General features: G+C 68.0%; 51 protein-coding genes and 3 pseudogenes (2 of these 54 running past the window's edge). 23 read left to right on the forward strand and 31 right to left on the reverse strand.

Going from position 1 to position 56,994, the window contains the following annotated elements; all coding sequences use genetic code 11:
* Positions 1 to 761: the 5' portion of an APC family permease gene (locus P3H15_RS04270; protein WP_276136101.1), read on the reverse strand. 694 nt of this gene lie to the left of the window's left edge; only the first 761 of its 1,455 coding nucleotides appear in the window; it begins with the start codon at positions 759 to 761; its stop codon lies beyond the left edge, outside the window.
* Positions 762 to 1,049: 288 nt separating this feature from the next.
* Positions 1,050 to 2,261, reverse strand: coding sequence for a cytochrome P450 (locus P3H15_RS04275; RefSeq protein ID WP_276136102.1), 1,212 nt, complete (start codon positions 2,259 to 2,261; stop codon positions 1,050 to 1,052).
* A 77-nt stretch (positions 2,262 to 2,338) separates the two neighbouring features.
* On the opposite strand from P3H15_RS04275, the gene P3H15_RS04280 reads away from it, so the two are divergent.
* On the forward strand, positions 2,339 to 3,127 hold the full coding sequence (locus P3H15_RS04280) for a FadR/GntR family transcriptional regulator (protein WP_276136103.1): 789 nt from the start codon (positions 2,339 to 2,341) through the stop codon (positions 3,125 to 3,127).
* Positions 3,128 to 3,469: 342 nt separating this feature from the next.
* On the opposite strand, the gene P3H15_RS04285 is transcribed toward P3H15_RS04280, so the two are convergent.
* The 4 genes from P3H15_RS04285 to P3H15_RS04300 are packed head-to-tail and all read right to left on the reverse strand — an operon-like array spanning position 3,470 to position 7,792.
* Positions 3,470 to 4,444: an acyl-CoA dehydrogenase family protein gene (locus P3H15_RS04285; protein ID WP_276136104.1), complete on the reverse strand. Its 975-nt coding sequence runs from the start codon at positions 4,442 to 4,444 to the stop codon at positions 3,470 to 3,472.
* Positions 4,441 to 5,520, reverse strand: a complete 1,080-nt coding sequence (locus tag P3H15_RS04290; protein WP_276136105.1) for an acyl-CoA dehydrogenase family protein — start codon at positions 5,518 to 5,520, stop codon at positions 4,441 to 4,443. Before P3H15_RS04290 ends, P3H15_RS04285 begins: the two co-directional genes overlap by 4 nt.
* A 14-nt stretch (positions 5,521 to 5,534) precedes the next feature.
* A complete protein-coding gene (locus P3H15_RS04295; RefSeq protein WP_276136106.1) occupies positions 5,535 to 6,329 on the reverse strand; it encodes an enoyl-CoA hydratase/isomerase family protein in 795 nt (264 codons plus the stop codon).
* Positions 6,326 to 7,792 carry a CoA transferase gene (locus P3H15_RS04300; protein ID WP_346348746.1) on the reverse strand — a complete coding sequence of 489 codons (1,467 nt, stop codon included), beginning with the start codon at positions 7,790 to 7,792 and terminating at the stop codon, positions 6,326 to 6,328. The genes P3H15_RS04295 and P3H15_RS04300 overlap by 4 nt, the downstream gene beginning before the upstream one ends.
* On the opposite strand from P3H15_RS04300, the gene P3H15_RS04305 reads away from it, so the two are divergent.
* Entirely contained in the window at positions 7,707 to 8,594 is an 888-nt protein-coding gene (locus P3H15_RS04305) for a LysR substrate-binding domain-containing protein (RefSeq protein WP_276136107.1), read from the forward strand. The genes P3H15_RS04300 and P3H15_RS04305 overlap by 86 nt on opposite strands.
* Before the next feature lie 106 nt (positions 8,595 to 8,700).
* On the opposite strand, the gene P3H15_RS04310 is transcribed toward P3H15_RS04305, so the two are convergent.
* The 9 genes and pseudogenes from P3H15_RS04310 to P3H15_RS04350 form a co-directional block, all read right to left on the reverse strand.
* Positions 8,701 to 9,432, reverse strand: coding sequence for a hypothetical protein (locus P3H15_RS04310; protein ID WP_276136108.1), 732 nt, complete (start codon positions 9,430 to 9,432; stop codon positions 8,701 to 8,703).
* Between the two features lie 140 nt (positions 9,433 to 9,572).
* The gene (locus P3H15_RS04315) at positions 9,573 to 9,992 is read right to left on the reverse strand and encodes an ester cyclase (RefSeq protein ID WP_276136109.1); all 420 of its coding nucleotides are present in this window, start codon (positions 9,990 to 9,992) and stop codon (positions 9,573 to 9,575) included.
* Positions 9,993 to 10,095: 103 nt separating this feature from the next.
* A complete protein-coding gene (locus tag P3H15_RS04320) occupies positions 10,096 to 11,403 on the reverse strand; it encodes an NAD(P)/FAD-dependent oxidoreductase (RefSeq protein ID WP_276136110.1) in 1,308 nt (435 codons plus the stop codon).
* Positions 11,404 to 11,579: 176 nt separating this feature from the next.
* Positions 11,580 to 12,191: pseudogene (locus P3H15_RS04325) on the reverse strand (alanine dehydrogenase).
* 100 nt (positions 12,192 to 12,291) lie between these two features.
* A complete protein-coding gene (locus P3H15_RS04330; protein WP_276136111.1) occupies positions 12,292 to 13,539 on the reverse strand; it encodes an NAD(P)/FAD-dependent oxidoreductase in 1,248 nt (415 codons plus the stop codon).
* 3 nt (positions 13,540 to 13,542) lie between these two features.
* A complete protein-coding gene (locus P3H15_RS04335) occupies positions 13,543 to 13,731 on the reverse strand; it encodes a ferredoxin (protein WP_276136112.1) in 189 nt (62 codons plus the stop codon).
* Between the two features lie 83 nt (positions 13,732 to 13,814).
* Entirely contained in the window at positions 13,815 to 14,570 is a 756-nt protein-coding gene (locus tag P3H15_RS04340; RefSeq protein ID WP_276136113.1) for a gamma-glutamyl-gamma-aminobutyrate hydrolase family protein, read from the reverse strand.
* Positions 14,571 to 14,580: 10 nt separating this feature from the next.
* Positions 14,581 to 16,074 (reverse strand): aldehyde dehydrogenase, encoded by a 1,494-nt coding sequence (locus tag P3H15_RS04345; protein ID WP_276136114.1) that lies wholly within the window; start codon positions 16,072 to 16,074, stop codon positions 14,581 to 14,583.
* 14 nt (positions 16,075 to 16,088) lie between these two features.
* Positions 16,089 to 17,456 (reverse strand): aspartate aminotransferase family protein, encoded by a 1,368-nt coding sequence (locus P3H15_RS04350; RefSeq protein WP_276136115.1) that lies wholly within the window; start codon positions 17,454 to 17,456, stop codon positions 16,089 to 16,091.
* A gap of 98 nt (positions 17,457 to 17,554) precedes the next feature.
* Here P3H15_RS04350 and P3H15_RS04355 point away from each other — a divergent pair, with 98 nt between their 5' ends.
* The 3 genes from P3H15_RS04355 to P3H15_RS04365 all read left to right on the forward strand — a co-directional run bounded on the left by P3H15_RS04355 (position 17,555) and on the right by P3H15_RS04365 (position 21,434).
* A complete protein-coding gene (locus tag P3H15_RS04355; RefSeq protein WP_276136116.1) occupies positions 17,555 to 18,985 on the forward strand; it encodes an aldehyde dehydrogenase family protein in 1,431 nt (476 codons plus the stop codon).
* A 247-nt stretch (positions 18,986 to 19,232) separates the two neighbouring features.
* Complete coding sequence (locus P3H15_RS04360; RefSeq protein WP_276136117.1) at positions 19,233 to 20,648, forward strand: glutamine synthetase family protein; 1,416 nt, start codon at positions 19,233 to 19,235, stop codon at positions 20,646 to 20,648.
* Positions 20,649 to 20,723: 75 nt separating this feature from the next.
* Positions 20,724 to 21,434, forward strand: a complete 711-nt coding sequence (locus P3H15_RS04365; protein WP_276136118.1) for an ABC transporter substrate-binding protein — start codon at positions 20,724 to 20,726, stop codon at positions 21,432 to 21,434.
* An 881-nt stretch (positions 21,435 to 22,315) separates the two neighbouring features.
* Here the strand turns inward: P3H15_RS04365 and P3H15_RS04370 are convergent.
* The 5 genes and pseudogenes from P3H15_RS04370 to P3H15_RS04390 form a co-directional block, all read right to left on the reverse strand.
* Positions 22,316 to 22,483: pseudogene (locus P3H15_RS04370) on the reverse strand (acyl-CoA dehydrogenase family protein); the annotation flags it as partial.
* Positions 22,484 to 22,495: 12 nt separating this feature from the next.
* Positions 22,496 to 23,677: a thiolase family protein gene (locus P3H15_RS04375; RefSeq protein WP_276136119.1), complete on the reverse strand. Its 1,182-nt coding sequence runs from the start codon at positions 23,675 to 23,677 to the stop codon at positions 22,496 to 22,498.
* Between the two features lie 92 nt (positions 23,678 to 23,769).
* On the reverse strand, positions 23,770 to 25,326 hold the full coding sequence (locus P3H15_RS04380) for a GMC family oxidoreductase (RefSeq protein ID WP_276136120.1): 1,557 nt from the start codon (positions 25,324 to 25,326) through the stop codon (positions 23,770 to 23,772).
* Positions 25,323 to 26,882 (reverse strand): APC family permease, encoded by a 1,560-nt coding sequence (locus tag P3H15_RS04385; RefSeq protein ID WP_276136121.1) that lies wholly within the window; start codon positions 26,880 to 26,882, stop codon positions 25,323 to 25,325. Before P3H15_RS04385 ends, P3H15_RS04380 begins: the two co-directional genes overlap by 4 nt.
* Positions 26,883 to 26,909: 27 nt before the next feature.
* Positions 26,910 to 28,412: an aldehyde dehydrogenase family protein gene (locus tag P3H15_RS04390; RefSeq protein ID WP_276136122.1), complete on the reverse strand. Its 1,503-nt coding sequence runs from the start codon at positions 28,410 to 28,412 to the stop codon at positions 26,910 to 26,912.
* A 226-nt stretch (positions 28,413 to 28,638) separates the two neighbouring features.
* On the opposite strand from P3H15_RS04390, the gene P3H15_RS04395 reads away from it, so the two are divergent.
* Positions 28,639 to 29,586, forward strand: coding sequence for an aldo/keto reductase (locus tag P3H15_RS04395; protein WP_276136123.1), 948 nt, complete (start codon positions 28,639 to 28,641; stop codon positions 29,584 to 29,586).
* A gap of 2 nt (positions 29,587 to 29,588) precedes the next feature.
* Here P3H15_RS04395 and P3H15_RS04400 read toward each other — a convergent pair whose 3' ends face one another.
* On the reverse strand, positions 29,589 to 30,506 hold the full coding sequence (locus P3H15_RS04400; protein WP_276136124.1) for a tyrosine-protein phosphatase: 918 nt from the start codon (positions 30,504 to 30,506) through the stop codon (positions 29,589 to 29,591).
* A 224-nt stretch (positions 30,507 to 30,730) separates the two neighbouring features.
* On the opposite strand from P3H15_RS04400, the gene P3H15_RS04405 reads away from it, so the two are divergent.
* The 3 genes from P3H15_RS04405 to P3H15_RS04415 are packed head-to-tail and all read left to right on the forward strand — an operon-like array spanning position 30,731 to position 33,191.
* A complete protein-coding gene (locus P3H15_RS04405) occupies positions 30,731 to 31,507 on the forward strand; it encodes an SDR family oxidoreductase (protein WP_276136125.1) in 777 nt (258 codons plus the stop codon).
* Positions 31,508 to 31,541: 34 nt separating this feature from the next.
* Complete coding sequence (locus P3H15_RS04410; protein ID WP_276136126.1) at positions 31,542 to 32,333, forward strand: SDR family NAD(P)-dependent oxidoreductase; 792 nt, start codon at positions 31,542 to 31,544, stop codon at positions 32,331 to 32,333.
* A gap of 45 nt (positions 32,334 to 32,378) precedes the next feature.
* Positions 32,379 to 33,191 carry an SDR family oxidoreductase gene (locus tag P3H15_RS04415; protein WP_276136127.1) on the forward strand — a complete coding sequence of 271 codons (813 nt, stop codon included), beginning with the start codon at positions 32,379 to 32,381 and terminating at the stop codon, positions 33,189 to 33,191.
* A gap of 160 nt (positions 33,192 to 33,351) precedes the next feature.
* On the opposite strand, the gene P3H15_RS04420 is transcribed toward P3H15_RS04415, so the two are convergent.
* Complete coding sequence (locus tag P3H15_RS04420; protein ID WP_276136128.1) at positions 33,352 to 33,963, reverse strand: maleylpyruvate isomerase family mycothiol-dependent enzyme; 612 nt, start codon at positions 33,961 to 33,963, stop codon at positions 33,352 to 33,354.
* A gap of 126 nt (positions 33,964 to 34,089) precedes the next feature.
* Here P3H15_RS04420 and P3H15_RS04425 point away from each other — a divergent pair.
* Positions 34,090 to 35,380: pseudogene (locus P3H15_RS04425) on the forward strand (DUF222 domain-containing protein).
* 23 nt (positions 35,381 to 35,403) lie between these two features.
* Here the strand turns inward: P3H15_RS04425 and P3H15_RS04430 are convergent.
* Entirely contained in the window at positions 35,404 to 36,579 is a 1,176-nt protein-coding gene (locus tag P3H15_RS04430) for a hypothetical protein (RefSeq protein WP_276136130.1), read from the reverse strand.
* Positions 36,580 to 36,674: 95 nt separating this feature from the next.
* Here P3H15_RS04430 and P3H15_RS04435 point away from each other — a divergent pair, with 95 nt between their 5' ends.
* The gene (locus P3H15_RS04435) at positions 36,675 to 37,295 is read left to right on the forward strand and encodes a hypothetical protein (RefSeq protein ID WP_276136131.1); all 621 of its coding nucleotides are present in this window, start codon (positions 36,675 to 36,677) and stop codon (positions 37,293 to 37,295) included.
* A gap of 6 nt (positions 37,296 to 37,301) precedes the next feature.
* Here P3H15_RS04435 and P3H15_RS04440 read toward each other — a convergent pair whose 3' ends face one another.
* Positions 37,302 to 38,537 carry a type II toxin-antitoxin system HipA family toxin gene (locus P3H15_RS04440; protein WP_276136132.1) on the reverse strand — a complete coding sequence of 412 codons (1,236 nt, stop codon included), beginning with the start codon at positions 38,535 to 38,537 and terminating at the stop codon, positions 37,302 to 37,304.
* On the reverse strand, positions 38,537 to 38,785 hold the full coding sequence (locus P3H15_RS04445; protein ID WP_072940226.1) for a helix-turn-helix transcriptional regulator: 249 nt from the start codon (positions 38,783 to 38,785) through the stop codon (positions 38,537 to 38,539). The genes P3H15_RS04440 and P3H15_RS04445 overlap by 1 nt, the downstream gene beginning before the upstream one ends.
* A 198-nt stretch (positions 38,786 to 38,983) precedes the next feature.
* Here P3H15_RS04445 and P3H15_RS04450 point away from each other — a divergent pair, with 198 nt between their 5' ends.
* The gene (locus tag P3H15_RS04450; protein WP_276136133.1) at positions 38,984 to 39,754 is read left to right on the forward strand and encodes a deoxyribonuclease IV; all 771 of its coding nucleotides are present in this window, start codon (positions 38,984 to 38,986) and stop codon (positions 39,752 to 39,754) included.
* Here P3H15_RS04450 and P3H15_RS04455 read toward each other — a convergent pair.
* A complete protein-coding gene (locus P3H15_RS04455) occupies positions 39,751 to 41,214 on the reverse strand; it encodes a SulP family inorganic anion transporter (RefSeq protein ID WP_276136134.1) in 1,464 nt (487 codons plus the stop codon). The genes P3H15_RS04450 and P3H15_RS04455 overlap by 4 nt on opposite strands.
* Before the next feature lie 97 nt (positions 41,215 to 41,311).
* Between P3H15_RS04455 and P3H15_RS04460 the strand changes: the two genes are divergently transcribed.
* From P3H15_RS04460 to P3H15_RS04470, 3 genes are read left to right on the forward strand one after another with little or no spacing between them, the layout of a single operon-like run.
* Positions 41,312 to 42,100 carry an amino acid ABC transporter substrate-binding protein gene (locus P3H15_RS04460; protein WP_276136135.1) on the forward strand — a complete coding sequence of 263 codons (789 nt, stop codon included), beginning with the start codon at positions 41,312 to 41,314 and terminating at the stop codon, positions 42,098 to 42,100.
* Between the two features lie 10 nt (positions 42,101 to 42,110).
* Positions 42,111 to 42,779, forward strand: a complete 669-nt coding sequence (locus P3H15_RS04465) for an amino acid ABC transporter permease (protein WP_072940214.1) — start codon at positions 42,111 to 42,113, stop codon at positions 42,777 to 42,779.
* Positions 42,776 to 43,537: an amino acid ABC transporter ATP-binding protein gene (locus P3H15_RS04470; protein WP_072940212.1), complete on the forward strand. Its 762-nt coding sequence runs from the start codon at positions 42,776 to 42,778 to the stop codon at positions 43,535 to 43,537. Before P3H15_RS04465 ends, P3H15_RS04470 begins: the two co-directional genes overlap by 4 nt.
* 4 nt (positions 43,538 to 43,541) lie before the next feature.
* Here the strand turns inward: P3H15_RS04470 and P3H15_RS04475 are convergent, their stop codons facing one another.
* Positions 43,542 to 44,036, reverse strand: coding sequence for a GNAT family N-acetyltransferase (locus P3H15_RS04475; protein WP_276136136.1), 495 nt, complete (start codon positions 44,034 to 44,036; stop codon positions 43,542 to 43,544).
* Positions 44,037 to 44,156: 120 nt separating this feature from the next.
* Between P3H15_RS04475 and P3H15_RS04480 the strand changes: the two genes are divergently transcribed.
* Complete coding sequence (locus tag P3H15_RS04480) at positions 44,157 to 45,404, forward strand: lipase family protein (protein ID WP_276136137.1); 1,248 nt, start codon at positions 44,157 to 44,159, stop codon at positions 45,402 to 45,404.
* Between the two features lie 3 nt (positions 45,405 to 45,407).
* Here the strand turns inward: P3H15_RS04480 and P3H15_RS04485 are convergent, their stop codons facing one another.
* Genes P3H15_RS04485 through P3H15_RS04495 form a run of 3 tightly spaced genes read right to left on the reverse strand, consistent with a single transcriptional unit; the run spans position 45,408 to position 48,591 of the window.
* Positions 45,408 to 46,259 (reverse strand): patatin-like phospholipase family protein, encoded by an 852-nt coding sequence (locus P3H15_RS04485; protein WP_072940204.1) that lies wholly within the window; start codon positions 46,257 to 46,259, stop codon positions 45,408 to 45,410.
* Positions 46,260 to 46,277: 18 nt separating this feature from the next.
* Positions 46,278 to 48,077, reverse strand: coding sequence for a long-chain fatty acid--CoA ligase (locus P3H15_RS04490; protein WP_276136138.1), 1,800 nt, complete (start codon positions 48,075 to 48,077; stop codon positions 46,278 to 46,280).
* Entirely contained in the window at positions 48,070 to 48,591 is a 522-nt protein-coding gene (locus P3H15_RS04495) for a MarR family winged helix-turn-helix transcriptional regulator (protein ID WP_276136139.1), read from the reverse strand. Before P3H15_RS04495 ends, P3H15_RS04490 begins: the two co-directional genes overlap by 8 nt.
* A gap of 193 nt (positions 48,592 to 48,784) precedes the next feature.
* On the opposite strand from P3H15_RS04495, the gene P3H15_RS04500 reads away from it, so the two are divergent.
* Together P3H15_RS04500 and P3H15_RS04505 are read left to right on the forward strand one after the other, a co-directional pair.
* Entirely contained in the window at positions 48,785 to 49,288 is a 504-nt protein-coding gene (locus tag P3H15_RS04500) for a GNAT family N-acetyltransferase (RefSeq protein ID WP_276136140.1), read from the forward strand.
* A gap of 69 nt (positions 49,289 to 49,357) precedes the next feature.
* Positions 49,358 to 49,714: an antibiotic biosynthesis monooxygenase gene (locus P3H15_RS04505; RefSeq protein ID WP_072940196.1), complete on the forward strand. Its 357-nt coding sequence runs from the start codon at positions 49,358 to 49,360 to the stop codon at positions 49,712 to 49,714.
* 10 nt (positions 49,715 to 49,724) lie between these two features.
* On the opposite strand, the gene P3H15_RS04510 is transcribed toward P3H15_RS04505, so the two are convergent.
* A complete protein-coding gene (locus P3H15_RS04510; RefSeq protein ID WP_276136141.1) occupies positions 49,725 to 50,240 on the reverse strand; it encodes an SRPBCC family protein in 516 nt (171 codons plus the stop codon).
* A 126-nt stretch (positions 50,241 to 50,366) separates the two neighbouring features.
* Between P3H15_RS04510 and P3H15_RS04515 the strand changes: the two genes are divergently transcribed.
* The 5 genes in view from P3H15_RS04515 to P3H15_RS04535 are tightly spaced (at most 11 nt apart) and all read left to right on the forward strand, a layout consistent with a single transcriptional unit that may run on beyond the window.
* Complete coding sequence (locus P3H15_RS04515) at positions 50,367 to 51,695, forward strand: SWIM zinc finger family protein (protein ID WP_276136142.1); 1,329 nt, start codon at positions 50,367 to 50,369, stop codon at positions 51,693 to 51,695.
* Positions 51,692 to 53,167, forward strand: coding sequence for a DUF5691 domain-containing protein (locus tag P3H15_RS04520; RefSeq protein ID WP_276136143.1), 1,476 nt, complete (start codon positions 51,692 to 51,694; stop codon positions 53,165 to 53,167). The genes P3H15_RS04515 and P3H15_RS04520 overlap by 4 nt, the downstream gene beginning before the upstream one ends.
* Positions 53,164 to 54,267 carry an AAA family ATPase gene (locus P3H15_RS04525; protein ID WP_276136144.1) on the forward strand — a complete coding sequence of 368 codons (1,104 nt, stop codon included), beginning with the start codon at positions 53,164 to 53,166 and terminating at the stop codon, positions 54,265 to 54,267. The genes P3H15_RS04520 and P3H15_RS04525 overlap by 4 nt, the downstream gene beginning before the upstream one ends.
* A gap of 11 nt (positions 54,268 to 54,278) precedes the next feature.
* A complete protein-coding gene (locus tag P3H15_RS04530; protein WP_276136199.1) occupies positions 54,279 to 56,456 on the forward strand; it encodes a DUF5682 family protein in 2,178 nt (725 codons plus the stop codon).
* Positions 56,453 to 56,994: the beginning of a VWA domain-containing protein gene (locus P3H15_RS04535; RefSeq protein WP_276136145.1), read on the forward strand. It continues 619 nt past the right edge of the window; the window shows 542 of its 1,161 coding nt (coding positions 1-542); the start codon lies at positions 56,453 to 56,455; the stop codon falls past the right edge of the window. The genes P3H15_RS04530 and P3H15_RS04535 overlap by 4 nt, the downstream gene beginning before the upstream one ends.

A 56,994-nucleotide genomic window follows, 5' to 3' on the forward strand; every position in this document is an offset into this window, starting at 1 on the left:
AGGAGGACTGGGACGGACATGACCGCGAGAGGAACGTTGCGGCGAGGATTGCGGGTCTCCGCGGCGAGGGCGGTGCAGGACTCGAAGCCGACCAGGAAGGCGGCTCCGACTGCCATGCCCTGGAGCGTTCCGCTGAGGCTGAACTCGCTGAGGCTGAACTGGTCGGCGAGATCGAGTCCGGTCTTGGCGGCGCTGGCGACGGTGATGACCAGAACGAGGGGGAAAGACAGCACCGCGAGGGTCACTGCGATCCACACCGACGTGTCGAGGCCTCGGTAGGCGATCGCGGCGGCGAGGGCGAGAGCGATGAGGAAAATTGCCAGTTGCGGCCCGAAGGACAGGGCGTTATCGACCCCGTGGGAGAGCAAGAAGCTACCGGCGAAGATCCCGACGACGGCGGCGAGCGCTCCGATCGCGGCGATGAACCCGGCTAGTAGAGCGGCCGCGGTCAGGTATCGGGCCCAGGGGCCGAATACCTCTCCGATGTAGGAGTAGAGCGATCCGGTGGCGACGTATCGCCGGGCGAAGGCGGTGACTGCTCGCCCGACGCAGATGACGGCGATCGTGGAGAGAAGTGATGCCTGCCATGCGTTGGTGCCGGCGGTGCTGAACACGAGCAGGGGCACCAAGGCGATGCCGACTGCGGGAAAGAAGGACGCCAGGGACAACGAGACGAGTGAGGCCCTGCCCAAGCGTCCCGTCTCGAGATGCGCCTCCGTGGTGGGGTCGCCGCCTGGTGTGGGGGTGGAGGGGTTCGTCATGTCAGGCCGCCTTCGACGCTGTGGCGATGCACGCCGGCTGCTTTCGGCGTGATCCGGTTCTGTGGACGGTGGATTCCCGCTCGGTCATGTGAGCTCCTTCGGTGAGGGTGACTCGACCGGGGTGTGACGACGCGCACTCCGATCGATGAGCGAGAACGCTACTGCCGCAATACAGCTAACACAAGAGGTTTTATGTTAAAAGTATCGGCGGGTGGGTTCTCCCGCCCCTCCGCAGGGGACGACCGCGCCCCCCTGCCCGGCGAGACGGCACGCCGGTCACCATTGCCGTCAGTTCGGGCGTGCTGGAACGAAGCTCACGGGAAGCTCGATCGGGCCGGTGTTCCCGGTCGGTGGCCGATGACTGGGCGGGGCGGAGAATCGCGGACGGGTGAGGCGCTGCGAAAGGGCTTGCAGCGCTTCGCGGATGTCGAGGCGGGCGACGAAGTGCCCGAGGCAGTGATGCCGCCCTCCCCCGAAACCGAAGTGGGGGGCACGCTTGGCCGTGATGTCGAAGCTCGCCTCTCCGACGGCGAGGGGGTCGGTACCGGCGGAGTAGGACATGAGGTGGAGCACCGTCCCCTCCGAGATTTCGACGCCCTGGAAGGAGAAGTCCTCGATGGCCAGTCGGGTGGTCCAGTGGATCGTCGGATTGAAGCGAATGACTTCCTCGACGGCCTGGGCGGCGAGTTCCGGTTGGTCGGCGAGCAGCGCCCATTGATCGGGGTGCTCGACGAAGGCCTGCATCATCAGACCGAGTTGGCTGCGGGTGGTATCCATGCCGCCGAAGATCAGGCTGGTGATCAGCTCCCGAAGTTCCTGATCGCTCAGCCGGTCCCCGTTCTCGTCCGTTGCGATAACCAGTTGCGAGACGAAGTCGTCAGTGGGCCGGATACGGCGCTGGGCGACGAGTTCGTCGGCGCGGGCGTAGAGGGCGAGGATTGCGGCTTCGATCGTGGCACGCTGCTCGGCGATCTCGGGGCCGAAGGCCAGCCCCATGTCGGCCGAGAGCTGCGTGAGTTCGCGCCAATCCTCTTCGGGTAGGGCGAGCAGCCGGCACAGGGCGCGAGACGAGTACGGTTCGGCGAAGTCCGTCATGAACTCGCATGCGCCGGAGTCAGCGAACTGGTCGATGACATCGTGGGCGAGTTCGCGGAAACTCTCGGTCATCGTCGCGATGACCGAGTGCGAGAACGCGGGGTTGACCAGCTTGCGGATGCGGGCATGGTCCTCGCCCTCCATGCCGACCAGGGAGCGCTTCCACCAGTCCGAGAGCACACCGTCGGTGATGCCGTTCTGCGCGGGCCAGGACCAGCTCCCCTGCCGGAGGCGGCGATCCTTGAGCAGGGCACCAACCTCACCGTGACGTAGGACCGCGATACCGTAATTAGTTCGGGCATACCAGTTTTGCTTCCTGGCAGCACGGATCTCCTCGCCCATCGCGGAGAAACCCGGGTCGGTGATCTTCAGCAGATTGCCGTCGGTGGCAGATGTGATACTCATGTTTTAACTCTAACATTAGATGTTAGAGTTGCAAGTGCTCGACTTTGCCTTCTCGAGACCTATATACTGTGAAGATAATGGATACAAATGACTCGGCGTCCGACTCCCGGACCCCCTCACCGGCGTCCCTGCTCGTTCGCAGTGTCATCCTGTCCCCGATCGGCGGTGAGGGGCTGGTCGCGCAGACCGTTCGCCGGCTCGGTGATGCCATCGGCCTGGGTATCTTCGACGTCGGAGCACGACTCCCCTCCGAGTCGGAACTGGCCGACCAGCTGGGGATCTCCGCGATGACCTTGCGCGAAGCACTCGCGGTGATGCGCGAAGCCGGCTACGTCGAGACCCGACGCGGGCGCCAGGGTGGCACCTACGTCAAACAGCTGGCACTAACGGTTCCCGAACGCGAGGCGCAGAAGCGGATCGCGACGATCACCGACGAGTACATCACCGACCTCACCGATTACCGCGTCGCCATCGGCGGAGAGAGCGCGGCGCTGGCCGCCGAACGCGCGACGCCCGAGGACCTCGACGGGATGCGGGAACTGATCGAACGTATGGACGCCGCAGAGGCATTCGAGGAATTTCGCAAGTGTGACGCAACCTTTCACGTCACCATCGCCTCCTGCACGCGGTCGCAGCGGCTGGCCCGGGCAGAGACGGAGCTGCAGGCCGAGTTGTCCCCACTGATGGGGGCGTTCCGAGTTGGCCCGCAGGCCCGTCACACCTCCAATGACCAGCACCGCAAGATCTTCGCGGCGATCGAAGCCGGAGACGGCGAGCGGGCGCGCCGCCTGATGGCCGAGCACATGACGAGCAGCGCGGAAGCAATTCTGGGATTTACCCGCGCCGCAGCAAGCGCCGGCAGTTAACCCGACCTCAGTCGGTCGCGCGCAAGAGTGCGCCGGCGCGCCACCGTGTTCCAGCGCCACTGCGTTCCAGCGCCACTGCGTTCCAGCGCCACTGCGTTTCAGCGCCACTGTGTTTCAGGGGTGTCTCGACCGTTTATCGGTTGCTGGATCCCTGAAGGCCAGGCGCGCGAACAAGCGAAACACGCACGCCTGGGCCCGGGATCGACGGAGTGCGCCACCCTTCTGATCGGCCGGCGCACTACCTCCTCCACGCGTGGTCGAGAGCCCGCGGGGATCCCGGGTGCCACTCGCTCGGCCTGCCTGACCCGGCAGAGGGTCCGGGTGGAAGGGCGCGACGGCCATCTAGAGCCGGTGCGCGTGCTCCGGCTCGCTCAGCGACCACAGGTCGACCTCGCGGGTCGGGAGGGTGTGCCCGCCCCAGCTGCGTTGGTGCAGCCCCTCGTCCCGGTCGGCCCACAGCAGCAGTGTGCGGTGCCGGAGCGTGGCGTCCGCGGTCAATCCGAGGGCACCGTGCAGTTGGTGTGCCTGGGTAGCGACGTCGGAGGCGACATCGCAGGCGAGCGATCGGGCGGCGGTGGCAGCGAAGCGAATCCGCTCGGGGTCTGCGGTGTGCAGTCGGCGAGCGAACTCGGCGATCGCCTCGTCGAGTTGGAGCTGCGCGATTTGCAGTCGGCCCAGTTCCTGCGCCACGGCGGGAAGCTTGATCAGGGGCCGGCCGAACTGGATCCGGCTGGAGACGTAGGCGCGGGCCTGCTCGATCGCGCCGGAAGCTGCGCCTGCGATTTCCTGGACGAGCAGGAACTGGGCCAGCACACCGTCGGGTCGATCCCCGAGGTCCTCCGGGAGGTCGGTTCGGTGCAGCGGGCGGCCCGCGACGTCACGGTCCACTGAACCCTGCACCGCCCGGGCTTCGGTGGTGCCGTCGGCGCCGACGAAGACGGTCGCGATCGGATCCCAGACCCCGAACGAGTGCGCGCTGACAACGATTTGCCCGGGGGCTGTCGGCTGGACGGCGAGGGCGCGCGCAACCAGGGTCTGGCGGACGGGGAGGGCGGCACCTGCGTGGGCGAGGGCGCGGGTGGCAGCGGCAGCGGCGTCGATGAGTTCGGCCGACTCGGCCAGCGCCTCGAAGCTGGTGCAGTCGACGTCGTCGAGGATCGTGGTCCATCCCAATTCTTCGGCGACCTTCCACTGTTCGTGGAAGTGTTCGGCCTCCGAGACGAGACCGCCGGCAACCGGAAGTTCCCAGGTAGTCACCACATCGGCGACGATTTCCGCTAGTTGCGCGGCTTCGTCGGTGAGAATTGTCGTGCTCATTGCATTTCCTTCGTGACGATGGACAGCATGACCGGGGCGGCGCCGCCGCGCAGGCCCGACTTCGGGGAGGCGATCACGGCGGCGTCGAACAGTGCGCGCACTCGCTCATCGCACCGGCCCAGCAGGGGCCGGACGAAGTCGAGCGTGGCCAACTCGAGTCGGTTTCCGAGGTACTTGCTGGTGGCGGCCTCGGCGACCGGGCTGCGTCCGGCGTCCAAGGCGGCCGCGATGTCCCGCGCGAGTGAGCGCAGAACCGTCAATTGTGCGGTCAGCACGCGCAGTGCGGCGCGGTCGGTGTCGTCGAGCACTTCGGCGTCGAGGACTGCGCCCAGGACCGGATACATCGACAGGAACCGTTCGGGGCCACCGCGTTCGAAGGCGAGCTGCGAGATGACCTGCTGCCAGCCGTGTCCCTCGGTGCCGATCAGCCACCGGTGGGGCACGTGCACGTCGTCGAAGACGACTTCGTTGAAGTGATGTCCGCCGTCCATGCCGAGGATCGGTTGCACGTGTACCCCGGGCGCGGAGGTGTCGACCACGAACTCACTCAGGCCGGCGTGCCGGTCCCCATCTGTGGAGGTGCGGGCGAGGACGTAGAGGTAGTCGGCGAAGTGGGCGCCGCTCGTCCAGACCTTGCGGCCGTTGATGACCCAGCCCTCGTCGGTGCGGGTGGCGGTGGTGCGGGCGGCGGCCAGGTCGGAGCCGGCGTCCGGTTCGCTCATCCCGAGCGCGAAGCTGATCTCGGCCCGGGCCAGTCGGGGACAGAATTCGTCCTGGAGCGTCCGGCTGCCGTGACGGATCAGGGTCGGGCCGATCTGCCGTTCGCCCGCCCAGTGGTAGGAAACCGGGGCGCCGGCCCGCAGCAGTTCCTCGGTGACCGCGAGGCGGGAGAGGTTCGATTCCGCGGTGCCGCCAAGGTCCTTCGGCCAGGTCAGCGCGAGGAGTCCGCGCCGCCCGAGTTCCCGGCTGAACTCGGGGTCGGGGTCGCCGCCCCAGGCGTCGCATCGGGGTTGGTAGTCCCACTCGGCGCACAGTTCGCGCACCGCCGCACGCAGCGTTTGTTCTCGTGTAGTCATCGTGTCCTGGCTTGTCATCGGCCCTCGAAGGTCGGGGTTCGTCGGGTGGTGTAGGCGTCGAGCGCCTCGATCGAATCGGATGTGGTCATCGCCACCGCCTGGTGTGAGGCGATGAGATCGAGCGCCGACCGCAGATCGCCGGTATCGGATTGGCGTACCGCGTTCTTGATCATCTGGACGGCCACGGGTGGCTGCCGGGCGATCTGGGTGGCGAAGGCATCGAGTCGGGTGTCGAATTCGTCGGCGGCGCAGACTTCGTCGACGAGGTTCCAGTCGAGGGCCTGTTCGGCGGCGAGGAACTCTCCGGTCCACAGCAGACGCAGCGCGCGGGGTCGGCCGATCAGCCGCGGGAGGTAGAAGCAGCCGCCGTCACCGGGTACCAGGCCGACGCGGATGTACCCCTCGGAGAACCGGGCCGCCGCCGAGGCGATCCGGTAGTCACACATCAGGGCCATGTCCATCCCGGCGCCGACGGCGGGCCCGCTCACCCCGGCAATCAGTGGTTTGGTCAGGTCCTCGACCACGCGGGCGACCTGGTGGACCGTGTCGGTCATCAGTTTCCGGTTGGTCAGCGGTGTGCGATCGATCTCGCCGATGTCGGCGAGATCGGCGCCGGCGCAGAAGGCCTCACCCGCGCCGCGGACGACGACCACCCGCACCCGCTCGTCCCGCTGGAACTCGCGCAGCGCCCGCGCCCAGTCCTCGAGCATGTCCACCGTGAAGGAATTCTTCTTCTCGGGCCGGTTGAGGGTGATGCGCCCGATGTGGTTGTCGATGGTGACGACGAGGTCACCTCGGGAGGAGGTCATGACAGCGCGTCTCCATTCACGGTGATATGCCGGATGAGGGTCGGGGTCCGACTAACAGTGGTCATGCCTGGGCTCCGCTGCGATGGTCGGTCGTCGAAGACCGACTCGGTGTGCTGCCCCGGCGCCGGGCAATGCCGGTGCAGTTGGGCCGGTGTCTCGGAGTACCGGACCGGGTGCCCGATCAGCTGGTACGGCCCCTCGGTGGGGTGTTCGGCGATCGTCAGCAGTCCGCCGTCCTGCGCGTAGCGGCTGGTCGCACTTTCAGCGAGGCTGTAGACCGGATGCGCCGGGATGCTTGCGTCGTCGCACAGGCGCTGCCACTCGGCGGTACTGAACTGTGCTGTGAGGGAGCGCATTCTGGCGTACAGAGCATCGGAATTCGCGATGCGGCCGGCCATGGTGGTGAACCGGGGATCGGTCGCCGCTTCGGGGTCGCCGGCGAACTCGAAGAAGTCCCGCCAGTTCGCGTCGTTGTAGGGCAGGATGCACATCCACCCGTCCGAGGTTCGGCAGGCTTTACGTTCGCGGCTGAGCACTCGCCGGTAGCCGTAATCGCTCTCGCGGGATGGATCGAGTGTTGCTCCGGCGAGATGCTCGACGAGATTGAAGGCGATCATGGTGTCCGCCATCGGGATTTCGACGTGCTGTCCGCGTCCGGTGCGATCCCGGTAGTGGAGGGCGGCGAGTACCGATTGCACCATCATCAGCCCGCACACCTTGTCGGCCACCACCGAGGGGATGTAGTGCGGCTTTCCGGAGACTTGCTCGTTGAGCCACACCAGTCCGGTCGCTGCCTGGATGATGTCGTCGTAGGCGGCGTTGTCCCGCATCGCCGAGTCGGAACGAAATCCTTGTGCGGTGGCGTACACCAGACGTGGATTGACTGCGGCCACGTCCGCCCATCCCAGCGACAGTCGTTCGAGGGCGCCGGGGCGCACATTGGTGATGAAGGCATCCGCGGTCTCGAGCAACGCGAAGAGCGAATCTCGATCGGATGCATCCTTGAGATCGAGTGTGACACTACGCTTGTTGCGGTTGAGATTGAGGGTGGGGCCGCCCATCCCCGGATGGCGTTTCGGTTCGAACTGTCGAGTCGGATCCCCGCCGGGAGCCTCGATCTTGATCACGTCCGCGCCGAGGTCGCCGAATTGCTGACCGGCGTAGGGGCCCATGATGATCGTGGCCAGTTCGATCACGCGAAGCCCTCGCAGGGGACCGCCCGTCGCAACGGGGTGGGTGGATGGTTCCCGCGGGCCGGGGGGAATGGATGTGCTCGATGCGATCGAACCGGTGTTGTCGTGCTTCACACCATAATGAAAGCCCCGATGACGAACTATATCCAATACTAATTGTGGCACCATTAATATTATGGACGATATGGATTTTTCGCGACGGCTACTCGAGCAGTTCGTCGTGGTCGCCGAAGAGCGGCACTTCACCCGCGCTGCCGAGCGACTGTCCATGAGTCAGCCGCCCCTCACCCAGGCGATCAAACGCCTCGAGAAGACCATCGGGGTGCCACTATTGGAACGAAGCACCCGCCAGGTGCAACTCACCCCCGCCGGGAAGGCCTTCGCTCTCGATGCACGGCACCTCCTGGACGCACAGAGTTCCGCAGCCGAACGTGCCAGACGGATCGCGCAAGGTGCGGAGGGAACGTTGCGCCTCGGATTCGTCAGCGGCGCCTCCTACGTCTCGGTCCCCCGTCTGATCGGCATGGTCCACGACAACCTGCCGGGACTGCGCATCCACCTCTATCAACGCACCTCCGCCGAACTCGCCGACATGGTGCGCAGCCGGCGGCTGGACGTCGCCATGGTGCGAGCTCCACTGGCCGACCCGGAACACCTCGATATCCGGCTCCTGCACGACGAACCCCTGGTGTGTGCGCTGCCCGCCGGGCACGATCTCGCCGCTCGGGGCGAGATCGTCCTGGCCGACTTGCGGCATCAGGATTTCGCGCTGCCATCCGCGACCGCGTTGCCCGGGCTCAGTCAGTTGATCTACGCGGGGTGCCGCGCCGGGGGTTTCGAACCCCGGGACGGCGGGCGAGCGGACAGCCTGATGGGGATGCTCGGTTTGGTCGCGTCCGCCGACTGCGTGTGTCTGGTCCCACGGGAGATCCGTGACGGGACCGTTCCGGGGGTCACCTACCGGCCTCTTGCCGCCGACGCCCCCCGCCTGCAGACACTGGTCATCGCGAATGCGGCGCGCGATGACGCCCTGGTCGACCGCGTGATGGCGCTCGTCGGGCACCCCGCCTAGTACCCGGGAGCGAGCGCAGCCGCGCCGCGTTCCGCGAGGTACTCGTCGTATGAACCCCCGGTCCGGCGTTCCGGCCGGACCCGAACAGCGCGCCGCGTTGTCCGGGTCAGCCTGCCAGGGGTTCGGCGGCGGGGGCGTTGATCGCGTCGTAGAACTGGAGTGCACTCGCAACGGCGACGGGCCCACCCACGATGACGGTTCCGGCGACCGCTCCGATCGCCCCTGCCGCGGCTCCGGTGACCAGGCATCCGCCGAGGAAACCGGGAACCGCGAGGATGCCGATTGTCGGGACGGCGACCGCGGATCCGACGAGCGCTCCTCCGGCAATGCATCCGACCCCGGCACCGATCGCCGTGCCGATCAGGCTGCCCATCCCGACGCCGAGCGCCACTTCGGTACCGAAGTTGATGATGGCAGCGCTGAATTCCGGTGACCGGACGTCCAATGCGGTCGGCTGCGGTGGGAGCGCTGCATCCTTCAGCGGTGTGGCAGTGGCGGGTTCAGTGGACGGGGTGAGGGTGGCGCTCCTGCCGTCGATCTGGGCGGCGATCGGCCATTCTTTCCCGTCCCGGGCATAGGTCAGTGGGAAGCCGGCTACCAGATTCCCGTCCGCATCGAGTACCTGGAACCGGTTGCCCTGGGTGGTCAGTGAGCCGCCGTCGGTGGTCAGGACGACGGACTTGTCGACGATGCTCGCGGTGTAATGGATACCGGGAAGGATCTCCGTTTCCAGGGCTGACGCATGGTGGGGGTCGGCGTGTTCCGGGGCGGTGCTGGTGGTGGCGACCGCCGCCGTGACAGCGCAGGCGGTCACTGCCATGAGGCGTGTGATCATCATCGGGTCTCCATGGGGAAGGGGTGGGAGTGGGCGTTCGGGTATGTGCTGCGGGGGTGCTGCCGCCGCGAACGTGGGGGGCGGCGGCGCGTACAGCAACGGCGCCCCGAGAGGTCTCCGGGCGCCGCTGCGTTTGGTTTTGATCAGTTGTCGAAGACTCCGAGCTGACGGAGCAGCGTCCCCGAGTCCCAGTACGAGCGCTCTTCGAGCAACTGTCCGGCGGGGTTGCATTTGAGCAGGTTGACACCGCGTACCTCGATGCGGTTGCCGGTCGGTGCGATTCCGTCGAGGACCCCGGTATGGACTCCGGTCACGGTCCATTCGACGGTGGCCGTCTCACCGTCGTCGGCGACGACGGAACTGTGGAACTCCATCGAGGAGAAGGCGTTCGTGAAGGCGCTCATCGCTTCGGCGATCGCAGCTCGGCCGGTGGCCGCGCCGGGTGAGGTCATGTCGTGTAGGACACCGTCTTCCGCGAAATGCGCGGCGATAGCCTCGTGGGGCTGCTCGGCCGCCCATGCGTTGTCCATGTCCTTGACGAAGTTGTGCAAGCCGGGGCGCACGGGGATTCCCTTCTGTGCCCCCCGGGTGGGCCGTGTTCACGCACGGCACACCCGGGGGACAATCGTGGTCGAGTGTGGGGTTATGAAGGTTCGGGTCGGGCTCTCAGGCCCGCTGGGCGGCGGCCTTCTGATCGCGGACCACGTTCCGGGCGGCGAGGGCGCCGCTTTCGAGAGCACCCTCGATCCACCCGACGAACGAGGGTGCGATGTCGCTGCCGGCGAAGTAGACGTGGCCGTGCGGCTTCTGGATGTCCGGGACTGCCGATGACAGCTGTCCGGGGCGCATCATCATCCAGGTTCCCTGCGAGAATTCGTCGTCTGCCCAGTCGTGTCCGTCGGTGTCCACGACCTCGAGGTCGGGCACGTATGCGCGCAACGCGTCCTGGACTGCGCCCTTGTCATCGGGGTCGATCGCTGTGGCGTCGGGGCAGAAGCACACGATCAAGGTGTCACCGTCGAGGCGATATTCGGTCATCGCGATGGTGATGGGGTTGGCCCCGAGCGGGGCGTAGGCGGTGAACGCTTCGATCTCACCCTTGGCCCGGACCCACATCTTGCGGTTGCGCATCGGATGGCCCTCGTCGGCGAGGCGCTGGGTGCCCTCGCTCAACGCGGGCGAGAACTCGATCGTGTTGAGGGCATTGACCGGGACGGTCACGATGACGGATTTGGCGCGGATCGTCTCCCCCGCCCGGGTGGAGACGAGCACTCCGTCGCCGTCGTTCGCGATGGCCGACACCGGAGTCGACAGCCGGATATCGGCGGAGGATTCGCTGGCGATCGCTTCGATCAGGCTTTTGGTTCCGGTCGCGATGCGCCAGTAGGCACCCGATTCCCAGAGCGCACGCCAGTCTCCGAAATACAGTGCGGCCCAACGGAGAATTTGCGATACCGCCTGCTGGTCGGGTGCGGCCACCGTGTAGGAGAGAATGCCGTCGAGCATGTCGCGGTCGGCCGAGTCGAGGTCGAGTCGCTTCATCCGGTCGGTGAAGGTCTCCAGATCGATCTCCCCGATGTCCGTGGTGTGGACGTCGTGGGGATACGGGAAATGCTCGCGGGCGTCCTCGACGAAACGCTCCATGCCCGGGCCGGCGAGGGCGTCGAATTCCGCCTCGGTGCCCGAGTGCATGGCGCCGTCGGCCAGCCAGTGGACGCGGTCGATCGGCACGGGTGTCGACAGTTCGAGACCGTGGCGCTGCATCTCTCGCCACAGGTTCGGCTGTGTCCAGTGCACGTAGGCGCCACCGAGTTCCACCGCCCGCCCGATCTTGTCATCGGTGTAGGTGCGGCCACCGATGCGATCGCGTCCCTCGAGAACGACGACCGACTTCCCTTCCGCGGTCAGGTCCCGGGCGGCGGTGATGCCGGCGAATCCGGCCCCCACGACAACTACGTCAAATACTTCGTTCATCGACACTCTCTCCTTCATCAACTATGAGTGCGATCACAATCTAACATCACATAACCTCATATACTAGAGGTTATGTGATAATTCTTCGAGGTCGTACTTTCTGCGCTCCGGTGGGCTTCGGAGGTTGCGCGCCGGTGTTCCGCGGTATCGCGCAGCTGTCCCTGGTCGGGCCGGCGTCATCGTCGACGAAGTCCGGGTGCCGATGGAGCCGACTCCAGTCCGTGCGCGTGCGCGACGGGGGCGTAGGTCACCTGCCCGGCGTGGGTGTTCAGGCCCCGGGCCAGCGACTGATCGTCGTTCAGCGCCTGTTCCCAGCCCTTGTTCGCCAGCGCGAGGGCGTAGGGCAGTGTGACGTTGGTCAGGGCGGAGGTGGAGGTATGGGGCACGGCGCCGGGCATGTTCGCCACGCAATAGAAGATCGAGTTGTGCACTTCGTAGGTGGGTTGGGCACATCAGGTGGTAGGCGCCGGCTTGCGGCGCAAGTCGGCCGGCGACCTCGCTCATCGGTGCGAGGAGCGGCAGGGTCCCGGTCGGGGTCTGCACCGTTTCGTAGGCGACGCCGGTCACCTGACGTTTCTGCAGCTCTTCGGTCAGTGGCTTGTCGGCCGCCAAATGGAGGTAGGTGAACAGGACCTGTCCCTCGCGCATCCGGTGATACTCGGGTGCGATGGGTTCTTTGACTCGACGAACACCTCGTGCCCGTGTGACACGAGTTCGTGCACACCGGCCGGAGTGACAGCGACTCGGTACTCGTTGTTCTTGATTTCCTTGGGAATGCTGACCTTCACAGGACCCTCACTTCGATCCTTCTTGGTTTGTCGAGACGGGTGGGGTTTCTCCGACCGTGGCCCACACGGTGTGGGGACCGAGTGGCGGCGGGCGAGGGGCTCAGCCCACGGCCTCGAGAAGGGCTTTGTGCCGCAACCGTTGCGCGGGCGTCCCGCCGGCGATGACGACGCCGGTCATCGTGGACTGTCTGAAGTAGCCCACCACGACACCCTCCGATTCCCATCCGGGGGCGAAGCCGCCCTCGAGGATCTCGATACGGTCTGCGTGGTCGGTGCGCCCGAAACCCTGGATTCTGACGTCGAATTGGTCGCTCCAAAAGGCCGGCAGCGGCGCAAACGGTGCCGGAGCCTCGGCGCCACTGTCGCCGGGGCTCAGCCCGCGGAGCAAGGTGGCGGCGGCGCGCTGCGCGGTGTCGGCGGGAACGCACCAGTGTTCGACGCGGCGCGGGGTGCTGTCGAATCTCGGGTTCGGGAATCGAGCCACATCTCCGACCGCCACCACATCGCCGTGCCCTTCGACGCTCATCAGGTTGTCGCAGAGGACGCCGTCGGACAGGTCCAGGCCGTTGCCGTCCAGCCATTCGACGTTGGGCCGTGACCCGACTGCCTCGACCAGCACGTCGGCCTCGAGTTCGGTCCCGTCGTCGAGGATGACCGTACCCAGCGTCTCGACATCCGATGGCCGTCCGATCAGGGCCGATACCGACCTGCCCAGCTCGAAGACCACGCCCTGCTCTTCGTGGAAGGTTTGCAGGGTGCGGGCGAGTTCGGAGCCGAGCGGGCGCAGCATCGGTGCGACGAACGGCTCGACGACCCTGACGCGGCATCCGGCGCGGCGGGCACTGGCGGCGACCTCGCAGCCGATGAAACCGCCGCCGACGACCACCACGGAGGCTCCCGGGGTCAGCTGCTCACGCAGTGCGATCGCATCGTCGAGGGTGCGTAGTACGTGCCGCTGCGAGCCGAAACCGTCGATCGGCAATCGGCGGGGCCGCAGACCGGTGGCGACGACCAGACCGTCATAGGCGAGCGTGCGCCCGTCGGCGGTGTGCACGACTCGGTCCGCCAGCACGGCCCCGGTTACCTCGGTGCCCGTCACCCAGGACACGTCCTCGACGTGCGCGCGCCGACGCAGGGCCACACCCGGATAGTTGACCAGTTCGGTGGCGCTGAGTGCACAGGCATCGGGGGCGACCAGGACGTTCTTCGACAGCGGTGGACGGTTGTAGGGCAAATGAGCCTCGGCGCCGACCACCGTGAGCTCACCCGACCAGCCGTGCACGCGTAGTTGCTCAGCGGCGCGCAGCCCGCCGAGGGAGCCGCCGACGATGACAATCCGTGGTGTCATCGGTTAATCGTCCACACGGATCGCCTGGACGGGGCACACGTCCGCGGCCTCTTCGACGGACGTGCGAAGGGATTCGTCGGGCGCCGGCTCCCAGACCAGCCTCCCGTCGTCGTCGAACTGAAATACCGTCGGCGCGCTGAAGATGCACTGTCCGTGGTCGGCACACACTGCGGTGTCTACGGTGACTTTCATGATGGGGCCTCTCTTCCCTGAGTGGTCGGTGGCTGTACCGCGATGGGTACGGTCGTTGTCTTCTGCCGGGTGTTCCGGGGTGGTCAGGAGCCGGTGCGCCGGTGGCGTGCCCGGCCGTCGATGTGGTCGAGGAACGCCCGGAACAGGGGGGTCATCGGGTCCTGTTCGGGATGCCACAGCACACCGAGCGCGAATGTGTGCATGGGGGACTCGATGGCCTCGATCACCCCGTCGGGCACCGAGCGCGCACTGACCGTCAGCCCGGCACCGAGCCCGCCGACGCCCTGGTGGTGTGCGGAATGCACGGTCGCGGTGTCGGACTGGTAGGCGCCCGCGGCGACCGTGTCCGGGACGAGGGTGACCTCGTGCTTGCCGAACACACCGTCGTGGGCGGCGTGATCGTCGTGGGCCAGCGAGTCGGGCAGGTGCTGGTCGAGTGTTCCGCCGAAGGCAACGTTGAGCATCTGCATTCCGCGGCAGATGCCGAGGATGGGGATGTCGAGTGCGAGGGCGCGGCGGGCCACCGCGAGCTCGGCGAGATCGCGCGCGGTGTCGGGTTCGGCCGTGGCGGCGTGGGCGGAGTGGCCGTAGGTCGCCGGGCCGATGTCACGTCCCCCGGCCAGGATGACCGCGTCGACGAGATCGAGTACCTGGTCTGGGTTTTCGGCCAGGTCGCCGTCGGCCGGGAACAGCAGCGCAGTCCCCCCGGCGCGCCGGACGGCCTCGACGTAGGTGGTCGGCAGCATCGCGGTGGGGATGTTCTTCCACATACCGAAGTCCCCGTGTTCGACGCCGACGACGATGCCGACCGTCACGCGCCCGGAATTGACGGAGTCCATGGTGGCCACCTCAGCCGATCGTGAAGGGGTCGCGGGTGGCGCCGGTCAGTTCGACCCAGACCGCCTTGGTTTCGGTGTATTCGAGGACCGCCTCGGGCCCGTTTTCTCGGCCCCATCCGCTGCTCTTGAAACCGCCGAACGGTACGCCCGGTCCGACCACGCGGTAGGCGTTGATCCACACGGTGCCGGCCGTGACCGCGGCTGCGACGCGGTGTGCGCGCTGCAGGTCACGGGTCCACACTCCGGCGGCGAGGCCGTATTTCGTGCCGTTGGCCAATTCGAGTGCTTCGTCCTCGGTCGAGAAGCGTGTCACGGCGAGTACCGGGCCGAAGACCTCTTCCTGCGCGATGGGCATGTCCGGCCGGACGTCGGTGAGCACGGTGGGTTCGACGAACAGTCCGCCGCGGCTGGGTGATTGGCCACCGCCTGTGGCGACGGTGGCGCCGTCGGCGACCGCCTTGTCGATCATTCCGAGTACCGAGGCGAGCTGCGTGCCGTTCGCCACCGGTCCCATCTCGGTGGCCGGATCCGTCGGGTCCCCCAGCACGATGGTCCGCGCGCGGCGCACGATCAGCTCGACCAGCTCGTCGTGGATGGATTCGTGGACCAGCAGGCGGGAGCCGGCCAGGCAGGTCTGCCCGGTGGCGGCGAATACTCCGGCGATGACACCGTTGGCGGCGGCTTCCAGATCCGCGTCGGGGAACACCAATTGAGCGGACTTGCCGCCGAGTTCGAGCAGCACCCGGGTCATGTTCTGGAGGGCCGCGCGGCCGACCTGGACACCGACCGTGGTCGAACCGGTGAAGGCGATCTTGTCGATGCCGGGGTGGCCGGCGAGGGCCTTGCCGACCTCCGGTCCGGTGCCGGTCACGACGTTGAAGACACCCGCGGGGAAGCCCGCCTCGTCCATGCGCTGGGCGAATTCGAGGGTCGAGGCGGGAGTGTAATCGGAGGGTTTGACGACGAGGGTGCAGCCGGCCGCGAGCGCGGGCGCGAGCTTCCACGCCAGCAGCATCAGGGGTGAGTTCCAGGGCAGGATGGCGCCGACGACACCGACCGGCTCGCGTCGGGTGTAGATGAAGAAGTTCGGGCGATCCGACGGCAGTGTGTCGCCGCCGAGTGTCTCGGCGATTCCGGCGTAGTACCGGTACCACTGGGGCAGATAGGCCATCTGGGCGGCCATTTCGCGTAACAGTTTGCCGTTGTCCGTGGTCTCGATGGCCCCGAGTGCGGCGGCATCGCGCTCGAGTAGATCCGCGAGGGTGCGCATCAACCGTGCGCGCTCGGCGCCGGTGGTGGTCGACCACGGCCCTGCGGTCAGGGCGGCGCGGGCGGCGGTGACGGCGCGGTCGACGTCGGCGGCGCCGCCGTCGGGGGCCGTCGACCACGGCTCCTGGGTGTAGGGGTTGGTGGTGGCGTAGCGTGCTCCGGTCCCGGCGGGGACCCAGTGCCCGTCGATGTACATCTGGTATTCGGGCAGCGGTGTGGTGTCGATCGTGCTCATCGGTTTTCTCCTGGTCAGTCGGTCGGCAGCGAGAGCGCCGCAGCGTCGACGAGTGTCGATCGCAGGATGGTTTCGATCTCGGCGAAGTGTTGGGGGCCGGCGATGAGCGGCGGCGCCAGTTGGACCACGAGGTCTCCGCGCATGTCCGCGCGGCAGATCAATCCCCGCCGATAGAGTTCGGGGGCCAGGAAAGCCAGCAGCGCCTTGCCCTCGGCCTGCGAGAAGCGTTGCCTCGTCGCGGGGTCCTTGACCAGTTCAATCGCCCAGAAGTAGCCCGCCCCGCGCACGTCACCGACCAAGGGAATGTCGCGCAACGACTCGAGCATTCCGCGCAACACTGCTTCGTTGGCGCGCACGTTTTCGAGGATCTTCTCGCTCTCCATCAGCTCGATGTTCGCCAGCGCGACCGCCGAGGCGACCGGGTGCCCACCGAAAGTGACACCGTGGGCGAACACGTTGTTGTCGGTGAGGAACGGCTCGATGACGCGGTCAGAGGCGATGACCGCCCCCATCGGTGCATAGGCGGAGGTGAGGCCCTTGGCTGTGGTGATGATGTCGGGCACGTAGTCGAACCGTTGGGCACCGAACCACTCGCCCAGTCGTCCGAAGGCGCAGATGACCTCGTCGGAGATCAGCAGGACGTCATACTGGTCGCAGATCTGCCGCACGCGCTGGAAGTAGCCCTCCGGCGGGACGAAACAGCCTCCCGAATTCTGGACCGGTTCGAGGATCACCGCCGCGACGGTGTCTGGTCCCTCGAACTCGATTCTTTCCCGGATCGCCTCGGCGAGCGTATCGACCGCCTGCGGGTCCAGCCGGTAGACGTTGGTGTTTGTCACATGGCTTCCGCCGATGGGCAGCGGCTCGAAAGGGGCCCTTGCCGGCGACAGCGCGGTCGCCGCCAGTGCGCCCAGCGTGGTGCCGTGGTAGGCGGTGTTACGGGAGATCACCTTGTACTTGCCGGCCTTGCCGCGAATCTTGTGGTATTGCCGGGCGAGCTTGAAGGCGGAGTCCACGGCTTCGCCGCCACCGCCGACGAAGAACACGCGGTTGAGATCCGCAGGCGCCAGGTCGGCGATCTTGGTCGCGAGCTCGATCGCGCGGGGATGCGCGAAGGACCACGTCGGGAAGAAGGCCAACTCGGTAGCCTGCTTGGCCGCGGCCTCGGCCAGCTCGGTGCGGCCGTGGCCGACGTTCACGCAGTAGAGCGCACTCAGGCCGTCGAGGTATCGGTTCCCGTGCTGGTCCCACACGTAGCAACCCTCGCCGCGGACGATGACCGGGACTTCGACCCCCTGCGCATACGCACCCATGTTGCTGAAATGCATCCACAGATGCCTGCTCGGGTCGGAATCGACGGTCTGCACGGGATTCGTACTCAACTCGACTACCTCCACTCTGACTCAGTCTCGGGGAATCTTGCCTTCTAACCTCTGACATTATAGGTTAGATATATGGATGTCAACGAAGGAGCGAACCCATGAGGCAGATACGCAGCCAGAACTTCCTCGGCGGACGGTGGGTCGACCCCGCCGACGGCGCACGAGCGCCGATCACGAATCCGGCAACGGGCGCGGTGATCGGCGAGGTGGCAGCGAGTTCCCGCGTCGACGTCGACCGCGCGGCCGAGGCCGCCGAAACCGGCTGGCAGACCTGGCGGGAGACGACCCCGCGGGAGCGCTCGGAGTACCTCTTCGCCCTCGCCGACGCGATGGCCGCACACAGGAGTGAGCTGGCCGATCTCGAATCGGCGAATGTAGGCAAGCCCATCCTGAATGCCCGCGGCGAGGTCGACGAGGCGATCGACGGCCTGCGCTTCTTCGCCGGTGCGATACGCAGCTCAGAAGGATTGTCGTCCAATGAATTCCGCCGGGGCGCCACCTCGATTGTGCGTCGGGAACCCGTCGGGGTGGTAGGCCTGATCACGGCGTGGAACTTCCCACTGATGGGCGCGATCTGGAAGACCGGCGCCGCACTCGCCGCGGGTAACGTGTGCGTGCTCAAACCCGCCGAGCAGACCCCGTTGACGGCACTGGCCCTCGCCGACCTGGCGGCCCCGATCCTGCCGCCCGGAGTACTCAACGTCATTACCGGACAGGGCGATCCGGTCGGCTCCGCGCTCTCCCAGCATCCCAAGATTCGCATGGTGTCGGTCACCGGCGCCGTCGCCACCGGAAAGGCGGTGGCCGCCGCGGCGGCCCACACCCTCAAACGGGTGCATCTCGAGCTGGGGGGCAACTGTCCCGCCATCGTGTTCGGTGACGCCGATCTCGATGCGGTCGTCGCCGGCATTCGTCATGCCGCCACGGTCAATTCCGGCCAGGTCTGCCTGTCCGCGTCGCGGCTTCTGGTGGCGAAGTCCCGCTACGACGATTTTCTCGATCGCCTCGTGCCCGCGTTCGAGTCGGTCCGAGTCGGCGCACCCGAGGAGGGCGAGCACATCGAGATGGGTCCGCTCGCCTATCGCGGGCACCGCGACCGGGTTGTCGACTACATCCACAGCGCCCAGAACGCGAAGATCCTGACCGGACACCTCGACCCGGACACCGACAGCAATTTCGTCACCCCGACCGTCATCACCGGCGTCGAGCAGGGTGACACGATCGTTCAGGAGGAGATCTTCGGGCCGGTCGTGACCGTGCAACCGTTCGACACCGACGCCCAGGCGGTCGAATGGGCGAACGGCACCCCCTTCGGGCTTGCCGCATCCCTGTGGACCCGCGACCTGAACCGGGCGATGAACACCGCCCCGCGCCTCGAATTCGGCACCGTCTGGATGAACGACCACCTGTCGATGCTTCCCGAGATGCCGCACGGCGGGCTCAAGGACTCCGGCTACGGCATCGAAGGCTCGAGCTACGGCATCGACGAGTTCACCCAGGTCAAACACCTCTGGATCAAGCACGGTTGAGCCCTGAGACCCGATGTCCCGGCGCAGCACTCGCGGCGCCGGAACATTCGTACAGACCGGTCTCGATGCTGAATTATCCGGCACTCGGGGCTTGCGAAACCGAAAACAAAAGTCTAACATCTAATGCCAGATGTTAAATTAATTACTCAGGGTTCGGCCCTGGGTTCCCGTGCCGCATGCACCATCGACCGAATCCTCTTGATGGGGTGCGGCGCAGCACACTATCTTTGAGACCCGGAGGCCAAGTATGCCCACCCCCAGCGAACACACGACCCCACTCGAGCTGGCGCTCAGCGATCCCGCCCGTGAATCCGAACTGGAACGGTGTCGGCAGCTGTTCGACGAACGCGGTGTCACGCACGTGCATTGCCAGTACGTGAGTGTGCAGGGCCGCGTCCTCGGAAAGGTGATGCCGGCCAAATACTTCCTCGACACTGCGGCCCGCAAGGGCGTGCCGTTCGGCTACGCCGCCGCCGGCGGCCTGCAGGCGAGCCTGGCCGGTGAGCTGCTCGGACCAGGTGGTATCAGCACCCGGGAGGGCTTGCTGGTGCCCGACCTGGGCACGGCGCAGATCCTGCCGTGGGACCGGAGCGTGGCACGAGTGTTCTGCGACCACTACCGCTCGCTGCGTGAGGAGGTCGGGCCGGGAGAGCCGGAGGAGGCCGACGCTCGCGGCAACCTCAAGCGCGTCATCGCCGCCTTCCGGGACGAGACGGGGCTCGAGCTCCGGACCGGGTGCGAACCGGAGATGAGCTGGTTCAGCGGTCCGGACGCCGTCGACCGCTCCGCCTCCTTCTTCCCCGAGTGGGTGGGCCCGTCCTACCACCTCGAGCACATCGCGGAAATGATGCCGATCCTCAAGCGCATCACGCAGTACGCCCAGGAACTGGGCTTCGAGATGATCCAGTCCGACTACGAAGACCCTGGTCAGCTCGAATGCAACTTCCTCTACGACAACGCCCTCGCGACGGCCGACCGACTGATCACCTACCGGCAGATCTGCATGGCGGTGGCCAAGGAGTTCGGTGTGCTGGCCACGTTCATGCCCAAACCGGTCCCCGGAATCATGGCCAACGGCTGCCACCACCACGCGAGCCTGTGGCGGGGCGAGGAAAACGTGTTCGCCGACGACGACGATCTCACCGAACTGGGACGCCACGCGCTCGGCGGCCTGCTCGAGCACACCCGCGGAATGACCGCGGTGTTCGCGTCGACGACCAACTCCTACGCCCGCTTCTGGGACGTTGGACTGTTCGCCCCGGCGGTCACCAACTGGGGATACGACAACCGCACGACCAACTATCGTGTGCTGCCCGGACGCGTCGAAGTCCGCTCTCCCGACGCAGCCGTCAACCCCTATCTGTCCCACGCCGCGCTGATCGGCGCAATGGCCGACGGCATCCGTCGCAACGTCGACCCCGGGAAACCCGAACTCGGCAACGCCTACGCACCCTCCGGCGACGATGCTCCCTCGACCTTCGCGCCGCCGCCGCTGACCTTGTCCGAAGCCCTCGACGCCCTCGAGGAAGACAAGGCGGTCCGCTCCGTTCTGCCCGGCTCGCTCTACGACACCTTCACCTCCTGCAAGCGTGACGAATGCAACCGGCGCTCGGGCGCGATCACCGACTGGGACTTCAACACCTACCTGCGCTACACCCCGTAGCTCATCATGTCGGACCCCGCCCCAGGGCGGGGTCCGATCCTCCATGCCGGTATCACCTTCAGAAGGATCCTTGCCGTGAGCGACCTCGAACTCATTCAATCCGGAACCCTCGTCCTGTGCTCGACGGACATCGCCGCTCCCCCAATGACATCGGTCGTCGATGGCGTGCGGGTCGGCTACGAACCCGCCCTCGGCCGTGCGCTGGCCGACTACCTGGGCCTCGAACTGCAGTGGGTCGACGTACGTCGGTGGTCCGATTTCGTGCCGACCCTGACCGAACGGCGGTGCGATGCAATCTTGTGTAACCAGGCCATCACTGCCGACCGCGAGAAGATTGTCGACTTCACCGTCCCCTACGGACGGTTCGACGAGGGAGTGGTCGTCCGGAGCGACAGCCCCGTCCGCTCGGCCGCCGACCTCGTCGGCCGCAAGGTCGGAGCCATTACGGGCACCACCAACATTGCACTGGCAGCATCATTCGCCGGCGCCGAGGTCGTCCAATTCGGTTCCGGTGACGATGCATTCCACGAGATGGCCGACGCCGCCATCGACGGCACCATCGATGCGTTCGTCGACGACGAAATCGTCCTACCGGCACTCGAAGCCACCGGCAAGCTGCGGGTCGCCTTCATCGCACCCACAGGAAACCCATACGGCATTGCGGTGCGCAAGGATTCCGATACGTTGCGCACCAGTCTGAACGGGGCGATCCAGCATCTGATCGCAAACGGCACGCTCGCCGAAATCTGGAACAACACCTTCCCCGACAAAGCATTCCCCTTGTGAGGCTGCCGCCCGCCCTCCCGGCACGGTATCAACCGCCCGTGAAGGCGGGCGGCGGACGCCGACAGCTGCACCGGGGCGGCGGCCGCCGCCCCGACCGGTCCCGATGAAACCGCGGGTCAGGCCCAACCTGAACCAGATCAGCGATCGCTTCCACATCGAGGTCGACGACTTATGCCGTCGACCGCTAAAGGACAATCCACGCCCACCGAAGACACGTGAATCAGGATGGATCATCAATCCTCGCCAGGACTCGCGCAATCGCCGTGCACGACACCCCCACCACCCGATGAGTGCACGACGGCGCCGATCGTATCGCTGACAGCTGGCCGCCCGACTGTAGCGACCGACGCCGACCGATCCCGCGCACTTCGAATGAACGCATTCCCGAGACAGCTGGTTTCCCATGTCTGAACCGCCCACCCAGACCCGCAACTCCCGCCCCGACCCCAAATCCAGCAGAAGCCGTCTCGCCGACACAACCGCTGCCGACGACGAGCACCCCCCAGCGCACCGACTCCCCCGCAGACAACGGCTGCGCGACAAACTCCGCGCGGAAAGACACTCTCGCATACCGCGAGAGGCCGACCAACTGATTCGCTTTGCATTGACCTGGCTCCCGTACGGAGGCCCACCGGCGGATGAAATCATGGTTCAGTTCGGGATGACCGCAGCCCGCTTCTCCGAAGCCCTCCGACAGGCGATATACCTGTCAGACTGCGATCCCGGTATCGCCTGCCGAGTACACGCTGCCTACTTCGCCCGCCCATCGAGCCGATAGGCAGTGGCCCGCAGCTAGCAACGGCCTGGTTCTTCGACATGTTTCCCGACGCGGGTTGTTGACGCTTCCCGCGTGCTGATTCCTCCGGCCGACGTCCTTGGCGCCAGGTCTTCCTCTGAACCTCCGTGCCGTTCTCGAGGAGGTAGTGCGCGACGATGCCGGAGTGCACCGAGATGCCGAGCGCGAGGTCGCCGGCATTGTCCTGAGTCTCGAACACGACGAGATCGTGCGCGAACGTGCTGCCACCGCCGCCGTACTCCTCCGGGATCGCCCGACCCTCTTCCTAGATGCGCTTGAAGAGGGCGGCGAGGGCCTGGCCGCCGCCGATGCACATGGTGACGATGCCCAGTTCGAGGTCGCGGCGCACCATGTCCTTCGCGATCCGCAGACTCAGGATCGCCCCGGTCGCCCCGACCGGATGACCCAGCGCGATCGCCCCGCCGTAGGGGTTGGTCTTCTCCGGGCTCAGCTTCGCGTCCCGGATCACCGCGACCGCCTGCGACGCGAACGCCTCGTTCAACTCGATCACATCGATATCACCCGGGGTGGTCCCGGTCTGCTCGAACAGATTCGCCAACGCCAGCACCGGGGCGTACCCCATCAACGCCGGATCCATCGCCGCCGTCGCAACCGCCTCCAACGTCACCATTCCGGTCAGGCCCCTCTCCCGCGCCGCGGACTCGGTCGCCAGCACCAGCGCCGCGGCGCCGTCGTTGATCCCCGACGCGTTCCCCGCGGTCACCGACCCGCCCTCCTCGAACGCCGGCCGCAACTTCGCCAGGGTCTCGAGGGTGGTGTCGGGCTTGGGATGCTCGTCGACCTCGACCGTCGTCGGGCGCCGACCCCCGATCTGCACCGGGGTGATCTCCTCCGCGAACGCCGCCCGCGCCGCATCGGTGGCGGCGCGGCGCTGGGATTCGACGGCGAACTCGTCCTGCTGCTCCCGGCTCACGTCGTATTTGCGGGCCACGGCCTCGGCGGTGCGGCCCATGTGCACCCCACCGAACGGGTCGGTCAGGATCGCAACGGTACCGTCCACGAGCTTGCGGTCACCGAGCTTGTACCCGGAGCGGGCCGAGAAGTCGTAGAACGGCATCCGCGACATGCTCTCGTCGCCGCCGGCGAGGGCGAAGTTCACCCCACCCCAGCGCATCTGCTGCGCCGCCGACCACACCGCCTGCAGACCGGACCCGCACAACCGGTTCACGGTGTACGCCGGGGTCTTCTCGGGAAGTCCGGCGGCCAGGGCGACACGGCGGGCGTTGTAGGCGTCCGGCCCGACCTGACCGATGCAGCCCATCACCACCTCGTCGATGTCCGCACCGGGCACCCCGGCACGGTCCAGTGCGGCCTTCGCGGCGGTGGCACCCAGTTCGTGGGCGGGCACGTCCTTGAACGCGCCCCCGAAGCTGCCGATCGGGGTCCTCGCGCCGTCGACTACGACGATCGGTTCGGGAGAATTCATGACGTGCCCTTCCGTCTCTCTGCCAGTACGGGGAGATAGTAGGACTTCAAAGTACCTGGCGCTTCACGCAGGGCCTCCCGCACGTCACCGGGTCAGCGTCCGCGAATCAGATCGGCGCACTTCTCGGCCATCGTCATGACCGTGATGTTGGGGTTGACGTACGGCAGTTTCGGCATGGCGGACGCGTCCACCACCCGCAGATTGCGCACCCCCTTCACCCGCAACTCCGGGTCGAGGACGGCCGCCGGGTCGGTGGCCGCACCCATCCGGGCGGTCCCGGCGGGGTGATACACCGTGTTGTGGGTGCGGTGCGCGTAGTCGATCAGTTCGTCGTCGGTCTCCGCCTCCGGCCCGGGAGCCAGTTCCCTCCTGATCCAGCCCCGGAGCGGTTCCTGCTCGGCGATGCGGCGCGCCAGCCGGAACCCGGCGAGCATCACGGCCTCGTCGTGACCGTCGGGGTCGGTGAAATACCGGGGGTCCACTCGCGGACGATCCCGGAAGTCGCGGGAGCGGAGCCGCACCGTTCCGCGGGAGCGGCCCTGCGTGACGTTCGGGGTGAGGCAGAATCCGTTGTCCGTGGTGGGGTAGCCCCACCGGAGGGTGTTCATGTCGAACGGCACGCTGCCGTAGTGCATCATCAGGTCCGGATGATTGAGGCCCTCCTCGGTGGTGGCGAACAGGCCGATCTCCCACCACTGCGTCGACTCGGTGACCATCGGCCGGGATGCCTCCCAGAACACGAGACCCTCGACGTGGTCGTCGAGATTCTGCCCGACCCCGGGGGCGTCGACCCGGACGTGCACGCCCATCTCACGCAGGTGCACCGTGGGCCCGATACCCGAGAGCATGAGCAATTTCGGGGTGTCGATGGCCCCTGCGGTGACGATCACCTCGCGGCGCGCCGAGACGGTGTCGTATCCGGAGAGGTCGGGACGCTGGTAGCGCACGCCGGTCGCCGCCATCTCATCGTCGATGACGATCTCGGCGACCCAGCAGTCGGTGCGCACGTCGAGGTTGGGCCGGGATCCGAGAATCGGGTGCAGGTAGGCGTGGGACGTCGACATCCGGGTCCCGTCCTCGGACGCGTTGATCTGGAACCACCCCGCGCCGTCGAGGACGCTCGTGCCGCGGTTGAACTGCACAGTCGGCAACCCGACCTTCGCCGCGGCCTCGAGCAGGGCGACGCCGCAGGGGTCGTTCGGGGGGACGTCGCGCAACCGCACGGGACCGCTGTGGCCGTGCTGCTCACCGGGGGCGTCGTTGTTCTCCACCCGCGCGACGAGCGGTAATACGTCCTTCGCGCCCCAGCCCGTCGCACCGGCCGCCGCCCAGTCGTCGAGCGTCTCGGCGGGTGGCCAGAACGCGATACACGAATTGTGCGACGAGCAGCCGCCGAGCACCTTGGCCCTGGCGTGCCGCATGAAGCTGTTGCCCCGCTCCTGCGGCTCGACCGGGTAGTCCCAGTCGTACCCGGAGTCCAGCAGGTGCATCCACTGCGACAACTCGAGGATGTTGCGGTCACCGACGTCGGACGGCCCTGCCTCCACGAGGCACACGGTCACCGACGGGTCCTCGCTGAGCCGGGCGGCGAGCACGCATCCGGCGGTTCCTCCGCCGGCGATCACGTAGTCGAACACTGTGTCCGTCATGGCAGTTCACTCTCCGCCTCGTCCTTCGTCGTCGCCGCGTGCGAGGCGAGGCAGCCGATGTGGTTGCGGCCCTTCACCGCGTACCAGAGGAGGCCGAGCCCGAGGATGATGCCGATGTAGACGAACGCACCCCACGTGTTGTACCAGGGGGTTCCGTAGACCTCGGGGCGTGGCCACGCCAGGTTGAGCGCCATTCCCACGCCCCACAGCACGGCGAAGATGTTCACAGCGAGCCCCCACCGGCCCATCGTGAAGTAGCCGCTCTCGGCGAGTTCCTTAGGCGGCCACTGCCCCTGCAGTCGTTTCTTCAGCAGCGGACCGGTGACCATGAGGTACGCCAGGTAGATCATGATGATCGCGATCGACGTCAGCACCGTGAAGATCTGCGGCTGACCGATGTTGATGACGAGGATGAACGCCGCGAGCAGACCGATCACGATGGCGGGGACCACCGGCGTCTGATGCTTCGGGTTGACGTGGGCGAGCCGCTCCCCGAAGGGCAGGGCGTTGTCGCGGGCCATCGCGAACGTGAGCCGGATGGCCGCGGCGTGCACGGCGAGCGAACACACGGTCACCGCGACGACGATGCAGACCAGGAAGATCTTGCCGAGCGGTCCCCACATCACCTGCTCGACGATGTACTGCAGGCCGCCCTCGCTGCTGCCGATCAGCGGATCGTCGAGGTCGGGGGCCGCCATGACGGCGAACACCAGGATCGCCCCGCCGATCACGAAGGACGCGAGGATCGCCCGCAGGATCGCCTTGGGTGCCGTCCGCCGCGGGTCGACGGTTTCCTCGCCGAGCGAACTCGCGGTGTCGAAGCCGTACATCACGTACCCGGACGCGAGGGACGCCACGAGGAACACGGTCAGATACCCGCCGGCCTCCCCGGCGCCGTACCCGTGGGTGGAGAAGAACACCTCCGGGCCGCGGGTGATGTTGGCTGCGAGGATGACGGCGATGAGGACCGCGGCGATCAATTCGACGAACACGCCGGTGCTGTTGATGAGGGCCATCAGCTTGACGCCGAATGCGTTGACCGCCGTGGTGAACGCGATCATGATGGTGCCGAGAATGACGGCGTTGGTCGCGAAGTCGTACTCACCGCTGCCGTCGCCGACGATCTGGAAACCGCTCCACAGCCGCGGCAGGTTGAGTTGCAGCGCGAGCACGACCGCGGAGAGCGTCACGATCGACGCGGTGAGCATCAGCCAGCCCGACGACCAGCCCACGATCCTGCTGCCGAGTAGCTTGGCCCAGTTGTAGACCGAGCCGGCGACGGGATATTTGGCCGCGAGTTCCATGAAGCACAGCGCGACGGCCATCTGCCCGACGAACACCATCGGCCACGACCACAGATACGCCGGCCCCGCCGTGCCGAACCCGAAATAGAACAACTGGAACGTGCCGGTGAGAATCGAGATGTAACTGACTCCCGCCGCGAAACTGGCGAACTTGCCCAGACTGCGGTCCAATTCCTGTTTGTACCCGAGTTCGCCGAGTCCACTGTCCCCCGACTCATCTCCGCCACCCACTGCTCCGTGCCGAGTAGCCATCGTTCTCTCGCCTCTCCGTGCGCCGGACTAGCCGTTGTCGAACCACCCCGCCGCCGTGGGCGAGGTGTTGTGCCAGATGTGTTTGGTCTCCTGGTATTCCGCCAGACCGGCGGGGCCGAGTTCGCGCCCGTTCCCCGACATCTTGAAGCCGCCCCACTCGGCGGCCGCGGTGTAGTAGCCGAAGTCGTTGAGCCACACCGTTCCGTGGCGCAGGCCCCGCACCATGCGCTCACCCCGGGCGCTGTCGGCGGTCCGGACGCCCGCGGCGAGGCCGTACTCGGTGTCGTTGCCCAGGCGCAACGCCTCCTCTTCGGTGGTGAAACGCTCGACGGTGAGGATCGGCCCGAACGTCTCCTCCTGCACGAGGCGCATGGTGCGGTCGCAGTGGTCGAAGATGGTGGGCAGGTAGAAACTCCCGTTCGCCAGCGCGGGATCCGACGGCCGGGCTCCCCCGGTCACCAGCCGGGCGCCCTCCGCGCGTCCGAGTTCCACGTATTTTTCGACCTTCTCCCGGTGGGCCTCGGATACCAGCGGGCCTGTACGGCTCGCCGGGTCGAGGCCGTTGCCCATCCGGATCTTCTCCGCCCGGGCGGCGAGCGCGGCGACGAACCGATCGGCGATGGATTCCTCGATGATCAGGCGGGTGCCCGCCGAGCACACCTGACCGGAGTGCAGGAACACTCCTGTGAGCACCTGGTCGACGGAGTCGTCTCCGTCGGCGTCGGCGAAGACGATGTGCGGATTCTTGCCACCGAGTTCCACGGCCACCTTGGTGACGTTCCTCGCCGCGGTCTCGAGGATGACGCGTCCGGTGGCCAGCCCGCCGGTGAAAGAGATGAAGTCGACGTCGGGGGTTCCCGTGAGGGCGGCGCCCAGGACGGCGCCGCTGCCCTGCACGAGGTTCACCACCCCGGCCGGAACACCGGCTTCGGCGATCAGCGTGGTGAACGCGATGGTGCTGAGCGGGGTCACCTCGCTCGGTTTGAGGACCATCGTGCACCCGGCGGCCAGTGCGGGCGCCACCTTCCACGAGATCTGCAGGAGCGGGTAGTTCCACGGTGCGATGAGCACGCACACACCGATCGGCTCGCGCACCACCCGGCTGATCACGTCGGGACGGCCGACATCCACCAGACGGTCCGCCTCGACCGCGGCGAGTTGCGCGTAGTACCGGAACACCGACACCACGTCGTCGATGTCGATCCTGCTCTCTTCCAGAGTTTTTCCGGTGTCGAGCGTCTCGATGCGCGCCAGGGTCTCCTTGTCGCGTTCGAGCAGATCGGCGATCCGCGCGACGATGGCGGTGCGCTCGGCGACGGGCGTGTGCGGCCACGTGCCCTCGTCGAACGCGGCGCGGGCCGCGGCGACGGCGCGGGCGGCGTCGTCCGGGGAGGCCTCGTCGACGGTGGCGACCACCGACCCGTCGGCCGGATTGATGCAGTCGCGGGTCTCGCCGGAGCTGGAGCGGATCCACCGCCCGTCGACGAACAGGCCCGTGTTCAGAAGGTCATCGATCGACTGGTCCCGCATCACTCAACTCCGTGTCTCGCCGGAACGAACGCACCCCCTCCACGGTATGCCGTCGGAGTCGCGGTGGGCGGGGTTCGCCCGACACATGTCCGATTCGCGCGGGAATCCGCGACCGGGAAGCGTGTGTCCGGTAGCCGGACGCGCGTGCGCCTAGCGGCTGCGATAGCGTCGTCAGGCGAACTCTTCGCACATTCCCGGACAGGACACACCTAGAAACGGAGCACCCGTGGTCGCGATCGGCAACTCGGATCTGGACATCTTTCCCCTGGCACTCGGTGGCAACACCTTCGGCTGGACCAGTGACGAACCGACATCGTTCGACATCCTCGACGCGTTCGCCGCGGGCGGCGGCAACTTCGTCGACACGGCGGACTCGTACTCCGCGTTCGCCGACGGCAACTCCGGCGGCGAGTCCGAGACCGTCCTCGGCAACTGGATGGCGTCCCGCCGCAACCGGGACCACATCGTGATCGCCACCAAGGTCAGCCAGCACCCGGAGTTCAAGGGACTGGCCCCCGCCAACGTCCGGGCTGCTGCGGAGGCGTCCCTGAAGCGGCTGCACACCGACTACATCGACGTGTACTACGCACACTTCGACGACGCCGACACGCCCCTCGTGGACACCCTCGGCGCATTCGACAAACTGGTCCGCGACGGACTCGTCCGCCATGTCGCCATCTCCAACTACTCGCCCGAGCGCATCCGCGAGTGGCTGTCGCTGACGGCCGAGCACGGTTTCGCCGCGCCGATCGCGCTGCAGCCGCACTACAACCTGGTACACCGCCACGACTACGAGCCCGAGGTGGCCGCGCTCGCGACCGAGAACGGCCTGGGCGTCTTCCCGTACTACTCGCTCGCGGCGGGTTTCCTCGCGGGCAAGTACCGCACCCAGGCCGACCTCGAGGGCCGGGCCCGCCAGCGGATGGCCACCCGCTACTTCTCCGAGTCCGGTCTCGCCGTCGTCGACGCCCTGGCCGAGATCGCCGACGCGCACTCCGCGGAGATCTCCACCATCGCGCTCGCGTGGCTCCTGACCCGGCCCGGCATCACCGCGCCGATCGCGAGCGCGAGCCGCCTCGAACAGCTTCCCGCCCTGCTCGACGCCCCGACCGTGACGCTGACCGCGTCCGAGATCAGCCGGCTCACGACCCTCTCGGACGCGATCGGGGCCTGACCTCAGCCCAGCAGCTTGCTCCGGAGCCGGTCGACCGTCGCCGAACTCAGACCCAGCCCGTCGGTGAGGTAACGGTCGACCGTGCCGTACTGCTCCGCGAGCCGGCCGAGCCCGGCCTCGAGGTAGCTGCGGTCCACACCCAGCAGCGGCTGGTAGATCTTCGCCACCGCCTCGCCGCGGCTGGCGGCGATCTGGTCGTACGTGACCTTCATCGACGCCGCGGTGTATTCGTTGGTGAGCAGATAGTCGTCGAAGATCGTGTCCTGCGAAACGCCGGCGATGGAGAGCAGCAGCGCGGACGCCCAGCCGGTGCGATCCTTGCCCGCGGTGCAGTGGAAGATCTGCGGTCCGTCGGTGTCGGCCAGTGACGTCAGGAGTTGCGCGAACCCGGCCCGGGTCGCCGCGTCGTCGACGAAGCTGCGGTTCATCTGCTGCATGAACGCGACGGCGTCTGCGGGCGACTTCAACTGCGCGACAGCGGCACCCAGGTCACCCGACAGGATCGGGATGCCCTGATACCGCGGTCCGGCCGGGAGCCGGTCGGGTTTCGCCGCCACCTCTTCGACGGTCCGCACGTCGTACACCGCGGTCAGCCCGAGCCCGGTGAGGACGGCGAGATCCTGATCGTTCGGAACCAGCGCGTTCGAACGGTAGAACAACCCCCGTGTGACGTGTCCGCCGCGGGCGGTCGCATACCCCCGGCCCGATCCCCCGACGTCGCGGAAGTTGTCGACCGACGCCAGTCGCGGCGTCTCGACGACCGGGCCCGCGCTCCCGAAATCGGACGAGCCGAAATCCGGGAGGCTGATTCCGGGCAGCGAGAACGGGTCCGCCGACGCGAGCGCCGGCGCGCCGACGCCCGCGAACAGGACGCTGCCGGTGATCAGCACCGCGGCGGTGGAAGTGACACGTCGAGACATGGGAAGCCTTTCGATGGTCTGTCGGGGAGATCCGCTCATCCGGCATGTCCGGAACGTCAGCGGGTAATCCACATCACAGTGGTCCGGCGTTTCCCGTGGCTACGAGTTGTTCCGATCACCGGGAGAACCCGTTTCCCGCGGGGGCCGACCACAGCAGACTCGGGCCGTCGGCAGCGGAGACGCCCGACGAACGTGACTTTTCGACGACGAGGATGTGAGCTGAGATGACCGAGACCGCACAGCAACTGGCGGGGAAGGTTGTGATCGTGACCGGGGCGGCGCGGGGGCTCGGCGCAGCCTTCGCCCAGCGCATCGTCGACGAGGGCGGCAGCGTCGTGGTCGGTGACGTCCTCGACGACGACGGCCGCGCGACGGTCGACAAGCTGGGCGACCGGGCGCGGTACTGCCACCTCGACGTCACCGACCCGCAGCAGTGGCAGGCCGCGGTCGACGTGGCGACGAGCGAGTTCGGACGCGTCGACGGCCTCGTCAACAATGCGGGCATCTCCACCGGCCAGTACATCGAGCACGAACCGCTCGAACACTTCCGGACGGTCCTCGACATCAACCTGACCGGCGTGTTCAACGGCCTGCAGGCCGTCATCGGCCCGATGCGCGCCGCCGGCGGCGGATCGATCGTCAACATCTCCTCGGCCGCCGGGCTGATGGGACTCGCCCTGACCGCAGGCTACGGCGCGTCCAAGTGGGGCGTGCGCGGGCTCACGAAGATCGCCGCCGTGGAACTGGGCACCGACCGGATCCGCGTCAACTCCGTCCACCCGGGCATGACGTACACCCCGATGACCGCCGGTCTCGGAATCCAGCAGGGCGAGGGCAACTACCCGAACACCCCCATGGCGAGGGTCGGGGTACCCGAGGAGATCGCCGGCGCCGTCGGATTCCTGCTGTCCGACGCGGCCACGTACGTCACCGGGGCCGAACTGGCCGTCGACGGCGGCTGGACCGCCGGACCGACCGTGAAATACGTCATGGGCCAATGACATCGAATTCGGAACCACACGAGGAGCACAGACGATGAATCGATTCGACAACCGGCGGATCCTGGTGACCGGCGCCGCGTCGGGTATCGGCCAGGCCACCGCCCTCCGCCTGCTCGAGGAAGGCGGCACCGTCGTGGCAGCCGACGTCTCCGAGGACGGCCTCGCGCGGACTACGGAACTCGCCGAAGCGGCAGGCACGGCGCGTCGCCTCAGCGTCGCCGCCATCGACATCGGCGACGAGAAGTCCGTCGTCGAGGGTGTGAGCCGCAGCGTCGAAAACCTGGGCGGACTGGACGTGCTCGTGAACGCCGCGGGCATCCTCCGCGCTTCACACACCCACGAGACGCCCGTGGACCTGTGGAATCAGGTGATCGGGATCAACCTCACCGGCACGTTCCTCATGGTTCGCGAATGCCTGCCCGCGCTGCTACGCAACGAGCGCAGCGTGGTCGTCAACTTCAGTTCCACGTCCGCGGCGTTCGCGCATCCCTACATGGCCGCGTACGCCGCAAGCAAGGGCGGCATCCAGTCGTTCACCCACGCGCTGGCCCTCGAATACGGCAAGCAGGGCCTGCGCGCAGTCGGTGTCGCCCCCGGCAGCATCAAGACCGGAATCACCGACGCCACCTCCGGATACGTGCCGTCCGACGCCGATTGGGGCCTGTTCTCCAAGCTGTCACCGATCCTCCCCACCACCCTGGAATCGGGTGGCGCGGCCATGGGAGGACCCGAGCAGGTCGCCGGAGTCGTCGCCATGCTCGCCTCCGACGACGGCGCGTTCGTCACCGGAACCGAGATCCGCATCGACGGCGGCACCCACGCCTGAGCGGTGGACCCTTGCGCCGGCGACGGCGGCACGTAGGTTGGACGCATGAGCCTCCCCACTCCTGCCGCCGATCGCACCGCGCTCGTCACCGGAGCCTCGTCCGGGATCGGCACGGCCCTCAGCCGTGAACTCAGCCGACGCGGCCATCAGGTGGTGCTCGTCGCCCGCCGGGCCGAGAAGTTGGAGGAACTGGCCACCGAACTGCGGGCCGCGGGAGGCCGGGCGCACGCGCTGGGCGCCGACCTCTCCGACCGCTCGGCCCGGGCGACCCTGCTCGACCGGGTCGGCGAACTCGGACTGACCCTGGACATCCTCGTCAACAATGCCGGCCTGTCCACGCTCGGCCCGGTGGCCGCGTCCGATCCGGACGCCGAGATGAACATGATCGAGGTCGACGTGACGGCCGTCGCCGACCTGTGCAGCCGCGCCCTGCCGGGCATGGTGCACCGGCGCCGGGGAGCGATTCTCAACGTCGCGTCCACCGGGGCGTTCCAGCCGTTGCCCGGCCAGGCGGGGTACGGCGCCTGCAAGGCATTCGTCCTCTCCTACACCGAAAGTCTGACCGGAGAATTGAAAGGCACCGGGGTCACCGCGACCGCACTCTGCCCCGGACCCGTGGACACCGGATTCGGCGAGACGGCAGGTTTCACGAAGGAGGACGCGGAGGCCGCGCTGCCCAGCTTCATGTGGGAGAGCCCCGAATCCGTGGCCAGGACCGGTATCGACGGACTCGACAAGGGACAGATGGTCGCCATCCCCGGTTTCGCGAACCGGGCGGCGTCCGTCTTCGCGCGCCTCGCACCGAACAAGTTTCTCGTTCCCGTCCTCGCCAGCCGTCATCCCGGTTTGCGGAGGTAGGCGCCGCCCGTCGGTTTACTGTGGGCTGGTAGAGATGACTACCGCTACGCGCCGATTCGCCCAGATCACCGCGACCGTGGCTGTCGCTCGGCGCCTTGCTCCCCGGTGGAGGTCCGGGCACTTCGTCTACCCGGGTTTCATTCCGGGCAGCTGAGACCGACTACAACGGGTCGCCCTCGACCCGTCCGGCCGGAAGCGTCCGGCCACAGATCGTGAGAGCGAGATCCTCTCCCGCTCCGCGTAATTCGGCACCCGACCCGTACGACCAGCCGAGGTCCGTGGCCCGCAGTCGACGACCCTCGATGTCGACACCGAAATTCGAGTGCCCGCCGCCCGCCGTGAGGTCGTTGAGGACGATGCGGATCGTCGTCTCGGGTACACGTCGCGGCACCCCCAGCGGCACCGTGACGTCGAGGCCGTGGATCACCACATGGTTGAGCGCGCCGTGATAGCCGCCGCCCGGCGGAGTCCACGCGCGCATGGTGTCCGAACGCAGGTCGGCGACAAGATCCGACGTGGCCAATTCGGCGTCACTACGGGCGATCTCGTTGGACAGCCGGGTGAAATCGAACTCGCACTCGCGCAGACGCGTCATGAACTGCTCCTCGGAGTAGCGCGCCGCCATGGTGACATGTGCGACCACTTCGCGAATCCGCCAGCCCTCGCACAGCGACGGCGTGTCCCATTCCGCATCCGAGATCCCGTCGAGGACGTCGGCCAGGGCCGAGAACTCCGTCGCGACTGCACGCTGCAGGACGGCATCATCGGTCATCGCAGTCAGCTCCCATCAGATGTGTTCTCCACGATCACCGTAGACCGAAACCGCCGAGTATTGCGCCAGTCGAACATGATTGATAAAGTCGAACGTATATTCGAATAACCTCGGGGGAGGCTGGTCGTGGGGGATGTGGTGGCACCGGATCTGGAGGAGTTGCGGACGTTCACGGCGCGGTTGCGGTGTGTCGGGCCGTGTGGTGAGGCGGGGGTTGGGGATCGAGTGGCTCGATGCGGTGGAGACGTTGAAGTCGGTCGGATGTGCGGTGCAGGCGGTGGTCACCGACGATGTCGCCACCTGCATGCGGGAGGACCGGAAGGTTCGGGGGTTGCCGCGGGCGGAGTGGGGCCGCGGTATTGCCTCGCAGATCGCGTTGGCGCGCAGGGAGTCCCCGAATCGTGGTGGCGGGCATCTGGGGTTCGCTCAGGCGGTGGTGCGCGAGATGCCGCACACGTTGGCGTTGTTGCGGTCGGGTCGGTTGAACGAGTGGCGTGCGACGTTGTTGGTGCGGGAGACGGCGTGTTTGTCGGCGGCGGATCGCGCGGTGGTGGATCGGCGGTTGTGTTCGGACCCGGACGTTCTCGACGGGGTCGGGGACCGCGGTCTGGTGGCGAAGGCGAAGGCCCTGGCGGTGGAACTGGATGCCGCCACGGTCGTCCGGCGGCATCGTAAGGCGGTGTCCGAACGACGGGTCACGACACGCCCCGCGCCGGATTCGATGGCCTATCTCAGCGTGTTGATGCCGGTCGAGCAGGCCGTGTGTGTGCAGGCCACGCTGGGGCGCGATGCCGACAGTCTCATCGCGACCGGCGAGAGCGGTGGCCGCACCCGCAATCAGCTGATGGTGGATCTGTTGTTCGCACGCGGCACCGGAGCCGACGTGGGGTCGGGTGTTCCGGTGGCGGTGAACCTGGTGCTCTCGGACGAGACGCTGTTGGCCGGTGGGCACGAGGCGGCGCAGCTGCAGGGGTTCGGGCCGGTGCCGGCGGGGATCGCTCGACAACTGGTGGCGGACGCCATCGATGGAGATACCGGGACGTCGTTGCGGCGGGTGTACACCTGCCCGCAGTCAGGGACGCTGACGGTGATGGAATCCCAATCGCGCACGTTCCCGAAGAGCCTGCGAAAGCTGATCGATCTGCGGGATCAAACGTGCCGCACCCCGTGGTGTGATGCCCCGATCCGCCATCACGACCACATCCGCTCACACGGCAAGTCGGGTGCCACCAGCGCGGACAACGGGTCCGGACTGTGCGAGGCCTGCAACTACGCGAAGGAAGGCGACGGCTGGACCGCCCGCCCCGTACACAGACCTGACCGCACCCACCTCATCGAACTCGGCACCCCGACCGGACACCACTACCACTCGGCAGCGCCGCCGCTCCCGACCCCTGCGCACCTGCGCGCGTCATGAGGTGGTGGAGGTTAGCCCGTCGGTCATCCCCGTCCCCCCGACCAGGACGTGAGCTCGGCGATATCTCCGTAGAGCGCCGACTGGTAGGTGAGCATCAGCTCCTCCACGCCGCCGAACTGGTCTCCGACGTTGTGGGTGTTCTCCGCCGACAATTCGCGGTCGCCGGAGCGTGCGATGAGTTCGTCGATGCGGCTGTCGAGGCTCATCGCCCGGTTGACGGCCAGCACGGACCGCAGCTGCACCTCGGCTCGGGACAGCAGGTCGCCTATTCGGGCAAGTGCGGCGACGCGGTCGACCAGTTGATCCCATACCGGCTTCAGCGCGTTGCGCCTGGCCTCGATCTGTTGACGCGCACCGTCGGAATGGGTGGCGCGCAGCGCGTCGTCGAGCTCGATCCGAATCCCACGCAGCGCGACGGTGTCGACGGCGCTCTGGGTCAGTTCTTCGGCGAGGTCGAGTTGGTACCGCTGAACCGCGAAGTGTTCCGAGTGCCACACTTCGGAGCCGTCGATCCTGTCGAAGAGCATCCCCGCCAGGTAGAGGAGGGTGTCGTACGAATCGGCGAATCTGTCGTTCTCGAGATCGACGCCCTTGCCGATGGCGTCGGCGACGCGTCGTCCGACCGTGGCCATCGGGGTGTTCTCCGCTGCGTGGACGAGGCGTTCCGCCGCGGTGCCTCGGGCGTAGTTGCCCGCGCGTTCGAGTGCGGTTCCGGCGATCGGCGCCGGTGTGCGTTGCAGCGCCCGGAACAGCGCCTCACGCTGATCGAGATCGAGATGGACCCCCTCGCGCCGATCCCTGCGCATCGCCCGGACACCGTTGCCGTAATGGGCGGGCGACATCACGACCGCAGACCGATACGACTGCAGTTTGCGGCCGAGCTCGGTGGCACGGTACTTGAACAGCAGCTGCGCAGGTCCGGGACGCAAGCTGTCGGTGCGCCGGGCCACCTGGTGGTACTCGTCCGTGAGCAGACGCAGCGCTCCGAAGCCCCCGATCGACGGAATGGTGCGGCCCGCGCGTCGCCGGTTGGTGAGCACCTGCCGGGTGGGCGGATCGAGATGCCCGGCGGCGATCAGTACGGCGGCGGCGTCCGACAGCGGGGCATGCGTGCCCGCGATCGTGGACCGTTCACACCAGTCGCGGACCTGGAAGGAGATGCGGGCACGACGCTCCTCGTACTGGGCGCTTTCCGACATCGGACCTCCTGGCAGTTCGCTGATCACCACTGTCCCAGAATTTCGTCGGACGCGCCGCGACCGTTCGGGACGGGCGCGGTCCTAGGCTCGAAACCATGACCTACACGGTGCGTGCGGTACTTCTGTTCGCGGCGGTGGCAATGGTGGCAGGGGTAGCCGGTTGCGCCCGCTCCGTCGACGGCTCCCCCGAGACCGGCGCCGTCGCGGGGCCCGCGACCACATCCGCAACCTCATCGGCTGTGACGACCGCCCCGAAGACCACCACCACCACGGCCCCGAGGTCAACGACAACCACCGCCACTCCCGCCCCGGCCGACCCGCAGGCGTTCGCCGGCACCGCGGCGGGGAGTTACTACTTCACTACGCCGAGCACCAAGTTCCACTGCGCGATCCTCACCGGCGGCGACCTCCCGACCGCCGGTTGCCACGGCCCGATGCCGGCGTCGGCGCCGAAGGTCCCGGGCGCCGGCGCGTCCGGTACCGCGGTCACGCCCAACGCGATCGAGGTCACCGGCGGCCGCCCCGGTCAGTTCGCCAGTGCCGGCGACCCGCGGTTCTACCCCCTCGACGGATCGGCCGCGCCGGCGCTGTCGTATGGACGTGCGTTGCAGGTGAACGACCTGACGTGTCTCGTCGACGAGGCCGCCGGGGTGACGTGCCGCAGCGAGGCCGGTCACGGATTCACGCTCTCGGACAGCGCGTTCCGGGTGTGGTGAGCCGGTTCAGCCCAGTTCGTCCGAACGTCGTTCCATCAGCGTGCGCAGCAGTGTGTTCTCCTTCGAGGTGAAGCCGATCGACTCGATGTCTCCGATTCCACGCCCGATGCCCTTGCGGACGCCGTCGAGCATTCTGGTGACGGCGCGTTCGGGAACACCGAGCCTGCCGCCGCATTCGACGAAGTGCCTGCGGTTGAGTTTGTTCGCCTTGCCGTAGAAGTCGAGGGCCATCGGGTCGCGCCACCCGAGGTATAGCTGGGTGCAGAGGAGGTCGTAGGCGGGTGTGACGCTCCACAACCCCGATTCGGCGAGTTGCACCGAGAAGTTCTTGCCGTGTAGGTCGCCGTTCCCGATGGCGTACGAATAGGCCACCAGCCGAAGCAGTTCCAGGGTGGCGACCCGCGCCGAACCGCCGCCGCGCTCACATACCCCAGCGAGTGCGGTGATCACGTTCTCGGTCTTCAGCCGGTACTTGGCGGCGGGAAACATCCCCATTACCTGGCACGCATCCTCCTGCGGGGTGCGGATGATCCGGCCGGACGCATCGACTCGCCGGTCGAAACGCGCGACGAGCAGGCCGGCATTGCCCTTGCCGTCGTGCACCAGCTGGTGGTCGGCGACGGGCAACCCGCACTGCGCGGCGAGTCCCATGAAGAAGTGCTCGTTCTCGACCAACTGCGGGTACCCCTGCGGGGGTGAGAGTTTGAGAATGGCCGGGCCCTTCTCGGTCGCGATCGGGGTCGAGTACATCTGGGCCGACACCTTCGCCTGCACCCCGGGCAGCGACGTGGGGTCCAGTTTCACGGCCTCGTGCCCCGACATGTGCTCGAACAGCGCCCGCAGGTCCTGGCGCTCGACCGCGTCGGGGTCGAACACCGGTGCAGTCTCGGGCGGCGACACCCCGGCGGGCAGGACCCGCACGTCGCCGATCGTGTCTGATCCGACCGCCATCAGGATCGTGAGGTGATCGTCCTCGGACGTCTTGGTGGCCGCGACCGCGCCCCGCAGCCGGATCCCCTCGGGGAGCAGACCCGCGAAGAACGGCGGGACGCTGCCTCCGCTGGCACGCACCTCGGCCGACGTGGTGGGGATCGTCCACGCGACCTGCGGGGCGCCGGGGTCCTGCAGGTAGGCGGGGTCGTAACGGAAGACGACGTCCCCGCCCTCCCGCACGAGACTGCCCGCGAGACGGTCACCCTTGTAGACGTCGGCCCGGTCGACGCCGCTGAGGTTCTCGACCATCAGACTGTCACCTCCACGCCCGCGCGGGTGACGAGCGCCAGACGGCATCCCATCGCGTCCGCGACGGCGTCGACGAGATCCAGCTGGACTGTCCCGCGGCCGGATTCGATCGACTGCACACTCGACCTCGACACCCCGGCCAGATCGGCGAGCTCCGCCTGCGTCAACCCGAGCTGGTGTCGCCGTGCCACGAACCCGTCGGAGATCCCGCCGGTCTCGGTTCGCTCGCGGCGGCGTGGGGTAGCCATGACAGCCTCCTGATCATGTCAATGCTTGTCGTCGGATGCTTAACGCCAGTGTGCGCCGATTCTGCGCCGAAGTCCATGCCTATGACTGCGAACGCAGGCTTAAAGCGGAAAGTCGATGAAAACAACGGCACACTCCCTCTTACGCCTGCGATCGCAAGCACAGCCATTGTCACGGCACCCACCCCCTACCCTGGGTACATGCGCATAGGAGCACACGTCCGCCAGGACGAAGATCCGATCGGATACGGCGAACGGCTCGGTGCCGACGTCATTCAGATGTTCCTCACGGACCCGCAAAAATGGGCGAAGCCCCCGACGCATCCGCGGACCGACGAGATCCGCGACAGCCCCATCGACGTGGTCGTGCACTCGTCGTACGTGATCAACGTGGCCAGCCTCAACAACCGGCTCCGGATGCCCTCCCGCAACGCCGTCGCGCAGCAAGCCCAGGCCGCCGCCGACATCGGCGCGTTCGGGCTGGTGGTCCACGGCGGGCACGTCCGCGACGGCGAGGACGTGAACGCGGGGATCATCAACTGGCGCAAACTGTTCGAACGCCAGGCCGACAAGGGCGGATTCCCCGTCCCCATCCTCATCGAGAACACCGCCGGCGGCGACTTCGCGATGGCAAGGCACTTCGAGGCAATCGACCGGCTGTGGCAGGAGGTCGGCGATTTCGGCGCCGGCTTCTGCCTCGACACCTGCCACGCGTGGGCGGGCGGCGAGGACCTGGTGGGAGTCGTCGAACGCATCAAGGCCATCACCGGCCGCATCGACCTGGTGCACCTCAACAACTCCCGTGACGAGTTCGACTCGGCCCGCGACCGGCACGCCAACCTCGCCGACGGAACCATCGACCCCGAACTGCTCGCCGAGGTCGTGCGGACCGCCGGCGCACCCGTCGTCCTCGAGACGCCGGAGGAGGGGCTCGCCGAGGACCTCGCGTATCTGCGGGAGACCGTCGGTTAGTCGCCCAGCCGGCCGGTCAGCCTGCGGTACCGCTCCTCGCTGACCGGATTCAGGCCCTCCACGGTGACGTCGGTGCCGCGGCTCGCGTACTTCGTGGTGATGCCGTCGAGCGCGGCCACGGTGGAGGCGTCCCAGATGGTGGCGCCCGACAGATCGATGACCACGCGGCCGGGGTCGTCCGCATAGTCGAACGAGAACACGAGGTCGTTGGACGAGGCGAAGAACAGCTGACCGCTCACCCGGTACGTCTTCACGTCGCCGTCGAGTTCGCCGCGCACGTCCACCATGTGCGCCACCCGACGCGCGAACAGCACCATCGCGACGAGCACACCGACACCCACGCCGATCGCGAGATTGTCCGTGGCCAGGGTGCCCGCGACGGTGCTGAGCATCACCAGCGTCTCGCTCAGCGGCATCCGCCGGAGCGTGCGGACGCTGTGCCAGTCGAAGGTCGTGGCGGCCACCAGCACCATCACGGCGACGAGCGCCGCCATCGGAATGGTTCCCACCACGTCGCCGAGCCCGACCACGAGAATCAGCAGAAACGCACCCGACAGGAACGTCGACAACCGCGTTCGGGCCCCACCGGTCTTGACGTTGATGATGGTCTGCCCGATCAGCGCGCACCCGCCCATGCCGCCGAAGAGCCCGGTCACGATGTTCGCGACGCCCTGCCCCCACGACTCCCGCGTCTTGTCCGAATGCGTGTCGGTGACCGAGTCCACGAGTTTGGCGCTCATCAACGATTCGAGGAGTCCGACGACGGCCATCGCCAGCGCGAACGGCGCAATGATGCGCAGGGTGTCGACCGTGAGCGGAACGTCCGGCAGCCCGATGAGAGTCGGCAGGCCGTCGGGCAGTTCGCCCTGATCCCCGACGGTGGGCACCGCGACACCGGCGAGGACGGTGAACGCGGTGAGCCCGACGATCACGAGCAGCGGCGCGGGCACGGCCGTGGTCAGCCGGGGAATCCACACGAGCAGCGCGAGACCGGCGGCGAGGAGCGCGTACACCGCCCACGGCACGTTCGTCAGATACGGGAACTGGTGCACGAAGATGAGGATTCCCAGCGCATTGCAGAAGCCGACCATCACACTGCGGGGCAGGAACCGCATGAGCCGCGCCACGCCGAGGACGGCGAGGACGATCTGCATCGCACCGCCGAGGAAGACCGCCGCAATGAGGTACTGCAACCCGTGCGACGCCATCAGCGGGGCCAGCACCAGCGACACCGAACCGGTGGCCGCGGAGATCATCGCGGGACGGCCGCCGGTGAACGCGATGGTCATCGCCATGATCGCGGCGGTGAACAAGCCCACCCGCGGATCGACCCCCACGATGATGGAGAACGACAACGCTTCCGGGATGAGGGCCATCGCCACGACGAGCGCGGACAACGACTCGATACGAAACACTGTCGGATGCAGCCACACCGGCCGTCGGAGAACGAGAGTGGGCACGGCGAGAAATCCTTCTTCCTGAGGGTAACCCGAAGATCCTATCCGGGCGGCGTTCGACCAGTACGGTTAGCTGATCCGCCGACAGAGGAGGAACACCGTGCGACGCACACTTCCGGCCGCCCTGATCGCCGTCCTGACCGCACTGTCGCTGGCCGGGTGCGGAAGCTCCGATTCGGGGCCGGTGATCGACCAGGTACGCGAATCCGGCGTCCTGAAGGTCGGCACCGAGGGCACGTACACACCGTTCAGCTACCAGGGTCCCGACGGTCAGCTCACCGGGTACGACGTCGACGTCATCCGCGCGGTCGGCGACAAACTCGGTGTGTCCGTCGAGTTCACCCAGACCCCGTGGGACTCCATCTTCGCGGGACTCGAGGCGAAACGCTACGACCTCGTCGCCAACCAGGTGACCGTCAACGACGAGCGCACCCAGAAGTACGACCTGTCGACGCCCTACACCTACTCCGAGGGTGTGATCGTCACCCGCGCCGACGACAACTCGATCACCTCGCTCGCCGACCTGAACGGCAAGACGACGGCGCAGTCCGCGACGAGCAACTGGGCGCAGGTGGCCAGGGACGCGGGCGCGAACGTCGAATCCGTCGAGGGCTTCGTGCAGGCCATCACGCTGCTCAAGGATGGCCGGGTCGACGCCACCGTCAACGACAATCTGGCAGTCGCCGAATACCAGAAGCAGACCGGCGACACCGGGGTGAAGGTGGCCGCCGAGACCGGGGACACGAGCGAGCAGGCGTTCGCGGCCCGCAAGGACAGCGGCCTGATACCCGACATCGACAAGGCCTTGGACGAACTGCGCGCCGACGGAACGCTCGCACAGATCTCGCAGAAGTACTTCGGCACCGACGTGTCGGCACCGACCAACTGAGAGCCTGCCCGTGGACGATGCAACGGTCCAGCTGATCCTGGACAACCTGTGGCCGATGCTGAAGGCCACGATCACCATGACGATTCCGCTGACGATCATCAGCTTCACCATCGGTCTGGTGATCGCGTTGCTGGTGGCACTCGCCCGGATCTCGTCGATCAGACCGCTGTCGATGCTGGCCCGCTTCTACGTCTCCATCATCCGCGGCACCCCGCTGCTGGTGCAGTTGTTCATCGTGTTCTACGCCCTACCGCAGTTCGGCGTGACGCTGGAACCGTTCCCGGCCGCGGTGATCGCGTTCAGCCTCAACGTCGGCGGCTACGCGGCCGAGGTGATCCGGGCGGCGATCCTGTCGATCCCCAAGGGACAGTGGGAAGCCGCGCAGACCATCGGCATGGGCTACACCACCACGCTGCAGCGGATCGTGCTGCCGCAGGCCACCCGGGTGGCGGTCCCGCCGCTGTCCAACACACTGATCTCACTGGTGAAAGACACGTCGCTGGCGTCGACGATCCTGGTGACCGAACTGCTGCGCGTCGCCCAGCTCGCGGCCGCACCGACGTTCGACTTCTTCGCCCTCTACGGCATCGCCGCGCTGTACTACTGGGTGATCTGCATCTTCCTGTCGGCCGTCCAGGTCCGGCTCGAAGCCCGACTCGACAGGTATGTGGCCCGATGACCGACACCCCTCCCCTGCTTCAGGTATCCGGCGTCGAGAAGTCGTTCGGCGACCATCACGTTCTGCGCGACATCAGCTTCGACGTCGGGGCGGGCACGGTGACCGTCATCATCGGACCGTCGGGCTCCGGCAAGACGACGGTGTTGCGGACCCTCAACGCCCTCGACGTGGCGGACCGCGGGGTGATCTCCATCGGCGACGAGTCGGTGGATTTCGGCGCCGAGGTGGGCCGGTCGGCGCTGGCCAGGTTCCGCGCGCAGAGCGGCATGGTGTTCCAGGCCCACAACCTGTTTCCGCACAAGACGGCGATCCAGAACGTCACCGAGGGCCCGATCGTGGTGCAGAAGCGACCCAAGGCCGAGGCGCGCGCGGACGCGATGCGGTTGCTGACGCAGGTCGGTCTCGCGGAGAAGGCGGACCAGTACCCGTACGAGTTGTCGGGCGGTCAGCAGCAGAGGGTCGGTATCGCCCGGGCGCTCGCCCTGAAGCCGAAACTGATGCTGTTCGACGAGCCCACGTCCGCGCTCGACCCCGAACTGGTCGGCGAGGTGTTGCGGGTGATCCGGGATCTCGCGACCGAGGGCTGGACGATGGTGATCGTGACCCACGAGATCCGGTTCGCGCAGCAGGTGGCCGACCAGGTGCTGTTCGTCGACAACGGTGTCGTACTCGAACGCGGCACCCCGAAAGACGTACTCGTCAATCCGACCAGCCCGCGACTACGACAGTTCCTGCACCGGATCCTCGACCCGCTGTGAACGGTCAGCGCAGCGATTTCTCCATGAGCACGACGCTCGGCCACTCCACGTCGAAGTCCCGGCGACCCACCAGGAAGAATCCCTGCTCCTCGTAGTAGTCGCGGAGCCGGGAGTTGGTTTCGACGCAGTCGATCCGGACGACGGACGCGTCCTCGGAGCGGGCGTGCTCGTCGACCCACCGCAGCAACTGGGCGCCCAGTCCGGCGCTGGCGTGCCTGCGGTCGGTCATGACCCGGGCGACGTAGGCGGCCGGAATGTCGTCCTCGAGCCACACGTCCGGATCGGATCGCAGCACCCGGAGCGCCCCCACCACGATCCCCGCGAACAGCGCGACCCGCCATTCCCCGAATTCGATCTGCTCGCGCACGTCGGCGAGCGAGACCTCACCGCGGGCGGGCGGATCGATTTCCCTGGCCAGGAGCCAATCCTCTGCGTCCCAGTGCATCTGAACGATGTCTTCAGCCTGCTCGAGTTCTGCCCGCTCCACGGTGACCGCCATGCACACACAGTAACCATCCCGCTTCGAAAACAAACCACCGCTGTAGCCGTGTCTATCTGCGACGATGTGACTGGAGTTACAGTTACATCCTGGGACAGTTACCTCAGGGCGGTGGTAGCGATGAACCTGTTTCGTGCGGTGGTCCTGATGACACTGTCCACCTGCGCGGCCGCGTATGTGTGCACCCACCCTGCGCGCGCGGCCGCCCAGCCCCTCGGGCCCGAATCCATTCTCCCGTCCCCCATCCTGGACGACGACTTCTTCGTGTGGCCGCCGAACGTCGCGGAGTTCGCGGCCGGCGAGATCATCCGCTCACGGGAAGTGACGCTCCGGGCGGTGCCGAACCCCCTCGTCCCGCACCGTGCACACCAGATCATGGTGCGTTCCAACGATTCCAAGGACCGCCCCGTGCCGGTGACCGCGACGGTGCTGGTACCGACGGCGGAGTGGACCGCGCCGGGTCCGAGACCGGTGGTCGACTACAACATGCCCATCGACTCGCTGGGCGCCCGGTGCACACCGTCCTACAAGATGGTGCACGACTGGCAGACCCTCGACCTGGACATCCCACCGGTGCTCTCGCTCTTCCTCGCGAAGAACTACGCGGTGCTCGTGCCCGACCACCAGGGACCACGGATGGCGTACAGCGCAGGGCGAATGGCGGGTCATGCCGTGCTCGACAGCATCCGCGGCATGAGGCAGCTTCCCGGCCTCGGGCTGTCGGACAGCCCGGTTCTCGCGACCGGATACAGCGGTGGTGCGATCGCCACCGGCTGGGCGGCGCAACTGCAGCCGACGTACGCACCGGACGTGCAACTCGCCGGCGCCGCCGCGGGCGGGACCCCCGCCGATTTCGGTTTGCTCCGCAGGACGATGAACGGCCAACTCGGTTCGGGTGTGTACCTGTCCGCCGTCCTCGGGCTCGCCCGCGAATACCCGGAGATGCTGATGCTGGCGAATCCGCTCGGTGTGGCGCTGGCGACGTCGCCGCTGAAGGACCAGTGCATCCTGGCCCTCGCACCGGCCGGGGTCGCCTCGCTGCCGGCCGAGCTGTTCGCCGCCGTCCCCGACCCGTTCGGCAATCCCACAGCCCGAACGGTGGTCGCCGAGAACAGGATGGGCGCGCTCACCCCGACCGCGCCGGTGCTGCTGTATCACGGGTCGTCGCGAGTGTTCCTCGGCGACGAGTGGATCCCGGAGGACGGGGTGATCACACTGCAGCAGGAGTGGTGCCGCGGCGGAGCCGACGTCACCTACGCCCCGCAGTTCGGCGAGCACCTCACCGCTGCCGTGTTCGCGTTGCCCGAGGTGGTGCGCTGGATCGACGACCGGCTGGCCGGAGTGCCTGCGCCAGCGGGGTGCCGCTGACGGCTACCCGTGCCCGTGCGGCAGCAGCAGGTCCGCCTGCCCGACCCCGGCGACGCGTGCCTCGTCGAGCCACGTCGCGGTCTGCTCCCGCGCCCGCGTGATCAGTTCGTCGGCGTCGCCGAAATCGGCGGGACTCGTGTCCAGCGGGCACAGCGGGGGCACCACCCGGATGTCCGCGACGCTCTCGTACCGCTCGATGTCGAGGGCGAGCCGCTGATTGATCGCGAGCGTCACGCCGAGCAACCCCATGCCCAGGGCACTTCCGGGGACCTTCGACAGGGTGCAGGCATATCCGGTGGGAAGTACCCACACGGTCGTCGCCCCCAGTTCGATCGCATGGGAGATGGGGGTGTTGTTGACGACCCCGCCGTCCATCAGCGCCCGGCCGTCGATCACCACGGGTGGGAGGATGCCGGGCAGCGACGCGCTGGCGGTGACGGCGTCGACGGCAGGCCCCGTCGACAGCCGGACGTCCTTGCCGGTGAGCACGTCGACGGCGATGACGTGCAGCGGGATCGGCGCATCCTCCATCCGTTCGAACCGCAGATGCTGCGCCAGCAGCTTCCTGATGGCGCGGTTGGAGACCAGGTGGTTGCGGAGCCCGACGAAACCGGTGAACCCGGTGAGCAATCCGGCGGGAAACACCGCGCTGCGGGTGAGACCGCGCCACAGGTCGGCCAGTTCGCGCAGGTCCGCGTCGGAGGAACCCCCGGCGAGCCAGGCGCCGTTGAGCGCACCGACGGACGTGCCGACGATGAGGTCCGGCCGAATTCCCCTGCCGATCAGGGTCTGCAGCATTCCGACCTCGATTGCCCCGAGGCTCGCCCCACCCGACAGAACGAAAGCTGTTGTCATGCCGCCACCGTAACCGGGTCAGCCGCGGCGGTACAGGCTCGCGATGTCGTCCGCGAAGCGCTCGGTCACCACGGGCCGCTTGATCTTCAGGGTGGCGGTCAGCTCCCCGCCGGCCTCCGTGAGGTCGCGGTCCAGGACGACGAACCGTTTGATCGACTCCGTGTGCGAGACGGTGGTGTTCGCGTCGTCCACGGCGTCCTGCAGGTCTCCGCGCAGTTCCTCGTCGTCACGCAGGTCCGCCACCGTGGCATCGGACGGCTTGCCGTGCGCGGCCTTCCACTTGCCGAATTCCTGCGGATCCACGGTCAGCAGGGCCCCGATGAACGGGCGGCCGTCGCCCACCACCACCGCCTGCGAGACGAGGGGATGCGAGCGCAGCCGGTCCTCGAGCGGACCCGGCGACACGTTCTTGCCGCCGGCGGTGATCAGCAGATCCTTCTTCCGGCCGGTGATGGTGAGATAGCCGCCGTCGTCCAGGTCGCCGAGGTCGCCGGTGCGAAACCAGCCGTCGTCCAGCACTTCCCGGGTGGCGTGTTCGTTGCGCCAGTAACCGCCGAACACGACGCCGCCGCGCAGTTCGATCTCACCGTCCTCGGCGATGCGCACACTGTTGCCGCCCAGCGGCTGACCGACCGTCCCGATCCGCTGGGCTCCGGGGACGTTGACGCAGTGCGCGGCCGTCGATTCGGTGAGTCCGTAGCCCTCGTAGACCGGAACCCCGATGCCGCGGAAGAAATGGCCGAGCCGGGGCATGAGCGCCCCGCCACCCGAGATCGCCCACCAGCAGTCGCCGCCCAGGGCGGCACGGAGTTTCGCGTAGACGAGTTTGTCGGCGACCGCGTGCTCGAGCCGGAGCCGCAGCGGCGCACCGCCGGTGTCCTGGGCCTCGCTGTACGCCACCGCCGTGGCCTCGGCGAAGTCGAAGATCCGCTTCTGCAGGCCTCCACCCGACGCCGCCTTGCGCGCCGCGCCGTCCCGCACCTTCTCGAACACGCGGGGAACACCGAGGATGGTGTTGGGCCGGAAACGTTCGAATTCCCCCGTGACCGTGCCGAAGTCGGACCAGTGCGCCTGCGTGGCCCCGCCTTCGAACATCGCCAGCGACACCGCCCGCGCCAGCACGTGCGCCAGCGGCAGGAACGTCAGCACGCGGTTGCCCGGCCGGGCAACGTCGCCGATCGGCGCCGCGAGCAGCGACCGCACCTCCGACAGGAAGTTCCGGTGGGTGAGGATGCAGCCCTTGGGACGGCCCGTGGTGCCCGAGGTGTACACGAGTGAGGCGAGATCGTTGGCGGTCAGCGCCACCACCCGCTTGAACACCTCGGAATCGTCGATCGACAACCCGTCCGTGATGAGTGTGCCCACCGCGTCCTCGTCGATGGTGAGGATGCGCTTCAGCGTGTAGGGGATGCCGTCACCCCCGAAACTCGACGCGTGGGCCGGGGTCTCCACAAGCGCGGCCACGGCCCCCGAATCCTCGATGATCCACCGGATCTGGTCGTGCGAGGAGGAATCGTAGATCGGGACGGACGCCGCGCCCGCCGCCCAGATCGCGTAGTCGAGCAGCGACCATTCGAATCTGGTCGACGACAGCAGTGCCACCCGGTCGCCGGGGCGTACCCCGTTGGCGATCAGACCCTTCGCGACCCCGGTGACGAGTGCGCCGAAGTCCTTGGCCGTCACGTCGACCCACCCGCCGGACTCCGGACGCGTGTACATCACCCGATCCGGGTAGCTCTCGGCGTGCGCGAACACCCGGAGCACGGCGTTCTCGTGATCCGACACGGAGAACGTCGGGGCGCTGGTGTACTCACGCACGGGTGCCGTCTCCGATGCTGTCGTCTGCGTCGCCGCCCTGGCGGAACTTGCGGAGGTGCCGGGCGAACGCGGCGATCTCGGCGTCCGACCACGAGGCCACCCGGTCGCGGACTTCCTCCACCCGGCGGGCGTCGGCGCCGGCCAGCACCGCGACGCCGCCGTCGGTGAGGCTCAGCGGGTGACCGCTGCGCAGCGGTCCCGGTTCGGCGTGCACCCAGCCCTCGTCGATGCAGCCCCGGAGTTGACGCGACACGGTGGAGCGGTGCACGCCGAACGCGTCCGAGATCTGGGTGGCCCGGCAACCCGGATTGCGGGCGACGAAGGAGAGCAGCGAATGTTGAGCGAACGTCGGGGATCCGACGGGAGGGCGGTCACCGGCGACCAGTTGACGGACGAGGCGGACGAGTTCGTCATGGACGGCCACCACGCCCGACGCGGGCGCTTCCTCCGGCTCGACCTCGTTGTGTTGCACACCGCAACTATATCCGACCACCCTGGCGTCGACCACCCGCACCCCCGATTCCCGTTGTCCTTCGCTCGACTCACGTTCTGCCCATACTGCTACCGATGCGCCGGAAATTCATTCGGCCGCAAACGTCACACGGTCACAATTGGAGAACGCTTTTCGTGCACCGCTACCGGCCGGACAACGGCCGGCGCCGGAAAATCCGTTGCGGCCTGCGGCCCGGCCGATGCACTGTGTGCGCATGCTGATCAGACGCGAGAATGCAGGCGACGTCGACGCGGTGGCCGAGGTGCACCGGCAGGCTTTCGACGGCGACGCTCCCGTCGAAGTCGGACTCGTGACCCGGTTGCGGTCGAGCGACGACTGGATTCCGCAACTGGCCCTCGTCGCCGAAATCGACGGAACCGTCGTCGGCCACGTCTGCCTGACCCGCGCGGCCGTCGACGCCACGGACGTACTCGCACTCGGCCCGATCGGCGTCCTCCCCGGTCTCCAGCGCGACGGGGTGGGCTCGGCGCTGATGCACGCCGTGCTCGGCGGCGCCGACGCCAGGGACGAACCGCTCGTCGCACTGCTCGGTCACCTCGACTACTACCCGCGGTTCGGCTTCGTCTCCGGAACGTCGGTCGGGATCGAGCCGGACCAGCCGTCGTGGTCGTCCCACTTCCAGGTTCGCCGGCTCGCATGCTGGGATCCGTCCATCACCGGCACGTTCCGGTACGCCGCACCCTTCTACGACCTGTGACGTCGAATCCGCTGGTAGTTTGAGGTGGAACATGTCACGGGGGTGAGCCGGAACCGAGGTAGGGAAACGATGGAGAACGCGGCCGACGGCGCCAGGGCAGGCGAGCCCGTGGATGCGTCCGTCACGACGACCATCGTCCGCCGGGTCCTCCGCGGCTGCGACGAGGAGTTTGCCGACTGGATTCAGACCGGGCTCGGACTCGCCCGCCTGTTCCCCGGATTCCTCGGCGGGGGGTGGCTCAAGGAGAGCAGCACCTCCGATGTCTGCGTGATCGTCCTGAAGTTCGAAACCCAAGCCGCACTCGACAACTGGTTGACGTCGTCGCTGAGGAACGGGTGGCTCAGGACCGGCGGCAACATCGCGGTCGAGGCGCCGAACGAGCCGGCGTCGAACGTCGAGAGCCTGTTCGAGCGTCCCCGGCTCTGACGAACCGCCGTCAGGCGGACTCCCCCGGGATCGGGGCCCCCGCCGGCATCCCCTCCCCCAGATAGGTCTGATAGAACGGCCGCCAGTCCGCGGACGCATCGCGGCCGTGACCTGGCGTGTCCGCCCCGTCGAGGTGCCGGTCGAGGTCGGCGAGACAGACACTCCACCCGGCGGCGTTCCTGGCCGCCGTGTTGCGGACCTCGAGAACATTCACGAGCGTCAGCGCGCACCCCTCCGCGGTCGGCTCGACCTCGAAGTGGATCTCGTCCCCGCCCCAGGTGAACGCCAGGGCGCACGGCGCGCCGTAGACGAGGACCGTCCCCGTCTCGGGGTCGCCGTGCGGGTCCGGGAAGAATTCGATGTCGCCGCCGGCGTAGGTGTCGAGCCGGACCCGTGACGGAAACCAGTGCGCGAGTTCGTCCGGCTCCGACACGGCCTCCCACAGCCTCTGAACGGCGAACGGGTACGTGCACCGGAACCGCACGGCGGGACGACCCTTGAACTCGAAATACCTTCCGTGAATCACCGGCCCACTCCTCGCTGTCGCACCTGACGTCAGCTTGACACGGGAGACCGGCGTCCACACCGAAGTTGGCGCACATTCCGCGCACCCACCTCCCTTCCTGTCGGACAATTCCCCTACGGTGGCGGAGTGACGTCGCCTTGGTCGGAGGGACAGGTCGCATCGGTGGCCCCCGATGCCGGCTCGCTCGCTGCCGCCGCAAAGCTGTCGGCCGCGTGGACGCAGACGGGCGGCAACGGTGACGCACTGTGGGGACTGTGTCAGGGCAGCGGCACGAGCCCCTACCGATCGGTCGTCGACCTCACCGGTCCGGCGTACCACTGCTCGTGCCCGAGCCGGAAGTTTCCGTGCAAGCACACGCTCGGGCTGCTGCTGATCTGGTCGCAGGGCCGGGTTCCGGAGCAGTCCGAACCGCCCGAGTTCGCGAACGACTGGCTGGGCCGGCGGGCCGGGCGGGCGGCCGCGGTGCGCACCGCGGCGCCGTCGGCCACGACCTCCGCCGCGAAGTCCGCGGAACGCCGGGCCGAGCGGGTGGCGGCGGGCCTCGACGAACTCGACCTGTGGCTCACCGACCAGATCCGGGGCGGGCTCGGCGCGGCCGACATCTCGGCGTCCGCGTTCGACGCCATCGCGGCCCGCATGGTCGACGCGCAGGCGCCGGGCGTCGCGTCCGCCCTGCGCCGCCTTCCGATCGTCGTGGCCACCCGCGCCGACTGGCCGGACCGGTTGCTCCGCGAATACGCCAGGCTGCACCTTCTCGTCGTCGCCCATCGCAGGCTGAGCGAACTACCGGAACCGTTGCAGGCGTCGGTGCGTTCGCACGTCGGCTACCCGGTGGCCACCGGCAGCGTGCGCGGCGAGCCGGGAGTCCGCGACCGGTGGATGGTCCTGGGCATGCAGACCACCGAGGAGAAGCGCCTCTTCACCCGCAAGGTGTGGTTGCTCGGCCGCGACCACGGTCGGCGCGCGATCCTCCTGGACTTCGCGCACGGCTCCGCCAACTTCTCGACGGTGATCCCGCCGCTCGGATCGCTCGTCGACGCCACCCTGCACTTCTACCCCGGCGCCGCGCCGCTGCGCGCCCAGATCGGCGACGCCCACGAGCCGCCCGAACCGTTCACGACGGTCGCACCGAGCGACATCGCCACCGCACTCGACGACTTCGCCGCCGCGGTCGGAGCCGACCCGTGGATCCGCTCGTGGCCCGCCCTGCTCACCGGTGTCACCCCGGCATACGACGGCGGAAGCTGGTTCGTCGTCGACGGGCAGGGACGCGCGCTGCCGCTGTCCGGCGAGGATCCGGTCCTGTGGCGGCTGCTCGGAATGTCCGGCGGCAGTCCCGTCACCGTGTTCGGGGAGTGGACCAGCGACTCCCTCGTTCCCGTGTCGGTGTTCGATCGCGGCGACGTGTACCCGCTCGTGGCCGCCGCGCCGTCGACCGCGGGGAGTCGGCGATGAGCGAACTCCTGTCCGCCGCACTGCTCGGCACGGCACGTTCCACTCCCTCGTTCGCGGGTCTGGCCACCGGCGAACTGGCGCGGTCGGTCGGTGGTGACCCGGCGGAGACCCTGCTGGGCGCCGCCGCGCTCGAGAACGCGTACCGCGACGGCGGAGTCGCCGCCTCCACCCGCGTGCTGCCCGCACCCGCCGAGGACGATCCGCGGCTGCAGTTGCCGCCCGCGTCCGCCGCGCACCTGATGCAGTTGCTCGCCGCCAAGTCGTGGACGCTCACCGAGTGGTTCGCGGTGGTCGCCGAGCGGGGATACCGCGCGCCCGATCACCTCGTCGCCGACCTGATGGCGGTGGCACGCACGAACGACACCCACCGCGAGAGCATCCTGCGATTGGCAGGCCCCCGCGGCCAGTGGCTCGCCGCCCAGAACCCGGACTGGTCGATGCTGGTCCGGCGGTCCGATCGCACCGACGTGTGGACGCACGGCGCGCACCAGGAACGGCTGCTGTGGCTCACGACGATGCGGGCGGTGAACCCGGCGATCGCGATGACCGAACTGCGTCGCACCTGGGATTCCGAACGGGGCGAACACCGGGCGGCGTTCATCGCGGTCCTGGGCACGGGGCTCGGCGACGCCGACTCCGACCTGCTCGAGCACGCACTCGACGACCGGCGGAAAGAGGTACGCCAGCAGGCGGTCCAGTTGCTGCGGCAGCTGCCGAACTCCGCGTACGCCGAGCGGATGGCCGCCCGCGCCCGCTCGTGGGTGCGGGTGGAGAAGAAGCCGTTGCGCACCCGCCTCGTGGTGAACATGCCGGGTTCCCTGGACGATTCGGCCCGTCGCGACGGAATCGAGGACGTCCACTTCAAGAACAAGGGAATCCGCAGCTGGTGGTTGCGGATGGTGGTCACCGCCGCCCCCTTGTCGGTGTGGGAAGGCATGATCGGCTCGGCCTCCGGCGCCTTGGAGATCCGGATCGAAGACCAGTGGCGGGAGGTGATGATGGAGGCGTGGACCAACGCCACCGTGCTCCAGCGCAATCCGCGCTGGGCGTCCGCCCTCCTGCACCGTGAGGGACGGAAGACCGAACGTCGCGTGGTGCCGATCGTCCCCGCCCGCGAACGCCTCGCCTACATTCTGTCGGGCCACGCCGACAGCTACCTGTTGGGCGTCGACGGCGCCGCACTGTTCGAGGGGCTTCCCCACCCGTGGCCGCTCGACCTCGCCGAGCGGGTGATCGCCCGCCTCGAGGACATGGCCGGGCGGCACGCCGAGACCGGCAAGGACCTCGGTCAGTTCTCCCGGCACAGCCACTATTCGACCCTCCGCAGCGCGGAGACACACTTCCCGTTCGCTGCGGCGCCGCTGCTCCGGGCGGCCGCCGAACGCACCCGTGACCCGGGCTGGCAGCAGGCCTTCGCCACTGTCGCCGCCAACATCGACCATCGCAGAACAGTCCTGAAGGAGCTCGAGTGACCGAGATCGCGGCCGGCCCGGCCGACCTGCTACGACCCCACGCCGAGCAGGCCTACGCCGACGAACTCGCCGCCCTCGCCGCGCAGGACACCCGGCCCCGGCCACCGTCGTGGAAGTTGTCGCCGTGGGCGGTCGTGACGTACCTGCTCGGCGGCGAACTCGACGACGGCACGGTCATCACCCCCAAGTACGTCGGTCCCCGGCGGCTGATCGAGGTAGCGGTCGCGACGCTCGCCACCGACCGCGCACTGCTTCTGCTCGGCGTGCCCGGAACCGCCAAGACGTGGGTGTCAGAACACCTGTCGGCGGCGGTGTCCGGCGAGTCGACCCTGCTCGTCCAGGGAACGTCGGGCACACCCGAGGAGGCCATCCGGTACGGCTGGAACTACGCGAGGCTCCTCGCCGAGGGCCCGACCGCGGGCGCACTCGTTCCGTCCCCGGTGATGACGGCCATGCAGGGTGGCCGTATCGCGCGCGTCGAGGAACTGACCCGTATCCCCGCCGACGTGCAGGACGCTCTCATCACCGTGCTCTCGGAGAAGACGCTGCCGATCCCCGAACTGGGCACCGAGGTGCAGGCCACCAAGGGTTTCAACCTGATCGCCACCGCCAACGACCGCGACCGCGGCGTCAACGACCTGTCCTCCGCGCTGCGCAGGCGGTTCAACACGGTGGTCCTGCCCCTGCCCGCCGACGAGGAGGACGAAGTCGCCATCGTCGCGCGGCGGGTCGAGCAACTCGGGTCCTCGCTGGAACTGCCGGAGGTCCCGGCGACGGACGACGAGATCCGTCGTGTGGTCACCGTGTTCCGGGAACTGCGGTCCGGCGCCACGAGCGACGGTCGCACCAAGCTGAAGTCGCCGTCCGGAACGCTGTCGACGGCGGAGGCGATCTCCGTGGTCACCAACGGACTCGCCCTCGCCGCGCATTTCGGCGACGGCGTGCTCCGTCCCTCCGACGTCGCCGCGGGCATCCTCGGGTCCGTGCTGAAGGACCCGGTGGCCGACCGGGTGGTGTGGACGGAATACCTCGAGGCCGTGGTCCGCGAACGGGAGGGCTGGGCCGACTTCTACCGGGCGTGCCGCGAGGTCACCGGGTGAGCACCGGGGCGATGAGCCCGCCGGCGGGCGACGTCCGTGTCTTCGGCATCCGCCACCACGGGCCCGGTTCCGCACGATCGGTGCGTCGCGCGCTCGACGAGTTCGTCCCCGACGCCGTGCTGATCGAAGGTCCCGCCGACGCCGATCCGCTGGTCGCGTTGACCGCGTCCGACACCATGGAACCCCCGGTGGCGCTGCTCGCGTATGCCACCGGCGAACCTCGGACGGCGGCGTTCTGGCCGTTCGCCGTGTTCTCCCCGGAGTGGCAGGCGCTGTCGTGGGCGGCCGGACACGGCGTCGACGTGCGCTTCTGCGACCTTCCGGCCGCAAACACCCTCGCCGCCGACCACGCCGAGCCCCGTTCCGAGGATCCACTGGCGGCGCTGGCCGCGGCGGCCGGCTACGACGACACCGAACGCTGGTGGGACGCCGTCATCGAATCCGGTTCAGGAGCGGACTCGTTCGACGCGATCACCGACGCCATGACCGCGTTGCGTGGCACCGTCGAACTCGACGAACCCACCAGCAGACGCGAGGCGTACATGCGCCAGACCCTGCGGAAGGTGATCAAGGGCGGTGCCGTGCGGATCGCGGTGGTGTGCGGAGCCTGGCACGCCCCGGCACTCGCCGGACCCCTCGGACCGGCCACCGCGGATGCGCGAATCCTCAAGGGAATCCCCAAGATCAAGACCTCGCTGACGTGGGTGCCGTGGACGCATTCGCGGCTGTCCACGGCGTCCGGATACGGCGCCGGCATCACCTCCCCCGGCTGGTATCACCACCTGTTCACCGCCCCGGACCGCACGATCACCCGGTGGCTCACGAAGGTCGCGCGGGTGCTGCGGGACGAGGACCTTCCCGTGTCGAGTGCACACGTCATCGAATCCGTCCGTCTCGCAGACACGTTGGCCGCGTTGCGGGCGCGGCCGCTGGCCGGTCTCTCCGAGGTCACCGAGGCCACCCGCGCCGTGATGTGCGACGGGGACGACGTCCTGCTCGACCTGATCACGCGTCGTCTCGTCGTCGGCGAGGCCCTCGGCGCCGTCCCGGACGACACCCCGACGGTTCCGCTCGACGCCGACCTGCGCGCCCGGGCGAAGACCCTGCGCCTGAAGCAGCAGGCCACCGAGAAGACCATCGACCTCGACCTCCGCCGGGACAACGACGTCGCGCGGTCCCGGCTCCTGCACCGCCTGCAGATCCTCGGTGTCGACTGGGGCACCCCGGCCGACAGCGACGTCCGCGGCACCGGCACGTTCCGTGAGACGTGGTCGCTCACCTGGCAACCCGAACTGGCGGTGTCGATCATCGAGGCGTCGCTGTGGGGCACCACCGTCGAGGCCGCGGCCACGGCGAAGGTGCGTGAGGAGGCGGCGGCCGGCGACGTCTCCCTCGCCCGGCTCACCGGGCTGCTCGAGCAGGCGCTGCTGTCGGATCTCGGCGACGCCCTGGTCGAACTGTTGCGCGCGCTGGAGACCGCGGCCACGCTCGACCACGACGTCATGCACCTGATGGACGCGCTGCCCGCGCTCACGCGCACCCTGCGATACGGCGACGTCCGCGGCACCGACGTCTCGTCCCTCACCCGCGTCACCGACAGCCTCCTCGTCCGCATCTGCGCGGGACTGCCGTCGGCGATGTCCGGTCTGGACGACGACAGCGCCCTCGACCTGCGCCGCGCCGTCGACGACGTCCATGCGGCGGTGATGTTGCGCGACGACGACCGCGCGTCGGCGCGCTGGCTCGGCACGCTCACCGGCCTCGTCGACCGCAGCGACGTGAACGGCCTCGTGATCGGGCGCATGGTCCGCCTACTCCGCGACGCGGGCGCCGTCAGCGAAACCGACGCCGCCACCCGGCTGTCGCGGGCGCTGTCCGTCGGCGCCGACCCGACCGCCAAGGCCGGGTGGGTCGACGGCTTCCTCGGCGGCGGAGGGCTGCTGCTGGTCCACGACCGGCAACTGCTGCGCCTGCTCGACGGGTGGGTGTCGGGGCTGCGCGAGCAGGATTTCGTCGACGTGCTGCCGCTGCTACGGCGCACGTTCGGCAGCTTCGAGACCGGGGAACGCCGGGCCATCGGACAGTCCGTGGAGGGCGGCTCCACTGCCGAGACCCCCGCCGAGGTCGATGCCCGGCGTGGCACCGTGGCGATCCGCACCGTCGCCGACATCCTGGGGGTGACGTCGTGACCGAGGACGCGGAGCGGCTACGTCGGTGGCGGTTGCTGCTCGGCAACGCCGCCGAGGAATCCACCGGCGGGCTGGCGTCCAGGACGGACGCGGCGATGGACGCCGCACTGGCCGCGCTGTACGACACCAGCGGCGAGGGATCGAAGAGCCGCCGGCGCGCTGCGGGTCTCGGCGGATCGGCACCGAAGGTCGCACGCTGGCTCGGCGACATCCGCACCTACTTCCCGAGCAGCGTCGTGCAGGTGATGCAGAAGGACGCCATCGACCGGCTCGGCCTCACCCAACTGCTCCTCGAACCCGAACTGCTCGAGGCCGTCGAACCGGACGTCCACCTCGTCGGCACCCTGCTGAGCCTCAACCGGGTGATGCCCGAGACCAGCAAGGCCACCGCCCGGATGGTCGTCGAGAAGGTGGTCCGGGAGGTGGAGGACCGGATCGCGCAGAAGACCAGAACCGCCGTCACCGGTGCCCTCAACCGCTCCGCCCGCATCACCAATCCCCGGCACCGCGACATCGACTGGCATCGCACCATCCGCGC

It is taken from the genome of Rhodococcus sp. T2V (assembly GCF_029269925.1).
In the GTDB taxonomy this organism is placed as follows: Bacteria; Actinomycetota; Actinomycetes; order Mycobacteriales; family Mycobacteriaceae; genus Rhodococcus_F; species Rhodococcus_F koreensis.

Bases quoted from the DNA above. Each gene is read 5' to 3' on its own strand.
- P3H15_RS04410 (WP_276136126.1), top strand. From the start codon at position 31,542: ATGAATCGATTCGACAACCGGCGGATCCTGGTGACCGGCGCCGCGTCG.
- P3H15_RS04385 (WP_276136121.1), bottom strand. From the start codon at position 26,882: ATGGCTACTCGGCACGGAGCAGTGGGTGGCGGAGATGAGTCGGGGGAC.
- P3H15_RS04300 (WP_346348746.1), bottom strand. From the start codon at position 7,792: ATGGACAGTCGCTCGGCAGCGCGGGTGAAGTGCCGCTCTTCGGCGACC.
- P3H15_RS04445 (WP_072940226.1), bottom strand. From the start codon at position 38,785: ATGGCTACCCCACGCCGCCGCGAGCGAACCGAGACCGGCGGGATCTCC.
- P3H15_RS04415 (WP_276136127.1), top strand. From the start codon at position 32,379: ATGAGCCTCCCCACTCCTGCCGCCGATCGCACCGCGCTCGTCACCGGA.
- P3H15_RS04400 (WP_276136124.1), bottom strand. From the start codon at position 30,506: ATGTCTCGACGTGTCACTTCCACCGCCGCGGTGCTGATCACCGGCAGC.
- P3H15_RS04505 (WP_072940196.1), top strand. From the start codon at position 49,358: ATGGAGAACGCGGCCGACGGCGCCAGGGCAGGCGAGCCCGTGGATGCG.
- P3H15_RS04295 (WP_276136106.1), bottom strand. From the start codon at position 6,329: ATGACCTCCTCCCGAGGTGACCTCGTCGTCACCATCGACAACCACATC.
- P3H15_RS04480 (WP_276136137.1), top strand. From the start codon at position 44,157: ATGAACCTGTTTCGTGCGGTGGTCCTGATGACACTGTCCACCTGCGCG.
- P3H15_RS04285 (WP_276136104.1), bottom strand. From the start codon at position 4,444: ATGAGCACGACAATTCTCACCGACGAAGCCGCGCAACTAGCGGAAATC.
- P3H15_RS04335 (WP_276136112.1), bottom strand. From the start codon at position 13,731: ATGAAAGTCACCGTAGACACCGCAGTGTGTGCCGACCACGGACAGTGC.
- P3H15_RS04275 (WP_276136102.1), bottom strand. From the start codon at position 2,261: ATGAGTATCACATCTGCCACCGACGGCAATCTGCTGAAGATCACCGAC.
- P3H15_RS04430 (WP_276136130.1), bottom strand. From the start codon at position 36,579: ATGTCGGAAAGCGCCCAGTACGAGGAGCGTCGTGCCCGCATCTCCTTC.
- P3H15_RS04320 (WP_276136110.1), bottom strand. From the start codon at position 11,403: ATGAACGAAGTATTTGACGTAGTTGTCGTGGGGGCCGGATTCGCCGGC.
- P3H15_RS04485 (WP_072940204.1), bottom strand. From the start codon at position 46,259: ATGACAACAGCTTTCGTTCTGTCGGGTGGGGCGAGCCTCGGGGCAATC.
- P3H15_RS04290 (WP_276136105.1), bottom strand. From the start codon at position 5,520: ATGACTACACGAGAACAAACGCTGCGTGCGGCGGTGCGCGAACTGTGC.
- P3H15_RS04380 (WP_276136120.1), bottom strand. From the start codon at position 25,326: ATGACGGACACAGTGTTCGACTACGTGATCGCCGGCGGAGGAACCGCC.
- P3H15_RS04420 (WP_276136128.1), bottom strand. From the start codon at position 33,963: ATGACCGATGATGCCGTCCTGCAGCGTGCAGTCGCGACGGAGTTCTCG.
- P3H15_RS04280 (WP_276136103.1), top strand. From the start codon at position 2,339: ATGGATACAAATGACTCGGCGTCCGACTCCCGGACCCCCTCACCGGCG.
- P3H15_RS04310 (WP_276136108.1), bottom strand. From the start codon at position 9,432: ATGATGATCACACGCCTCATGGCAGTGACCGCCTGCGCTGTCACGGCG.
- P3H15_RS04435 (WP_276136131.1), top strand. From the start codon at position 36,675: ATGACCTACACGGTGCGTGCGGTACTTCTGTTCGCGGCGGTGGCAATG.
- P3H15_RS04530 (WP_276136199.1), top strand. From the start codon at position 54,279: ATGAGCCCGCCGGCGGGCGACGTCCGTGTCTTCGGCATCCGCCACCAC.
- P3H15_RS04405 (WP_276136125.1), top strand. From the start codon at position 30,731: ATGACCGAGACCGCACAGCAACTGGCGGGGAAGGTTGTGATCGTGACC.
- P3H15_RS04340 (WP_276136113.1), bottom strand. From the start codon at position 14,570: ATGGACTCCGTCAATTCCGGGCGCGTGACGGTCGGCATCGTCGTCGGC.
- P3H15_RS04360 (WP_276136117.1), top strand. From the start codon at position 19,233: ATGCCCACCCCCAGCGAACACACGACCCCACTCGAGCTGGCGCTCAGC.
- P3H15_RS04475 (WP_276136136.1), bottom strand. From the start codon at position 44,036: ATGGCGGTCACCGTGGAGCGGGCAGAACTCGAGCAGGCTGAAGACATC.
- P3H15_RS04440 (WP_276136132.1), bottom strand. From the start codon at position 38,537: ATGGTCGAGAACCTCAGCGGCGTCGACCGGGCCGACGTCTACAAGGGT.
- P3H15_RS04500 (WP_276136140.1), top strand. From the start codon at position 48,785: ATGCTGATCAGACGCGAGAATGCAGGCGACGTCGACGCGGTGGCCGAG.
- P3H15_RS04355 (WP_276136116.1), top strand. From the start codon at position 17,555: ATGAGGCAGATACGCAGCCAGAACTTCCTCGGCGGACGGTGGGTCGAC.
- P3H15_RS04330 (WP_276136111.1), bottom strand. From the start codon at position 13,539: ATGACACCACGGATTGTCATCGTCGGCGGCTCCCTCGGCGGGCTGCGC.
- P3H15_RS04305 (WP_276136107.1), top strand. From the start codon at position 7,707: ATGGATTTTTCGCGACGGCTACTCGAGCAGTTCGTCGTGGTCGCCGAA.
- P3H15_RS04470 (WP_072940212.1), top strand. From the start codon at position 42,776: ATGACCGACACCCCTCCCCTGCTTCAGGTATCCGGCGTCGAGAAGTCG.
- P3H15_RS04375 (WP_276136119.1), bottom strand. From the start codon at position 23,677: ATGAATTCTCCCGAACCGATCGTCGTAGTCGACGGCGCGAGGACCCCG.
- P3H15_RS04450 (WP_276136133.1), top strand. From the start codon at position 38,984: ATGCGCATAGGAGCACACGTCCGCCAGGACGAAGATCCGATCGGATAC.
- P3H15_RS04345 (WP_276136114.1), bottom strand. From the start codon at position 16,074: ATGAGCACGATCGACACCACACCGCTGCCCGAATACCAGATGTACATC.
- P3H15_RS04390 (WP_276136122.1), bottom strand. From the start codon at position 28,412: ATGCGGGACCAGTCGATCGATGACCTTCTGAACACGGGCCTGTTCGTC.
- P3H15_RS04520 (WP_276136143.1), top strand. From the start codon at position 51,692: ATGAGCGAACTCCTGTCCGCCGCACTGCTCGGCACGGCACGTTCCACT.